At 71.1% G+C, this 56,727-nt stretch carries 51 protein-coding genes and 1 tRNA gene (2 of these 52 running past the window's edge); 19 read left to right on the top strand and 33 right to left on the bottom strand.

Features of this window, described 5'->3' with window-relative positions; translation table 11 throughout:
- Window positions 1-966: the beginning of a DNA polymerase I gene (gene polA / locus ABTX60_RS02690; RefSeq protein ID WP_352095268.1), read on the bottom strand. The gene continues 1,761 nt to the left of window position 1, outside the view; 966 of the gene's 2,727 nt are visible here — the first part of the coding sequence; its start codon is at window positions 964-966; its stop codon lies off the left edge, out of view.
- Window positions 967-1,148: 182 nt separating this feature from the next.
- Between polA and ABTX60_RS02685 the strand changes: the two genes are divergently transcribed.
- The 8 genes from ABTX60_RS02685 to ABTX60_RS02650 all read left to right on the top strand — a co-directional run bounded on the left by ABTX60_RS02685 (window position 1,149) and on the right by ABTX60_RS02650 (window position 11,496).
- Window positions 1,149-3,428: an FdhF/YdeP family oxidoreductase gene (locus tag ABTX60_RS02685; protein ID WP_352095267.1), complete on the top strand. Its 2,280-nt coding sequence runs from the start codon at window positions 1,149-1,151 to the stop codon at window positions 3,426-3,428.
- Between the two features lie 56 nt (window positions 3,429-3,484).
- Window positions 3,485-3,973 (top strand): PaaI family thioesterase, encoded by a 489-nt coding sequence (locus tag ABTX60_RS02680; protein ID WP_104779429.1) that lies wholly within the window; start codon window positions 3,485-3,487, stop codon window positions 3,971-3,973.
- A gap of 154 nt (window positions 3,974-4,127) precedes the next feature.
- Window positions 4,128-5,000, top strand: coding sequence for a trypsin-like serine protease (locus ABTX60_RS02675; RefSeq protein WP_352095266.1), 873 nt, complete (start codon window positions 4,128-4,130; stop codon window positions 4,998-5,000).
- A 796-nt stretch (window positions 5,001-5,796) separates the two neighbouring features.
- On the top strand, window positions 5,797-7,026 hold the full coding sequence (locus ABTX60_RS02670) for a branched-chain amino acid ABC transporter substrate-binding protein (RefSeq protein WP_352095487.1): 1,230 nt from the start codon (window positions 5,797-5,799) through the stop codon (window positions 7,024-7,026).
- Between the two features lie 139 nt (window positions 7,027-7,165).
- Window positions 7,166-8,095 (top strand): branched-chain amino acid ABC transporter permease, encoded by a 930-nt coding sequence (locus ABTX60_RS02665; protein WP_352095265.1) that lies wholly within the window; start codon window positions 7,166-7,168, stop codon window positions 8,093-8,095.
- A 4-nt stretch (window positions 8,096-8,099) separates the two neighbouring features.
- Window positions 8,100-9,914 carry a branched-chain amino acid ABC transporter permease gene (locus ABTX60_RS02660; protein WP_352095264.1) on the top strand — a complete coding sequence of 605 codons (1,815 nt, stop codon included), beginning with the start codon at window positions 8,100-8,102 and terminating at the stop codon, window positions 9,912-9,914.
- A gap of 5 nt (window positions 9,915-9,919) precedes the next feature.
- On the top strand, window positions 9,920-10,783 hold the full coding sequence (locus ABTX60_RS02655; RefSeq protein ID WP_352095263.1) for an ABC transporter ATP-binding protein: 864 nt from the start codon (window positions 9,920-9,922) through the stop codon (window positions 10,781-10,783).
- On the top strand, window positions 10,780-11,496 hold the full coding sequence (locus ABTX60_RS02650; protein ID WP_053671307.1) for an ABC transporter ATP-binding protein: 717 nt from the start codon (window positions 10,780-10,782) through the stop codon (window positions 11,494-11,496). The genes ABTX60_RS02655 and ABTX60_RS02650 overlap by 4 nt, the downstream gene beginning before the upstream one ends.
- 74 nt (window positions 11,497-11,570) lie before the next feature.
- Here the strand turns inward: ABTX60_RS02650 and ABTX60_RS02645 are convergent, their stop codons facing one another.
- On the bottom strand, window positions 11,571-12,227 hold the full coding sequence (locus tag ABTX60_RS02645) for an ANTAR domain-containing response regulator (protein ID WP_033310604.1): 657 nt from the start codon (window positions 12,225-12,227) through the stop codon (window positions 11,571-11,573).
- Between the two features lie 102 nt (window positions 12,228-12,329).
- Between ABTX60_RS02645 and ABTX60_RS02640 the strand changes: the two genes are divergently transcribed.
- Together ABTX60_RS02640 and ABTX60_RS02635 are read left to right on the top strand one after the other, a co-directional pair.
- Window positions 12,330-12,404 (top strand) — tRNA-Leu (locus ABTX60_RS02640).
- Window positions 12,405-12,510: 106 nt separating this feature from the next.
- On the top strand, window positions 12,511-13,257 hold the full coding sequence (locus tag ABTX60_RS02635) for a transcriptional regulator (RefSeq protein ID WP_352095262.1): 747 nt from the start codon (window positions 12,511-12,513) through the stop codon (window positions 13,255-13,257).
- 7 nt (window positions 13,258-13,264) lie between these two features.
- Here ABTX60_RS02635 and pyk read toward each other — a convergent pair whose 3' ends face one another.
- Window positions 13,265-14,701 carry a pyruvate kinase gene (gene pyk, locus ABTX60_RS02630; protein WP_352095261.1) on the bottom strand — a complete coding sequence of 479 codons (1,437 nt, stop codon included), beginning with the start codon at window positions 14,699-14,701 and terminating at the stop codon, window positions 13,265-13,267.
- A gap of 165 nt (window positions 14,702-14,866) precedes the next feature.
- A complete protein-coding gene (locus tag ABTX60_RS02625) occupies window positions 14,867-15,583 on the bottom strand; it encodes an SIMPL domain-containing protein (RefSeq protein ID WP_352095260.1) in 717 nt (238 codons plus the stop codon).
- A 162-nt stretch (window positions 15,584-15,745) separates the two neighbouring features.
- Between ABTX60_RS02625 and ABTX60_RS02620 the strand changes: the two genes are divergently transcribed.
- Window positions 15,746-17,542 (top strand): bifunctional metallophosphatase/5'-nucleotidase, encoded by a 1,797-nt coding sequence (locus ABTX60_RS02620; protein ID WP_352095259.1) that lies wholly within the window; start codon window positions 15,746-15,748, stop codon window positions 17,540-17,542.
- 13 nt (window positions 17,543-17,555) lie between these two features.
- On the opposite strand, the gene ABTX60_RS02615 is transcribed toward ABTX60_RS02620, so the two are convergent.
- The 6 genes from ABTX60_RS02615 to ABTX60_RS02590 all read right to left on the bottom strand — a co-directional run bounded on the left by ABTX60_RS02615 (window position 17,556) and on the right by ABTX60_RS02590 (window position 25,235).
- A complete protein-coding gene (locus ABTX60_RS02615; protein ID WP_352095258.1) occupies window positions 17,556-18,968 on the bottom strand; it encodes a lysine N(6)-hydroxylase/L-ornithine N(5)-oxygenase family protein in 1,413 nt (470 codons plus the stop codon).
- Window positions 18,965-20,359, bottom strand: a complete 1,395-nt coding sequence (locus ABTX60_RS02610) for a pyridoxal phosphate-dependent decarboxylase family protein (RefSeq protein WP_352095257.1) — start codon at window positions 20,357-20,359, stop codon at window positions 18,965-18,967. Before ABTX60_RS02610 ends, ABTX60_RS02615 begins: the two co-directional genes overlap by 4 nt.
- 779 nt (window positions 20,360-21,138) lie before the next feature.
- Entirely contained in the window at window positions 21,139-23,631 is a 2,493-nt protein-coding gene (gene pepN / locus ABTX60_RS02605; RefSeq protein ID WP_352095256.1) for an aminopeptidase N, read from the bottom strand.
- 67 nt (window positions 23,632-23,698) lie between these two features.
- Window positions 23,699-24,250, bottom strand: a complete 552-nt coding sequence (locus ABTX60_RS02600; protein WP_352095255.1) for a response regulator — start codon at window positions 24,248-24,250, stop codon at window positions 23,699-23,701.
- A gap of 137 nt (window positions 24,251-24,387) precedes the next feature.
- Window positions 24,388-24,738 (bottom strand): chorismate mutase, encoded by a 351-nt coding sequence (locus ABTX60_RS02595; RefSeq protein ID WP_352095254.1) that lies wholly within the window; start codon window positions 24,736-24,738, stop codon window positions 24,388-24,390.
- A gap of 20 nt (window positions 24,739-24,758) precedes the next feature.
- Window positions 24,759-25,235, bottom strand: coding sequence for a GNAT family N-acetyltransferase (locus ABTX60_RS02590; RefSeq protein WP_352095253.1), 477 nt, complete (start codon window positions 25,233-25,235; stop codon window positions 24,759-24,761).
- 122 nt (window positions 25,236-25,357) lie between these two features.
- On the opposite strand from ABTX60_RS02590, the gene ABTX60_RS02585 reads away from it, so the two are divergent.
- The gene (locus tag ABTX60_RS02585) at window positions 25,358-26,245 is read left to right on the top strand and encodes a hypothetical protein (RefSeq protein ID WP_352095252.1); all 888 of its coding nucleotides are present in this window, start codon (window positions 25,358-25,360) and stop codon (window positions 26,243-26,245) included.
- 139 nt (window positions 26,246-26,384) lie between these two features.
- Here the strand turns inward: ABTX60_RS02585 and qcrB are convergent, their stop codons facing one another.
- The 5 genes from qcrB to ABTX60_RS02560 form a co-directional block, all read right to left on the bottom strand.
- Window positions 26,385-28,040, bottom strand: a complete 1,656-nt coding sequence (qcrB, locus tag ABTX60_RS02580; RefSeq protein WP_352095251.1) for a cytochrome bc1 complex cytochrome b subunit — start codon at window positions 28,038-28,040, stop codon at window positions 26,385-26,387.
- Between the two features lie 133 nt (window positions 28,041-28,173).
- Complete coding sequence (locus ABTX60_RS02575) at window positions 28,174-28,908, bottom strand: vWA domain-containing protein (protein WP_352095250.1); 735 nt, start codon at window positions 28,906-28,908, stop codon at window positions 28,174-28,176.
- A 197-nt stretch (window positions 28,909-29,105) separates the two neighbouring features.
- Complete coding sequence (locus ABTX60_RS02570) at window positions 29,106-30,569, bottom strand: glutamate synthase subunit beta (protein ID WP_352095249.1); 1,464 nt, start codon at window positions 30,567-30,569, stop codon at window positions 29,106-29,108.
- The gene (gene gltB / locus ABTX60_RS02565; protein ID WP_352095248.1) at window positions 30,562-35,160 is read right to left on the bottom strand and encodes a glutamate synthase large subunit; all 4,599 of its coding nucleotides are present in this window, start codon (window positions 35,158-35,160) and stop codon (window positions 30,562-30,564) included. The genes ABTX60_RS02570 and gltB overlap by 8 nt, the downstream gene beginning before the upstream one ends.
- 385 nt (window positions 35,161-35,545) lie before the next feature.
- Window positions 35,546-36,277, bottom strand: a complete 732-nt coding sequence (locus tag ABTX60_RS02560; RefSeq protein WP_352095247.1) for a VIT1/CCC1 transporter family protein — start codon at window positions 36,275-36,277, stop codon at window positions 35,546-35,548.
- A 228-nt stretch (window positions 36,278-36,505) separates the two neighbouring features.
- On the opposite strand from ABTX60_RS02560, the gene ABTX60_RS02555 reads away from it, so the two are divergent.
- Genes ABTX60_RS02555 through ABTX60_RS02530 form a run of 6 tightly spaced genes read left to right on the top strand, consistent with a single transcriptional unit; the run spans window position 36,506 to window position 43,297 of the window.
- The gene (locus ABTX60_RS02555) at window positions 36,506-37,531 is read left to right on the top strand and encodes an ADP-ribosylglycohydrolase family protein (protein WP_352095246.1); all 1,026 of its coding nucleotides are present in this window, start codon (window positions 36,506-36,508) and stop codon (window positions 37,529-37,531) included.
- Window positions 37,528-38,766 (top strand): ADP-ribosylglycohydrolase family protein, encoded by a 1,239-nt coding sequence (locus ABTX60_RS02550; protein WP_352095245.1) that lies wholly within the window; start codon window positions 37,528-37,530, stop codon window positions 38,764-38,766. The genes ABTX60_RS02555 and ABTX60_RS02550 overlap by 4 nt, the downstream gene beginning before the upstream one ends.
- Window positions 38,767-38,773: 7 nt before the next feature.
- Window positions 38,774-39,943, top strand: a complete 1,170-nt coding sequence (locus ABTX60_RS02545; protein WP_352095244.1) for an ADP-ribosylglycohydrolase family protein — start codon at window positions 38,774-38,776, stop codon at window positions 39,941-39,943.
- The gene (locus tag ABTX60_RS02540) at window positions 39,931-41,292 is read left to right on the top strand and encodes an ADP-ribosylglycohydrolase family protein (protein ID WP_352095243.1); all 1,362 of its coding nucleotides are present in this window, start codon (window positions 39,931-39,933) and stop codon (window positions 41,290-41,292) included. The genes ABTX60_RS02545 and ABTX60_RS02540 overlap by 13 nt, the downstream gene beginning before the upstream one ends.
- Window positions 41,289-42,488: a CaiB/BaiF CoA transferase family protein gene (locus ABTX60_RS02535; protein WP_352095242.1), complete on the top strand. Its 1,200-nt coding sequence runs from the start codon at window positions 41,289-41,291 to the stop codon at window positions 42,486-42,488. The genes ABTX60_RS02540 and ABTX60_RS02535 overlap by 4 nt, the downstream gene beginning before the upstream one ends.
- Window positions 42,485-43,297, top strand: coding sequence for an HpcH/HpaI aldolase/citrate lyase family protein (locus tag ABTX60_RS02530; RefSeq protein ID WP_352095241.1), 813 nt, complete (start codon window positions 42,485-42,487; stop codon window positions 43,295-43,297). Before ABTX60_RS02535 ends, ABTX60_RS02530 begins: the two co-directional genes overlap by 4 nt.
- Window positions 43,298-43,408: 111 nt before the next feature.
- On the opposite strand, the gene lgt is transcribed toward ABTX60_RS02530, so the two are convergent.
- From lgt to hisI, 11 genes are all read right to left on the bottom strand, one after another.
- Window positions 43,409-44,377 carry a prolipoprotein diacylglyceryl transferase gene (lgt, locus tag ABTX60_RS02525; RefSeq protein WP_352095240.1) on the bottom strand — a complete coding sequence of 323 codons (969 nt, stop codon included), beginning with the start codon at window positions 44,375-44,377 and terminating at the stop codon, window positions 43,409-43,411.
- Between the two features lie 84 nt (window positions 44,378-44,461).
- On the bottom strand, window positions 44,462-45,238 hold the full coding sequence (locus ABTX60_RS02520) for a DsbA family protein (RefSeq protein ID WP_352095239.1): 777 nt from the start codon (window positions 45,236-45,238) through the stop codon (window positions 44,462-44,464).
- Window positions 45,239-45,324: 86 nt separating this feature from the next.
- A complete protein-coding gene (gene trpA / locus ABTX60_RS02515) occupies window positions 45,325-46,143 on the bottom strand; it encodes a tryptophan synthase subunit alpha (RefSeq protein ID WP_352095238.1) in 819 nt (272 codons plus the stop codon).
- Complete coding sequence (trpB, locus tag ABTX60_RS02510; protein ID WP_352095237.1) at window positions 46,140-47,426, bottom strand: tryptophan synthase subunit beta; 1,287 nt, start codon at window positions 47,424-47,426, stop codon at window positions 46,140-46,142. Before trpB ends, trpA begins: the two co-directional genes overlap by 4 nt.
- 59 nt (window positions 47,427-47,485) lie before the next feature.
- On the bottom strand, window positions 47,486-47,704 hold the full coding sequence (gene trpM, locus ABTX60_RS02505; protein WP_352095236.1) for a tryptophan biosynthesis modulator TrpM: 219 nt from the start codon (window positions 47,702-47,704) through the stop codon (window positions 47,486-47,488).
- Window positions 47,705-47,724: 20 nt separating this feature from the next.
- Complete coding sequence (gene trpC / locus ABTX60_RS02500; RefSeq protein ID WP_352095235.1) at window positions 47,725-48,534, bottom strand: indole-3-glycerol phosphate synthase TrpC; 810 nt, start codon at window positions 48,532-48,534, stop codon at window positions 47,725-47,727.
- 139 nt (window positions 48,535-48,673) lie between these two features.
- Entirely contained in the window at window positions 48,674-49,108 is a 435-nt protein-coding gene (locus ABTX60_RS02495; RefSeq protein WP_352095234.1) for a DUF2752 domain-containing protein, read from the bottom strand.
- An 81-nt stretch (window positions 49,109-49,189) separates the two neighbouring features.
- Window positions 49,190-49,441, bottom strand: a complete 252-nt coding sequence (locus ABTX60_RS02490; protein WP_053671860.1) for an HGxxPAAW family protein — start codon at window positions 49,439-49,441, stop codon at window positions 49,190-49,192.
- A gap of 119 nt (window positions 49,442-49,560) precedes the next feature.
- Complete coding sequence (locus tag ABTX60_RS02485; RefSeq protein ID WP_352095233.1) at window positions 49,561-50,202, bottom strand: TIGR02234 family membrane protein; 642 nt, start codon at window positions 50,200-50,202, stop codon at window positions 49,561-49,563.
- A gap of 41 nt (window positions 50,203-50,243) precedes the next feature.
- Window positions 50,244-51,725 (bottom strand): anthranilate synthase component I, encoded by a 1,482-nt coding sequence (locus ABTX60_RS02480; protein ID WP_352095232.1) that lies wholly within the window; start codon window positions 51,723-51,725, stop codon window positions 50,244-50,246.
- Between the two features lie 11 nt (window positions 51,726-51,736).
- Entirely contained in the window at window positions 51,737-52,123 is a 387-nt protein-coding gene (gene hisI, locus ABTX60_RS02475) for a phosphoribosyl-AMP cyclohydrolase (RefSeq protein ID WP_352095231.1), read from the bottom strand.
- A gap of 122 nt (window positions 52,124-52,245) precedes the next feature.
- On the opposite strand from hisI, the gene ABTX60_RS02470 reads away from it, so the two are divergent.
- Complete coding sequence (locus ABTX60_RS02470) at window positions 52,246-52,881, top strand: TIGR03085 family metal-binding protein (RefSeq protein WP_352095230.1); 636 nt, start codon at window positions 52,246-52,248, stop codon at window positions 52,879-52,881.
- Window positions 52,882-52,944: 63 nt separating this feature from the next.
- Here the strand turns inward: ABTX60_RS02470 and hisF are convergent, their stop codons facing one another.
- The 7 genes in view from hisF to ABTX60_RS02435 are tightly spaced (at most 13 nt apart) and all read right to left on the bottom strand, a layout consistent with a single transcriptional unit that may run on beyond the window.
- Window positions 52,945-53,700 (bottom strand): imidazole glycerol phosphate synthase subunit HisF, encoded by a 756-nt coding sequence (hisF, locus tag ABTX60_RS02465; protein ID WP_352095229.1) that lies wholly within the window; start codon window positions 53,698-53,700, stop codon window positions 52,945-52,947.
- A 13-nt stretch (window positions 53,701-53,713) separates the two neighbouring features.
- Window positions 53,714-54,115, bottom strand: a complete 402-nt coding sequence (locus ABTX60_RS02460) for a RidA family protein (protein ID WP_352095228.1) — start codon at window positions 54,113-54,115, stop codon at window positions 53,714-53,716.
- Window positions 54,112-54,837, bottom strand: a complete 726-nt coding sequence (gene priA, locus ABTX60_RS02455) for a bifunctional 1-(5-phosphoribosyl)-5-((5-phosphoribosylamino)methylideneamino)imidazole-4-carboxamide isomerase/phosphoribosylanthranilate isomerase PriA (protein WP_352095227.1) — start codon at window positions 54,835-54,837, stop codon at window positions 54,112-54,114. Before priA ends, ABTX60_RS02460 begins: the two co-directional genes overlap by 4 nt.
- Window positions 54,834-55,478: an imidazole glycerol phosphate synthase subunit HisH gene (hisH, locus tag ABTX60_RS02450; RefSeq protein WP_352095226.1), complete on the bottom strand. Its 645-nt coding sequence runs from the start codon at window positions 55,476-55,478 to the stop codon at window positions 54,834-54,836. Before hisH ends, priA begins: the two co-directional genes overlap by 4 nt.
- On the bottom strand, window positions 55,475-55,639 hold the full coding sequence (locus ABTX60_RS02445) for a CG2302 family histidine operon protein (RefSeq protein ID WP_003989585.1): 165 nt from the start codon (window positions 55,637-55,639) through the stop codon (window positions 55,475-55,477). The genes hisH and ABTX60_RS02445 overlap by 4 nt, the downstream gene beginning before the upstream one ends.
- Window positions 55,636-56,229: an imidazoleglycerol-phosphate dehydratase HisB gene (hisB, locus tag ABTX60_RS02440; RefSeq protein WP_352095225.1), complete on the bottom strand. Its 594-nt coding sequence runs from the start codon at window positions 56,227-56,229 to the stop codon at window positions 55,636-55,638. The genes ABTX60_RS02445 and hisB overlap by 4 nt, the downstream gene beginning before the upstream one ends.
- Window positions 56,226-56,727, bottom strand: the 3' end of a protein-coding gene (locus ABTX60_RS02435) for a histidinol-phosphate transaminase (RefSeq protein ID WP_352095224.1). Its footprint extends 611 nt past the window's final position; 502 of the gene's 1,113 nt are visible here — the last part of the coding sequence; the start codon falls outside the window, past its right edge — the gene reads right to left on this strand; it ends in the stop codon at window positions 56,226-56,228. The genes hisB and ABTX60_RS02435 overlap by 4 nt, the downstream gene beginning before the upstream one ends.

The following is a 56,727-nucleotide window of genomic DNA, read 5'->3' as shown; positions in this document are numbered from 1 at the left end:
GCCCTCGGCGCTGATCGGGGTGGTCTCGGCCTCCTCGGCGCCCGGGTCGACGGCGAAGAGGCGCTCGCGCAGCGACGGGTTGCGGATCTCCAGGGTGTCCAGGAGCATCGCGACGGCCTTGCGGTCGTAGGCCGCGCGCTCCAGCTCGGTGACCCCCTTGGGCAGCTCGACCCGGCGCTCCAGCTCGGTGAGCCGGCGGTTGAGCTTGACGGACTCCAGGTGGTCGCGGAGGTTCTGGCCGGCCTTGCCCTTGACCTCCTCGACGCGCTCGACGAGCTCGGCGAAGGAACCGAACTGGTTGATCCACTTCGCGGCGGTCTTCTCGCCGACGCCGGGGATGCCGGGGAGGTTGTCCGAGGGGTCGCCGCGCAGGGCCGCGAAGTCGGGGTACTGCGCGGGCGTCAACCCGTACTTCTCGAACACCTTCTCCGGGGTGAAGCGGGTCAGCTCGGAGACGCCCTTGGTCGGGTACAGCACCGTGGTGTGCTCGCTGACCAGCTGGAACGAGTCGCGGTCGCCGGTGACGATCAGCACCTCGAAGCCCTCGGCCTCGGCCTGGGTGGCGAGCGTGGCGATGACGTCGTCCGCCTCGAAGCCGTCGACCGCGAAGCGCTGGGCGCCCATCGCGTCCAGGAGCTCGCCGATCAGCTCGACCTGGCCCTTGAACTCGTCCGGGGTCTTGGAGCGGTTCGCCTTGTACTCCGTGAACTCCTGGGACCGCCAGGTCTTGCGGGAGACGTCGAAGGCGACCGCGAAGTGCGTGGGCGCCTCGTCGCGCAGCGTGTTGGCCAGCATCGACGCGAAGCCGTAGATCGCGTTCGTCGGCTGGCCCGTCGCGGTGGTGAAGTTCTCCGCGGGCAGCGCGAAGAACGCGCGGTAGGCCAGCGAGTGCCCGTCCATGAGCATCAGTCGCGGCCGGCTGCCGCCGGAGGTCTGGTCGGTCGTCTTCGATGCTGTCTCTGCCACGCCCCCGATCCTGCCACGCCCCACTGACACTCGGTCCCGCCCCCGCGGGTGCCGGGCTCGGGCGCGCACGACGGTGGGCCCCGCTCCCCCGGCCGCCTCCCCGGCCCGCCCGCATCCGCGGTCTCCCTCGCGTGCGAGGATTCGGAGGCCTACCTCACAGTGCGGTCGAAGGGGAGTGTGCGATGGCGTCGAAGCCGCCCACGAGTGATCCGGTCCAGGACGCGCCGCAGGTCGCCGGGCCGAAGCACGCGGCCGCGGGGCTCCCGGCGATCGGGCACACGCTGCGGATCGCCCAGCAGCAGATGGGTGTGAAGCGCACCGCGCTGACCCTGCTGAGCGTGAACCAGAAGGACGGCTTCGACTGCCCCGGCTGTGCCTGGCCCGAGCCGGAGCACCGGCACAAGGCGGAGTTCTGCGAGAACGGCGCCAAGGCCGTGGCCGAGGAGGCCACCCTGCGCCGGGTCACGCCCGAGTTCTTCGCCGCGCACCCGGTCGCCGACCTGGCCGGCCGCAGCGGCTACTGGCTGGGGCAGCAGGGCCGGCTCACCCACCCCGTGTACCTCCCCGAGGGAGGCTCCCACTACGAGCCGGTCACCTGGGAGCGCGCCTTCGACATCATCGGCGAGGAGATCGGCGCACTCGCCTCCCCGGACGAGGCCGTCTTCTACACCTCCGGCCGCACCAGCAACGAGGCCGCGTTCCTCTACCAGCTGTTCGCCCGCGAGCTCGGCACGAACAACCTGCCCGACTGCTCGAACATGTGCCACGAGTCGTCCGGTTCGGCCCTGTCGGAGACGATCGGCATCGGCAAGGGCAGCGTCCTGCTGGAGGACCTGTACAAGGCCGACCTGATCATCGTCGCGGGGCAGAACCCGGGGACGAACCACCCGCGCATGCTGTCCGCGCTGGAGAAGGCCAAGGGCAACAGTGCGAAGATCATCAGCGTCAACCCGCTGCCCGAGGCGGGCCTGGAGCGCTTCAAGAACCCGCAGACCCCGCAGGGCATGCTCAAGGGCGCGGCGCTCACCGATCTGTTCCTGCAGATCCGCATCGGCGGCGACCAGGCGCTGTTCCGCCTGCTGAACAAGCTGATCCTGCAGACCGGCGGCGCGGTCGACGAGGCGTTCGTGCGGGAGCACACACACGGCTACGAGGAGTTCGCCGAGGCCGCCCGCGCCGCCGACTGGGACGAGACGCTCACGGCGACGGGGCTGGGCCAGGAGGACATCGAGAAGGCCCTCCGCATGATCCTGGCCTCCGAACGCACCATCGTGTGCTGGGCGATGGGTCTCACCCAGCACAAGCACTCGGTGCCCACGATCCGCGAAGTGGTCAACTTCCTTCTGCTGCGCGGCAACATCGGCCGCCCCGGTGCGGGTGTGTGCCCGGTGCGCGGCCATTCGAACGTGCAGGGCGACCGCACGATGGGCATCTTCGAGCGGCCCGCTCCGGCGTTCCTGGACGCCCTGGAGAAGGAGTTCGGCTTCGCTCCCCCGCGCGAGCACGGCTATGACGTCGTGCGCGCCATCCGCGCCCTGCGCGACGGCGAGGCGAAGGTCTTCTTCGCCATGGGCGGCAACTTCGTGGCGGCGTCCCCCGACACGGAGGTCACCGAGGCGGCCATGCGCCGGGCCCGGCTGACCGTGCACGTGTCGACGAAGCTGAACCGCTCGCACGCGGTCACGGGCGCGCGTGCCCTGATCCTGCCGACGCTCGGCCGCACCGAGCGCGATCTGCAGGGCAGCGGCGAGCAGTTCGTGACGGTGGAGGACTCGATGGGCATGGTGCACGCCTCCCGGGGGCGCCTGGAGCCCGCGAGCCGGCACCTGCTGTCGGAGCCGGCCATCGTCAGCCGGTTGGCCCGCCGCGTGCTCGGCGAGAACAGCCGCACTCCGTGGGAGGAGTTCGAGAAGGACTACGCGACGATCCGGGACCGCATCGCGCGCGTGATCCCGGGCTTCGAGGACTTCAACGCGCGCGTGGCCCGCCCCGGAGGCTTCGCGCTCCCCCACGCCCCACGCGACGAGCGCCGCTTCCCCACGGCCACCGGCAAGGCCAACTTCACCGCCGCGCCCGTGGAGTACCCGCGGCTGCCCGAGGGCCGCCTGCTGTTGCAGACGCTGCGCTCGCACGACCAGTACAACACCACGATCTACGGCCTCGACGACCGCTACCGGGGCATCAGGAACGGCCGCCGGGTGGTGCTGGTCCACCCCGAGGACGCGCGGGCCCTGAAGCTGGCGGACGGGTCGTACGTCGACCTGGTCGGCGAGTGGAAGGACGGTGTGGAGCGCCGGGCGCCCGGCTTCCGTGTCGTGCACTACCCGACGGCCCGGGGCTGCGCGGCCGCGTACTACCCGGAGACCAACGTCCTGGTGCCGCTGGACGCCACGGCAGACACCAGCAACACCCCGGCCAGCAAGTCCGTCGTGGTGCGTCTGGAACAATCGGCCACCGACTGAGCGTTCGCTCAGTGAGACAGGCAGCCGAGTGACGAGGACGAACGGAGCCGGGCCCGATGGGTGAGCAGCAGCATGTGAAGTTCCCGCAAGAGGTCATCGACGAGTACGCCGCGCTCGGCGTGGACCTCCTGGCCCTGTTCTCCGCGGGCCACCTCGGGAACCGGATGGGCGTCCAGATCTCCGAGGCGTCGGCGGACCGGGTCGTCGGGACCATGCCGGTGGAGGGCAACACGCAGCCCTACGGGCTGCTGCACGGCGGGGCCTCCGCGGTGCTGGCCGAGACCCTGGGCTCGATCGGTTCGATGCTGCACGGCGGCAGCTCCAAGATCGCCGTGGGTGTCGACCTGAACTGCACCCACCATCGCGGGGTGCGCTCCGGGCTGGTCACCGGTGTCGCGACGCCGGTGCACCGGGGGCGGTCGACCGCCACGTACGAAATCGTCATCACGGACGAAAACGACAAAAGGGTGTGCACGGCCCGGCTGACCTGCCTCCTGCGCGACGTCAAGCCGGGCGACGAGGAACTCATCCGCGCCGCGAACTGACCGACGCGCCGGGCGCCGTGCGCACCGGCGTACCGCCCGACGTAGGGAAAACCCTGGAGAGGCGGTCGCGCTCTTGTCGCGGCCGCCCCCCGGGCACTTCACTGGCGCCCACCCCCACAGGAGAAGACCCGTCCGACCCGCAGAAGGGTTTCTCTTGACCTCCGTACGCGCCTTCGCCGTCACCGCCGCGGCCTGTGCCACCGTGCTCGCCACCGCGCTGCCGTCCTCCGCCATCAACTCCTACAACGCCGCCCCCGCCCCCGAACGCACCGAGGTCGGCGCGCTCGTGGCCACCTGGGACGACGACGGCGACCCCGCGACCCCCGACCGCGTCGACTGGGTCTGCTCCGGCACCATGGTCGACGCGGACACCTTCCTGACCGCCGCGCACTGCACCTCGGACTGGCCCGACAACGTGCGCTTCTACGTCTCCCTCGACCAGGACGTGCAGTCGGGCCTCGACGCGGCGGCGAAGAAGTACCCGGGCGACCCGGCCGCGCAGGCCGCCGCCGTCGCCGTCCCGGGCACCGCCCACACCCACCCCGCATATCCGGGGCCCGCCTCCGACACCCACGACATCGCGGTGATCCAGCTGCCCGCCGCCCAGGTCAAGGCCCGCTGGAGCTTCACACCGGCGACCCTGCCCACCGCGAACCAGCTCGGCAGGCTCGGCCCGCAGGGCCTGAACGACACCGACTGGATCGTCGCCGGATACGGCACCCAGGAGGCCGTCAACGGCCCCGGCGGCCAGACCCACCCCGGCGGCGGCGTCCGGATGAAGGCACCCGTCACCTTCAACGCCCTCAACGACTCCTGGGCCCGGCTCGCGATGACCGCGCCCCAGGGCAACGGCGGCGCCTGCTACGGCGATTCGGGCGGACCCAACTTCGCCGTGCTCGGCGGCAAGAGGATCCTCGCCGCCACCACCATCACCGGCGACACCCCCTGCTACGCGACCAACGTGACGTACCGCCTGGACACCCCCGGCGCCCGCGCCTTCCTCTCGCCGTTCGTGAAGCTGCCGTAACCCCTGCCGACGCAACCCGAGGCCCCGCCGCATCGCGCACCCGGCGAAGCGGCGGGGCCCCTCGCGTCTTCGCCCCGGACTCCATGAACCAGTCAACTCAGCTGATTCCAAGAAGAGTTGAGCGCTCACCGGCGTGAAGGCGCCCCGCCCGGCCCAGTGTCCCGCCGCTGCCGGAACCGGCTGCCGCCCCGGCGGAGAACGGCGGTCGTCGCAGCCGTGCACGCCCTCGCGGCCGTAGCCCTGCCGCAGACCCTCGCAGCCGACCGGCGCCCGGCCCGCCCACCGGCCCAGCCCCCCCGTCGCGCCCTCACCGCGCCGGCCCGCACGCCCCGCCCCATACCGTGGAAATCACCGTTTCCGATTACCCGGCACTTCCCCAGGATGCCGGCCATCCCTTTCTCGGCGTAACGCTCCGTAACGCGCGCGCAATACACCACCCCGGTTTCACGATCCGGCCGCACTCACGCCCGGGACCTTTCCGATCTCTTCCGGGCCGCATGCGGCCCGGGCACCGCACGATCTCAGCCATGGCCAACCGGAAGTGCGGGTTCTCAGAATGCGGACCTCGGCGAAAATCCACCAAACCCGTCGAGAGGGCCCGCCGTGGAGACCGGGCATCCACCCCGTCATAACAAGAAAGTCACAAGCGAGCCCGCGCCGCTGACCCTGCCCTTACCCCGGGCTTAGAGTCACGGCCAGTCACCGCCTCCATCGGGAGTTCGGTACCAGCGCGGCACTCACCCCCCGACCAGGGCGGGGCCTGCCTGTGAAAGGACTGATTGTGCGACAGCGTTCCTTGGTGATTCTTACCTCCGTTCTCACGACCGGAGCTCTGACTCTCACCGCCTGCGGCTCCCGAGACGACAGCGGTGACAAGGGCGGAGACAACGGGAGCGGCACCACGCTGACCATCGGCGTCGACGCCCCCCTCTCCGGTGAGAACTCCACCACCGGCCTCGGCATCCAGTACGGCGCCCAGATCGCCATCGACGACGCCAACAAGAACAACTGGGTCCCGGGCGTGAAGTTCAAGCTCAAGGCCCTGGACGACAAGGCGCAGCCCGCCACCGGCCAGTCCAACGCCACCAGCATCGTCGGCGACAAGACCGCCGTCGGCGCCGTCGGCCCGCTGAACTCCGGCGTCGCCCAGACGATGCAGCAGGTGTTCGCCTCGGCCAACATGGTCCAGATCTCCCCGGCCAACACCGCGCCCGAGCTCACCCAGGGCAAGAACTGGCAGACGGACAAGAAGCGTCCGTTCAAGACCTACTTCCGTACCGCCACCACCGACGAACTGCAGGGCAGCTTCGCCGCCGGCTACGCGTACAACGGCCTCAAGAAGAAGAAGGCCTTCGTCGTCGACGACAAGCAGACCTACGGCGCCGGCCTCGCGAAGATCTTCAACGAGCAGTACAAGAAGATGGGCGGCAAGGTCGTCGGCACCGACCACGTCAACACCGGCGACAAGGACTTCGGTTCCCTCGTCACCAAGATCAAGAACTCCGGTGCCGACCTGCTCTACTACGGCGGCCAGTACGACGAGTCCGCGCTGATCACCAAGCAGCTCAAGGACGCCGGCGTCAAGATCCCGCTGTTCGGCGGCGACGGCATGTTCGCCTCCACCTACATCGAGGCGGCCGGCAAGTCCTCCGAGGGCGACCTCGCCACCGCCATCGGTGTCCCCGCCGACACCCTGCCCGCGGCCAAGACGTTCATCCAGACGTACAAGGACAAGGGTTACAAGGGCGACTACGGCGCGTACGGCGCCTACGCCTACGACGCCACCACCGCCATCATCAAGGCCGTCAAGGCCGCGGCCGACGCCAACGGCGGCAAGGTGCCCACCGACATCAACGACCTGCGCTCCAAGGTCGTCGACGGTGTCCAGAAGTCCGACTTCGAAGGCCTCACCGGCAAGATCTCCTTCGACCAGTACGGCGACACCACCAACAAGCAGCTGACGGTCTACCAGGTCGAGAAGGGTGCCTGGAAGGACGTGGAGACCGGCACCGCCGACCTGAAGTAACCCGGCCCGCCACAACGCCGCACCACGGGCCGCGCGGAAGGAGGACCCCGACCGCGCGGCCCGTTTCCACACCCCCACACAGCACACGACCACGCACACATCCAGTGCACACGACCACCAGCGACATGGAGGCCATGCGGTGAACACCCTGCCGCAGCAGCTGGCCAACGGGCTGCTTCTCGGCTCGATGTACGGGCTGATCGCCATCGGCTACACGATGGTGTACGGCATCGTCCAGCTCATCAACTTCGCGCACGGCGAGATCTTCATGACCGGGGCCTTCGGCGCCCTCACGGTCTACTTCTACATCCTCCCCGACGGCACCTCGATGGCCATCGCCGTACCGATGATGCTCATCGGCGGCGCCCTCGTGGCCATCCTCATCGCCGTCGGAGCGGAACGGTTCGCCTACCGCCCCCTGCGCGGAGCCCCACGCCTGGCACCGCTCATCACGGCCATCGGCCTCTCCCTGGCCCTCCAGGAGGTCGTGCGCAACTTCTACCCCGGCGCCGACCGCGCCCGCGCCTTCCCCGGCCTCGACAACACCCACGACATCGGCTCCGTCACCATCAAGGACGCCGACATCTTCCTCATCCTGGCCGCCGTCCTCTGCATGGCCGCCCTCGCGATCTTCGTGCGCCGCAGCCGCACCGGCCGCGCCATGCAGGCCACCGCGCAGGACCCCGACACCGCGCAGCTGATGGGCATCGACACCAACCGCATCATCGTCATCGCCTTCGCCATCGGCGGCTTCTTCGCCGCCGTCGCCGCCGTCGCCTACGGACTCAAGTACGGCAACGTCGACTACCGCATGGGCTTCCTGATGGGCCTCAAGGCCTTCACCGCGGCCGTCCTCGGCGGCATCGGCAACATCTACGGCGCCATGCTCGGCGGCGTCGTCCTCGGCATCGCCGAAACCCTCGCCTCCGCCTACATCGACGAGATCCCGGGCATGCAGCAGCTCGGCGGCCAGAGCTGGGCCAACGTGTGGGCCTTCTGCCTCCTCATCCTCGTGCTCCTCTTCAGGCCACAGGGCCTGCTCGGCGAGCGCGTCGCGGACAGGGCGTGATCACATGACCGAGACGACCAAGACCCCGGCACCGGACGCCGTCCCCACCCCGACGCCCGTCCCGCGCGGTCTCATCCCGCTGCCCACCACGGCCGCCCGCGCCCTGCTGCTCGCCGGCGGCATCGCCACCGCCGCCTCCGCGTTCCTCGCCTGGACCTGGACCGCCGAATTCCCCGGCGACCTCACCATCAACGGCTACCCCGGTGGCCTGCAGTGGCTGACCTTCACCGCCGGCGTCCTCACCGCCCTGTTCGCCCTCGCCTCCTACGGCGTCCGCGGCCTCGGCTGGCTGCTGCCCGCCCGCAACAACGCACCCCTCGTGCTCACCGCACTCGGCGGATTCACCGTCACCTGGTTCACCGTCATCGCCATCAGCACCAAGCTCGGCGGCGTCGTCAACCTCGAACCCGGTGGCTGGATAGCGGCCGTCGCCTCCCTGCTGCCCGTCCTCGGCGCCTTCGCCCTCCCCCAGGAGCGCACCGGCACCGACGGCATCAAGGAAACCCTCAAGGCCTACGTCGCCAAGCCCGACCGCATCCCCGCCCCCGAGGCCACCGCGCCCTGGGTCCAGCGGGCCGTCATCACCGTGGTCACCATCATCGGCCTCGGCGTCTTCACCTACGGCATCGACACCGAGTACGGCGAACTCTTCATCGGCTACCTGTTCGTCGTCACCTTCGCCATGTGGGCAGTGCACACCGCCGGCCTCATGGACCGCTTCTCGGCCCTCGTCGCCGCCAACCGCAGCTTCACCCTCGCCATGGGCTTCGCCGCGGCCATCGCCTTCCCCTTCACCCAGACCGACGACCACTACGCCAACATCGGCGTCAACATCCTGATCTTCGGGACCGTCGCCCTCGGCCTCAACATCGTCGTCGGCCTCGCCGGACTCCTCGACCTCGGATACGTCGCCTTCCTCGGCGTCGGCGCCTACACCGCCGCCCTCGTCTCCGGCTCCGAGTTCTCCACCATCTCCGGCGTCCACCTGCCCTTCTGGGCCTCCGCCCTGGCCGGCGCCGCCGCCTCCCTCGTCTTCGGCGTCCTCATCGGCGCCCCGACCCTGCGACTGCGCGGCGACTACCTCGCCATCGTCACCCTCGGCTTCGGAGAGATCTTCCGCATCGCCGTCAACAACATGGACGGCGACTCCGGCCCCGACGTCACCAACGGCCCGAACGGCATCGCCAACATCCCCGACCTGAACTTCTTCGGCTTCAACTTCGGCCAAGCCCACGACATCGGCGGATTCACCCTCGGCCGCTTCGCCAACTACTACCTGCTGATGGTCCTCATCATGGCCATCGTGGTCCTGGTCTACACGCGTGCCGCGGACTCCCGCATCGGCCGCTCCTGGATCGCCATCCGCGAGGACGAGACCGCCGCCACCGCCATGGGCATCAACGGCTTCCGCGTCAAGCTCGTCGCCTTCGCCCTCGGCGCCGCCCTCGCCGGCCTCGCCGGCACCGTCAGCGCCCACGTCACCTACAGCGTCGTCCCGACGCCGTACCAGTTCGCCGGCTCCACCCCGCCCAACTCCGCGTTCCTCCTGGCCGCGGTCGTCCTCGGCGGCATGGGCACCGTCGCCGGCCCGCTCCTCGGCGCGGCCCTGCTGTACCTGCTCCCCGAGAAGCTCGTCTTCCTCCAGGACAAGTCGCTCCTCGCCTTCGGCATCGCGCTCATCCTCCTGATGCGCTTCCGCCCCGAAGGCATCATCGCCAACCGCCGGCGCCAGCTCGAATTCCACGAGACCGGCCAACTCGACGTACCCAAACAGACCACGCTGACCGACGAACCGGCCGTCACCAAGGCGGGGGCGTAAGAAACATGACCACTCCTGTACTCGAAGCACGCGACGTCACGATGCGCTTCGGCGGCCTCACCGCCGTACGCTCCGTCGACTTCACGGTCAACGCCGGCGAGATCGTCGGTCTCATCGGCCCCAACGGCGCCGGCAAGACCACCTTCTTCAACTGCCTGACCGGCCTCTACGTCCCCACCGAGGGCACCGTCTCCTACAAGGGCACCGTCCTCCCCCCGAAGCCCCACCTGGTCACCCAGGCCGGCATCGCCCGCACCTTCCAGAACATCCGCCTGTTCGCCAACATGACGGTCCTGGAGAACGTCCTCGTCGGACGCCACACCCGCACCAAGGAAGGCCTCTGGTCCGCCCTCCTGCGCGGCCCCGGCTTCAAGAAGGCCGAACGCGCCAGCGAGGAACGCGCCATGGAACTCCTGGAGTTCATCGGCCTCGTCCACAAGCGCGACCACCTCGCCCGCAACCTCCCCTACGGCGAGCAGCGCAAGCTCGAGATCGCCCGCGCCATGGCCTCCGAGCCCGGCCTGCTGCTCCTCGACGAGCCCACCGCCGGCATGAACCCCCAGGAGACACGGGCCACCGAGGAACTGGTCTTCGCCATCCGCGACCGGGGCATCGCCGTCCTGCTCATCGAGCACGACATGCGCTTCGTCTTCAACCTCTCCGACCGCGTCGCCGTCCTGGTCCAGGGCGAAAAGCTCGTCGAAGGCACCTCCGACGTCGTCCAGGCCGACGAGCGCGTCATCGCCGCGTACCTCGGAGAGCCGTTCGAAGGCGACCCCGGTGAAGCGGAAGTCGCCGAGGTCGAGGCCGCCGAAGCCGCCGCCGACGCGCCCAGCACCACCAGCAGCACCAAGGGAGAAGCCAAGTGACCGCACTCCTCGAGGTCGAGGACCTCCGGGTCTCCTACGGCAAGATCGAAGCCGTCAAGGGCATCTCCTTCAGCGTCGAAGCCGGCCAGGTCGTCACCCTCATCGGCACCAACGGCGCGGGCAAGACCACCACCCTGCGCACCCTGTCGGGCCTCCTCAAGCCCACCGCCGGAAAGATCCTCTTCGACGGCAAGCCGTTGAGCGGGGTCCCCGCCCACAAGATCGTCGCCCTCGGCCTCGCCCACTCCCCCGAAGGCCGGCACATCTTCCCCCGCCTCACCATCGCCGAGAACCTCCAGCTCGGAGCGTTCCTCCGCAAGGACAAGGACGGCATCGAGAAGGACATCCAGCGCGCCTACGACCTCTTCCCCATCCTGGGCGAACGTCGCAAGCAGGCCGCCGGAACCCTCTCCGGCGGCGAGCAGCAGATGCTCGCCATGGGCCGCGCCCTCATGTCCCAGCCCAAACTGCTCATGCTCGACGAGCCCTCCATGGGCCTCTCCCCGATCATGATGCAGAAGATCATGGCGACCATCTCCGAGCTCAAGTCCCAGGGCACGACGATCCTCCTCGTCGAACAGAACGCCCAGGCCGCGCTCTCCCTCGCCGACCAGGGCCACGTCATGGAGGTCGGCAACATCGTCCTCTCCGGGACGGGGCAGGACCTGCTCCACGACGAGTCGGTGCGCAAGGCGTACCTCGGCGAGGACTGAGGTCCCGACCCGAACGCCAAGAGGCCCGCTCCCCCTCCGGTCCGGAAGGGGAGCGGGCCTCTCGCGTCGGACGCTCAGCCCTTGTTGGCCTTCTTCTCGTCGGCGTCCTGAATGACCGCCTCCGCGACCTGCTGCATCGACATCCGCCGGTCCATCGACGTCTTCTGGATCCACCGGAAGGCCGCCGGCTCCGACAGCCCGTACTCCGTCTGCAGAATCGACTTCGCCCGGTCCACCAGCTTGCGCGTCTCCAGCCGGAGCGTGAGGTCGGCGACCTCCTTCTCCAGCTCCTTCAGCTCCGTGAACCGCGACACGGCCATCTCGATCGCCGGCACGACATCCGTCTTGCTGAACGGCTTGACCAGATACGCCATCGCACCCGCGTCCCGGGCCCGCTCCACCAGATCGCGCTGCGAGAACGCGGTCAGCATCAGCACCGGCGCGATGCTCTCCTCCGCGATCTTCTCGGCCGCCGAGATGCCGTCCAGCTTCGGCATCTTCACATCGAGGATGACGAGGTCGGGCCGGTGCTCACGAGCCAGCTCCACCGCCTGCTCCCCGTCCCCGGCCTCACCGACGACGGTGTACCCCTCCTCCTCCAGCATCTCTTTGAGATCGAGCCGGATCAGCGCCTCGTCCTCGGCGATGACGACCCGGGTCGTCATCGGAGGCACGTGCGACTTGTCCTCTTCAGGCACGTCAACAGGCTGGGGCGACTCGGGGGCACTCACGTGGGCTCCTTGGTAGGGGCAGGCCGGTACTGCTCCCAAGAGCGTACCTAGCTGCGGTATGGTGGTCAGGCAGTGGGTCGAGGTCAACCTTGGATTCACTGGGCCCCGGTAGCCCAATTGGCAGCAGGCAATGGATTCAAAACCCATACAGTGTCGGTTCGAGTCCGACCCGGGGCACTTTTCCTTGGTTTCCAAGGTCACCACTTCGAAGCGGATGTCCACGTTCTCGTGAACATCCGCTTTTTGCTGCGCGTCGACATGATCACAGTTCCACAGTGACCCCATGTACGACCTCAGCACACGCAAGCGAGCACTCGCGTTGGTGGCCCAGGGCCGCAGCCTGAATTCGGTGAGCCAGGAAACGGGCATCTCACGGGCCGCGATCCGCAGCTGGCAAACCCGCCTGGAACCGTTGCCTCGTGTGGCGCCTCCGGAACCCGGACCCCCCGCCGACGAGTGCAAGTACGCCTATCTACTGGGCCTCTATCTCGGCGATGGCTGCATCAGCGGCCACCCTCGCGGCACCGGTTATTACCTGAGAATCGCCTGCGCGAACTCGTGGCCCGGTCTGATCGAAGCATGCGAGGTCGCCATGCGCGCCATCAACCCGACCGGGTGCGCCTCTCGCACTCAGGCGCAGGGATACGTCTCCGTCGTCAGCTACAGCAGGCACTGGCCGCATCTCTTCCCCCAGCACGGACCAGGCAAGAAGCACGAACGCCGGATCGCTCTCGCATCGTGGCAGCAAGCCATCGTCGACGCACACCCCTGGGAATTCATCCGCGGACTCATCCACTCCGACGGCTGCCGCATCACCAACTGGACGACCCGCACCGTGGCCGGAGAGCAGAAGCGCTACGAATATCCCCGGTACTTCCTCACGAACCTCTCGCCCGACATCATCCGCCTCTTCACTGCAACGCTCGATTACGTGGGCGTCGAATGGAAGAAGGCGAACGCGCGCAACATCTCCGTCGCCCGCAAAGCCTCCGTAGCCCTCATGGACGCCCACGTCGGGCCCAAGTACTGACGGCGTGCTACTTGGGGCCGTCGTCCTCTCCGATGTGGTGGACGCGGACCATGTTGGTGGAGCCGGAGACACCGGGCGGGGAGCCGGATGTGATGACGACCGTGTCGCCCGGACTGCAGCGGCCGTAGCGGAGCAGGAGCTCGTCGACCTGGTCGACGATCGCGTCGGTGGTGTCGACGCACGGGCCGAGGAAGGTCTCGACGCCCCAGGTGAGGCTGAGCTGGGAGCGGGTCGCCTGGTCGGGGGTGAAGGCGAGGAGGGGGATCGGCGAGCGGTAGCGGGAGAGGCGGCGGGCGGTGTCGCCCGACTGGGTGAAGGCGACCAGGAAGCGGGCGCCGAGGAAGTCGCCCATCTCGGCTGCCGCCCGGGCGACCGCGCCCCCTTGGGTGCGGGGCTTGTTGCGTTCGGTGAGGGGCGGGAGGCCCTTCGCGAGGATGTCTTCTTCCGCCGCTTTGACGATGCGGGCCATCGTGCGAACGGTCTCGATCGGGTGTTTGCCGACGCTCGTCTCGCCGGAGAGCATCACCGCGTCGGTGCCGTCGATGACCGCGTTGGCGACGTCGGAGGCTTCGGCGCGCGTCGGGCGGGCGTTGTCGATCATCGAGTCGAGCATCTGGGTGGCGACGATGACCGGCTTGGCGTTGCGTTTGGCCAGTTTGATCGCGCGCTTCTGGACGATCGGGACCTGTTCCAGTGGCATTTCGACGCCGAGGTCTCCGCGGGCCACCATGATGCCGTCGAAGGCGGCGACGATCTCGTCGATGGTCTCGACGGCCTGGGGTTTCTCGATTTTGGCGATGACGGGGAGGCGGCGGCCTTCCTCGTCCATGATGCGGTGGACGTCCTGGATGTCGCGCCCGGAGCGGACGAAGGACAGGGCGATGACGTCGAAGCCGGTGCGCAGGGCCCAGCGGAGGTCGTCCTCGTCCTTTTTGGAGAGGGCGGGGACGGAGACGGCGACGCCGGGGAGGTTGAGGCCCTTGTGGTCGCTGATCACGCCGCCTGCGAGGACGGTGGTGTGGACGCGGGGGCCGTCGACGGAGGTGACCTTGAGGCAGACCTTGCCGTCGTCGACGAGGATGCGTTCGCCGGTGGTGACGTCGGCGGCGAGGCCGGCGTAGGTGGTGCCGCAGATGTCGCGGTCGCCTTCGACGCCTTCTTCGACGGTGATGGTGAAGGTGTCGCCGCGTTCGAGGAGTACGGGGCCTTCGGTGAAGTGGCCGAGCCTGATCTTCGGGCCTTGGAGGTCGGCGAGGAGGCCGACGCTGCGGCCGGTCTCGTCGGCTGCTTTGCGGACCCGGTGGTAGCGCTCCTCGTGTTCGGCGTGGCCGCCGTGGCTGAGGTTGCAGCGGGCTACGTCCATGCCGGCGTCGACCAGGTCTTTGATCCGGTCGTAGGAGTCGGTGGCGGGTCCAAGGGTGCAGACGATTTTTGCTCGGCGCATGAAAGGAGCCTATGAGCTACCGGCCGGTAGTGAATTGGCCGGGCATGGCGGCTCAACAGACTTTGCGTGAAGCGTTATTGACAAGTGCTGAATTGTGCGGAGGGATGCTCCGATGAGCACCCGTAGAATTCGGTCGCATTTTCGGAATGGGCCCGCGGGGGTGCTTTACAGCCGGGGCGGCACCATCGTGAAGCGGGCGTTGATCTGGGCGTGGACGCGCTGGCGCTGGGGTTCGAGGTCGAGGGGGGCGGGGGTGTCCTCGGCGGCGCCCGCGAAGGCCGCGGAGCGCATGCGGCCGGGGGCCTGGGGGTAGGCCGGCGGGGTGCTCTCGGCGCCGATGTCGGCGAGTTCGACGAGGGCGGAGAGGGTGGTGCCGAGGGCTTCGGCGTATTCGCGGGCGCGCTGGACGGCTTCCCGGACGGCCTTCTTCCTGGCCTCGCGGTGAGCGGGTGAGTCGGGGCGCAGGGTCCACCACGGACCGTCGACTCGGGTGAGTTCGAGGTCGGCGAGGCGGGTGGTGAGTTCACCCAGGGCGGTGAAGTCGGTGAGCTCGGCGGTGACGCGGACGCTGCCGTGGTAGGTGCGGACGCGTTCGCCGCGGCCGTGTTTGGTGAGTTCCGGCGTGATGGAGAAGGCGCCGGTCTCCAGGCGTTCGACGGCGTCGCCGTAGGACTTGACGAGGTCGAGGACGCCGGCGTTGCGGCGGGTGAGGTCGTCGAGGGCGGAGCGGCGGTCGCGGCCGCGCGCGGCGACGGTGATGCCGATGCGGGCGATCTCGGGGTCGACTTCGAGGCGGGCCTCGCCGCGGACGGCGATGCGGGGGGCCTCGGGCGTGCCGTAGGGGACGGCGGGCTGGGAGGCGTCTGGGGTGGCCGCGGTCATACGCCCCACTCTGTCATGTCTGGGCTGGTCGGCGGCCGCGGATTCAGGGGCCGAGTCACCAGATCGCAACCTGCCGGGTCTGTTGCGGCCGGTCATGGACGGGTCAGAATCTACGCGCGTTATCTACGCGCGTCGTTCACAGATTCCGCAGGGGAGCCAGACATGCCGTTGAACCGCCGGAAGTTCCTGGAGAAGTCCGCCGTGACCGGGGCGGGGGTGGCGCTGACCGGTGCGGTCTCGGCGCCGGGTGCGCAGGCGGCCGAGGCGAAGCGGGGCGCCAGGCGGTACGCGTTCACCGTGCTGGGGACGACGGACCTGCACGGCAACGTCTTCAACTGGGACTACTTCACGGACAAGGAGTTCGACGACAAGGACCACAACGACGTCGGCCTCGCGAAGGTCTCGACGCTGGTGAACCGGGTCCGCGAGGAGAAGGGCCGCCGCAACACGCTGCTGATCGACGCGGGTGACACTATCCAGGGCACGCAGCTGTCGTACTACTACGCCAAGGTCGACCCGATCACGGCCGAGGGCGGCCCGGTGCACCCGATGGCGCAGGCGATGAACGCCATGGAGTACGACGCGGCGGCGCTGGGCAACCACGAGTTCAACTACGGCATCCCGGTGCTGCGGAAGTTCGAGCAGCAGTGCCGTTTCCCGCTGCTGGGCGCCAACGCGCTGGACGCGAAGACGCTGCGGCCGGCGTTCGCGCCGTACAGCATGCACCGGCTGCGCACCCCGCACGGGCGGGACGTGAAGGTGGCGGTGCTGGGGCTGACGAACCCGGGCATCGCGATCTGGGACAAGGCGAACGTGCAGGGGAAGATGACCTTCCCGGGTCTGGAGGAGCAGGCGGCGAAGTGGGTGCCGAAGCTGCGGTCGATGGGCGCGGACGTCGTCATCGTCTCGGCGCACAGCGGCTCGTCGGGGACGTCGTCCTACGGTGACCAGCTGCCGTACATCGAGAACGCGGCGGCTCTGGTGGCCGAGCAGGTGCCGGGCATCGACGCGATCCTGGTCGGGCACGCGCACACTGAGATCCCGGAGTACTTCGTCGCGAACAAGAAGACCGGCAAGAAGGTCGTGCTGTCGGAGCCGCTGAAGTGGGGCCAGCGGCTGACGCTGTTCGACTTCGAGCTGGTCTTCGAGAAGGGCTGCTGGAAGGTCGAGAAGGTCGGCGCGAAGGTCCTCAACTCCAACACCGTGGAGGAGGACCCGAAGATCACGAAGCTGCTCTCCGACGAGCACGAGAAGGTCGTGGCGTACGTCAACCAGGTCATCGGCACGAACGCGGCGGAGATGACGTCGGCCGAGGCGCCGTACAAGGACGTGCCGATCATCGACCTGATCAACCACATCCAGGCGGACACGGTGAAGCGGGCCCTGGCGGGCACGGAGCACGCCGCGCTGCCGGTGCTGTCGCAGGCGGCGTGCTTCTCGCGCAGCGCGCGGATCCCGGCGGGCCAGGTGACGATCCGGGACGTGGCGGGTCTGTACGTCTTCGAGAACACGCTGGAGGCGCGTCTGATGACGGGCGCGCAGATGAAGGCGTACCTGGAGTTCTCGGCGAACTACTACGTGCAGACCGCGGCGGACGCCCCGGTGGACCCGGCGAAGCTGACGAACGCGAACGGCACGCCGGACTACAACTACGACGTGGTGAGCGGTCTGTCGTACGAGATCGACATCGCGAAGCCGGCCGGGTCGCGGGTGACGAACGTGCGGTTCGAGGGGCAGCCGCTCGCGGACGACGCGCAGTTCGTCTTCGCGGTGAACAACTACCGGGCCAACGGCGGCGGGAACTTCCCGCACGTCGCCGCGGCCCGGGTGCTGTGGTCGAACTCGGAGGAGATCCGCAACACCATGATCGCCTGGGTGAAGGCGAAGGGGTCGATCGACCCGGCCGTCTTCGCGGGGGTGGACTGGAAGCTCACGCGCAACGGCACGCCCGTGTTCTGAGCCGCGCGCTTCGTCACCTTCGGTCGTCGACGAGCGGGGTCAGTGCCGGTGCCTCGCGGGGCGGCGGGACGTGCGCCCGCTGGGTGAGGCCGAAGGTGGTGAAGGCGGTGCGGGCGGGGAGTGCGTAGGCCTCCCCGCCCGTCAGGGTGTTGAGGATGATCGCGCTGCGCCAGGCGGCGAGGCCGAGGTCGGGGGCGCCTACGCCGTGGGTGTGGGTCTCGGCGTTCTGGACGTGGACCGTGCCGGTGACGGACGGGTCGAGGACGAGCCGGTGGTCCTCGTCGATGCGGGGCCGCTCCCGGTTGTCGCGGCGCATGTAGGGGTCGAGGCCGGCGAGGATCCGGTCGAGGGGGCGTTCGCGGTAGCCGGTGGCGAGGACGACGGCGTCGGTGGTGAGGCGGGAGCGGCTGTTCTGCAGGTCGTGCTCCAGGTGCAGTTCCACCTTGGTCGTGGCGACCCGGCCTGCGGTGCGGACCCGTACGCCGGGGGTGAGGACGGCGTCGGGCCAGCCGCCGTGCAGGGTGCGACGGTAGAGCTCGTCGTGGACGGCGGCGATGGTGGCGGCGTCGATGCCCTTGTGCAGCTGCCACTGGCCCTCGACGAGCCGGTCGCGGGTGGGTTCGGGCAGGGCGTGGAAGTAGCGGGTGTGGTCGGGGGTGAAGTGCTCCAGGCCGAGCTTGGAGTACTCCATGGGCGCGAAGGCGCCGGTGCGGCCCAGCCAGTGCAGTTTCTCGCGTCCGGCGGGCCGGTTGCGCAGCAGGTCGAGGAAGACCTCGGCGCCGGACTGTCCGATGCCGACGACGGTGACGTGTTCGGCGGCGAGCAGGGCGGCACGGTGGTCGAGGTAGTCGGCGGCGTGCACGACGGGTACGCCGGGGGCCTCGACGAGGGGTTTGAGGGGGTCGGGGACGTAGGGCTCGGTGCCGATGCCGAGGACGATGTCGCGGGTGTAGGTCCGGCCGAGGGCTTCCGCCTCTCCGTCGCTGTCGAGCTGGGTGAAGTCGACCTCGAAGACGTCGCGTTCGGGGTTCCAGCGGACGGCGTCGACCTGGTGGCCGAAGTGGAGCCCGGGGAGGTTCTCGCTGACCCAGCGGCAGTAGGCGTCGTACTCGGCGCGCTGGATGTGGAAGCGCTCGGCGAAATAGAAGGGGAAGAGCCGCTCGCGGGACCTGAGGTAGTTGAGGAAGGTCCAGGGGCTGGTGGGGTCGGCGAGGGTGACCAGGTCGGCGAGGAACGGGACCTGGAGGGTGGCGCCCTCGATGAGCAGGCCAGGGTGCCAGCCGAAGGCGGGGTTCTGGTCGTAGAAGACGGTGTCGAGGCCGTCGAGCGGGTGGGCGAGCGCGGCCAGGGAGAGGTTGGCGGGGCCGATGCCGATGCCGACGAGGTCGCGGGGGGCGTCGGGGTCGGGGGTGGGTGCGGGGTTCATCGGGGGGTGTGTCCTTCCACGAGTGTGGCTCGGCTCGCTGCCGCGAGGTGCAGCAGGGCGGCCAGGTCGTCGGGCCCGGTGGCGGGGTTGAGGAGGGTGGCCTTGAGCCAGAGCCGGCCGTCGAGGCGGGCCCGGCCGAGGACGGCGCGGCCGTCGGTGAGCAGTGCCCGGCGCACGGCGGCCACGGTGGTGTCGGTGGCGCCCGTGGGCCGGAACAGCACGGTGCTGATGACGGGCGGGGCGTGCAGTTCGAAGCCGGGGTGGGCGTCGACGAGGGCGGCGAAGTCCCGGGCGTGGGCGCAGACCTGGTCGACGAGCGCGCCGAGGCCGCTGCGCCCCAGGGTCTTGAGGGTGACGGCGAGTTTGAGGACGTCGGGGCGGCGGGTGGTGCGCAGGGACCGGCCGAGCAGGTCGGGAAGTCCGGCCTCGGTGTCGTCGTCGGCGTTGAGGTAGTCGGCGTGCTGTCGCAGGGCGGCGAGGTCGCGGGGGTCCCGGACGGCGAGGAGGCCGGCGGCGACCGGCTGCCAGCCGAGTTTGTGCAGGTCGAGGGTGACGGTGTGGGCGGCGTCGAGTCCGGTGAGGCGTGCGCGGTGACGGTCGCTGAAGAGGAGGCCGCCGCCGTAGGCGGCGTCGATGTGCAGCCGGGCGCCGTGGGCGGCGCAGCGGGCGGCGATCCCGGGCAGCGGGTCGATGCGTCCGGTGTCGGTGGTGCCGGCGGTGGCGGCGACGAGCAGCGGGCCGGGCAGGCCGGTGAGGGCCGCGTCGAGCGCGTCGGGGTCGAGCGTGCCGCCCGGGGCGGGTACGACGACGGGTTCGGGCAGTCCGAGCAGCCAGGCGGCGCGGGGCAGTGAGTGGTGGGCGTTGGCCCCGCACACGAGCCGGAGGGATCCGCCGTGGGCTTCCCGGGCGAGGAGCAGGGCGAGTTGGTTGGATTCGGTGCCGCCGGTGGTGACGAGGGCCTCGGCCGTGCCGTTCTCCGGGTAGATCTCCCTGGCCAGCACGCCTGCCGTCAGGGCTTCCAGCTCCGAGGCCGCCGGGGCCTGATCCCAGGAGTCCAGGGACGGGTTGAGGGCCGAGGCGGCGAGGTCGGCGGCGGTGGCGACGGCTAGGGGCGGGCAGTGGAGGTGGGCTGCGCACAGGGGGTGGGCCGGGTCGGCGGCGCCTTCCGCGAAGGCCCGGACCAGAGTGGGCAGGGCCTGGGGGTCGCCCTGCTCGGGCAGGAGCTCCCCCACCGCTTCTCGCAGGCGGGCGGCGACCGCGTCGGGTCCGCCCGCGGGCAGCGGCCCGCCCCGGGCCCGGGCGCCGGTGACCAGCGCCTCGAGGACGGTGCCGAGCAACGGCCGCAGGGCGCGGGGGCCTTCAGGGCCTGAGGCGAGGGGCGGCGTGCACATGGGGCTGACCTCCGGGGCGCGGGGCGAGACGCCCGTACGGCTCAACGACCCGACCCGGGTGGAGGTATCTCCCGTACGGGAAACCGGCCGAAGCGGCGCGGCCGTCGGCCTCGGTTCCCGAGGAGGGCCGAGTGGTTCGCGGCCCGGGCGGCGGAGGGGCGGGCGGGCGGCCCCGGTGACGGCCGGGCGAGGCGGCCCTGGTCATGGATCGGCGGAGCCGCCCCGGTCATGGCCGGGCGAGGCCGCCCTGGTCATGGCCGGGCGAGGTCGCCCAGGTCACGGCCGGGCGGAGCCGCCCAGGTCATGGGTCGGCGAGGCCGCCCAGGTCACGGCCGGGCGGAGCCGCCCAGGTCACGGCCGGGCGGAGCCGCCCGTCATGGATCGGCGGAGCCGCCCCGGTCACGGCCGGGCGAGGCCGCCCAGGTCACGGCCGGGCGGAGCCGCCCAGGTCACGGATCGGCGGAGCCGCCCAGGTCACGGCCGGGCGGAGCCGCCCAGGTCACGGATCGGCGGAGCCGCCCAGGTCACGGCCGGGCGGAGCCGCCCAGGTCATGGGTCGGCGGAGCCGCCCAGGTCACGGGCGTCCGGCCCGTCGCAGCGGCGGAAGGGGCCGACCGCCCGTCGCATGCCCTATGCCGTCGGCTCCGGTTCCCGCCGATCCTGGCTCTCGGGACGCCTGCCTGGCTCGCAGGCTCCTGGCTCTCACCGCCACAGCCATCGCCGCCTCCAGGTGTCCCCTGCCGCCTCAGCCGCCGTCGGCCACAGCTCTCCCGCCGCCCCTAGTTCTCCCCGGCCCGCTGGACCCGCAACGCCCGTGCCAGGTCGTCCAGTTGGTCGACCAGCTTGCGGCGCAGCGCGGGGATCGGGTCGGCGTCGCGCAGGCATTCCTCGCCGAGGCGGAGGGTGTCGGCGTCGACGGCGTGCGCGGGGAAGGCCCAGCGGCCGGCGGCGTCGGCGATGGCGGGGCCGCGGCGGCCGGCGACGGCGACCGCGTCGGCGTAGTAGCGCCCGACGTACTCACGTACCAGGTCGGCCTGTTCGGGCTGCCAGAAGCCGCGGGCGGTGGCGGTGAAGAGGTAGTTGGACAGGTCGTCGGAGCCGAACATGGCCTCCCAGGCGCGGACCTTGGCCTCGGGGTCGGGCAGGGCGGCCCGGCAGCGGGCGGCGCCCTCCTGGCCGGTGGCGCTCGGGTCGCGTTCCAGTTCGGCGGTGATGGCGGCCTCGTCGGTCGCGCCGAGGACGGCGAGCCGGGCGAGCACGCGCCAGCGCAGCTCGGGGTCGAGCTCGGGGCCGCCGGGGACGGTGCCGTCGGCGAGCCAGGCGGCGATGGTGTCGGGGTGGGCGGCCACGTCGATGCGGTGGCGTACGGCGATCAGGCGCAGGCCGGGGTTGTCGCCGTCCTCGGTGCGGCGGATGAGGTCGCGGCACAGTTCGGAGAGGGTGGCGACTGCGGCGGGCCGTTCCTCGGGGGTGAGGTAGCGGTCGGCGATGTACGTGGAGGCGAAGGCGAGGACGCCCTGGACGATGGCGAGGTCCCTCTCCAGCGGGAGGTGGGCGCGGGCGGTCTCCAGGTAGGCGAGGGGGGCGAGTTCGCCGTCGCGTACGGCGTCCCGCAGGGCGTTCCAGACGACCGCACGGGTGAGCGGTTCGGGGAGTCCGGACAGGTCCTTGCGGACGGTCTCGAAGGACTCGGGGTCGAAGCGGACCTTGGCGTAGGTGAGGTCGCCGTCGTTGAGGAGCAGCAGGGCGGGCCGCTTGCCGATGGGGTGGGCTTCGGTGTGCGGGAGGTCGAGGTGGAGGCGTTCGCGCAGCACGAGCTGGCCGCCGTCGTCGCCGAGGTCACGGTCGTAGAGGCCGGCGGCGATGCGGTGCGGGCGGCTGCCGGCGCGGTCGACGGTGAGGACGCAGGTGCCGTGCTCGCCGGGGGTGACGCGCGGGGTGAGGGTGTCGACGCCGGTGGTGCGCAGCCAGGCGTCGGCCCAGGCGTGGACGTCGCGGTCGGTGGCGCCGGCGAGGTTGTCGATGAAGTCGGCGAGGGTGGCGTTGCCGTACTTGTGCCGGGCGAAGTGGGTGTTGATGCCGGCGAGGAAGTCCTTCTCACCGAGCCAGGTGACGAGTTGGCGCAGTGCGCTGGCGCCCTTGGCGTAGGAGATGCCGTCGAAGTTGAGCAGCGCGGAGGCGGTGTCGTCGACGGCCTCGGGGGCGACGGGGTGGGTGGAGGGGCGCTGGTCGGCGTCGTAGCCCCAGGACTTGCGGGTGACGCCGAAGTCGGTCCAGGTGTCGTTGAAGCGGGTGGCTTCGGTGAGGGTCTGGTAGCCCATGTACTCGGCGAAGGACTCGTTCAGCCAGATGTCGTCCCACCACTTGAGGGTGACGAGGTCGCCGAACCACATGTGGGCCATCTCGTGGGCGATGACCATGGCGCGGGTCTGGCGTTCGGTGTCGGTGACGGCGGAGCGGTAGACGAACTCGTCGCGGAAGGTGACCAGGCCCGGGTTCTCCATGGCGCCGGCGTTGAACTCGGGGACGAAGGCCTGGTCGTAGGAGTCGAACGGGTAGGGCTCGTCGAACTTCTCGTGGTAGCGGTCGTAGCACGCGCGGGTGACGTCGAGGAGTTCGTCGGCGTCGGCGTCCAGGTAGGGCGCGAGGGAGCGGCGGCAGTGCAGGCCGAAGGGCAGGCCCCGGTGTTCGGTGCGCACGGAGTGCCAGGGGCCCGCGGCGACGGCCACCAGGTAGGTGGAGATGAGCGGAGTGGGGGCCGCCTTCCATACGCCGTCGGCCTGTTCGGTGATGCCGTTGGCGAGGACGGTCCAGTTCGGCGGGGCCGTCACGGACAGTTCGAAGACGGCCTTGAGGTCGGGCTGGTCGAAGGCGGCGAAGACGCGCTGGACGTCGTCCATGAACAGCTGGGTGTAGACGTAGGTCTCGCCGTCGGTGGGGTCGGTGAAGCGGTGCATGCCCTCGCCGGTGCGGGAGTAGCGCATCCGGGCGTCCACGCGCAGTTCGTGCTCGCCGGCGGTGAGGCCCGTCAGGGCGAGCCGGTTGCCGTCCAGGGCCTCCGGGTCCAGGGGTTGTCCGTCGAGGGTGACCAAGCGCAGCTCGGCGGGCTTGAGCTCGACGAAGGTGTCCCCGTCCACGCGGGTGGCGAACCTGATCAGGGTGCGGGAGTCGAAGGTCTCGTCTCCGCCGGTCAGGTCGAGTTCGATCGTGTAGTGGTGGACGTCGAGGAGCTCTGCTCGGGTCTGCGCTTCGTCGCGCGTCAGTACGGACATGCGAGACATGCTGCCTGATGGCGTCGGCAAGGCACAGAGGCGGATCGGTACGTGCCCAATGTCCGGTCTAGGTGCGGTCTTTTTCGAGCTCCCCGGCGTGCGCCCCCATGGGCCGCTGCGTGGGCACGCGCGCGTCGGGATGCGGCAGTCCGGGGCGCACGGCGTGTGCGGCGGTCTCGGTGTGCTCCCCCGCGAGGGCGCGCAGGCGGTGCACCTCCCTCTCCAGGGCGAGATGGCGCCGGTGGGCGTCGTAGAGGTAGCGGACCTTGGTGCGCAGGGCCCAGGGGTCGACGGGCTTCATGACGAGGTCGGCGACGCCGAGCCGGTAGGCGGCGGTGGTCAGTTCGTGGTCGGCGCCGAAGCCGGTGAGCAGGATGACGGGGATGTGCTGGGTCTGCTCCACGCGCCGCATGTAGCGCACGACCTCCAGTCCGCTGACGCCGGGCATGCGCACGTCGAGCAGCAGCAGGCCGACCTGGCCGCGGAGCACCTGCTTGAGTGCCTTGTCGCCGCTGGTGGCCCTGCCGAGCAGGTAGCCCAGCGGGGCCAGGGCGCTTTCGAGCGCGTACAACGTGTCCTCATGGTCGTCGACGATGAGGATCCTGGTATCCGACGGCATGACCCCACGCCCCTCCCTCGTGGAGGACCAGAGTAGTCCGGGACACTGACGCGCAGTGCTCGTCAGCTGACCTGCTGTGTACGGCGCAGCATGCCCCGAGTGGGCCGCCGTGTCACTCCCCCGGGGCGCGCGCGACGTCAGTTGCCGCCTGGGGCGGCGCCGTTGAGCGCCTCGTCCGCGATGCGCTCGTGGTGGCGGATGACCTCGGCGACGATGAAGTTCAGGAACTTCTCGGCGAAGGCGGGGTCGAGTTTGGCGTTCTCGGCGAGGGCGCGCAGCCGGGCGATCTGGCGGGTCTCGCGGGCCGGGTCGGCGGGCGGCAGCTGGTGCCGGGCCTTGAGGTGGCCGACCTGCTGGGTGCATTTGAAGCGCTCGGCGAGCATGTGGACGACGGCGGCGTCGATGTTGTCGATGCTGTCGCGCAGCCGGGCGAGCTCTTCGCGGACGGCGGGGTCGACGTCGGGGGAACCGGTGTTGCTGGTGGTCATGGGGCGTCAGCCTACGGGGATCACGCCGGGCGGCCGAAGGGCGTCTCATCCCTCGGCGGTAAGAGTCGCTTGTGGAAGTAGACGTCCTCGTGGCCGCCGGGGACGCCGGGGATGCGGGCCCGTTCCATGAAGCCGAGCCTCGGGTAGAAGGCGGGTGCCTGGAAGCTGTACGTGGAGACGATCATGTCGGTGCAGCCGCGTCGGACGGCCTCGTCCTGCGCGGCGCGCATCAGCCGGCCGCCCCAGCCGGAGTGCCGCTGGTCCTCGCGTACCCAGAGCATGTCCACCGAGCACAGGGTGCCCCAGGTCCAGGCGGTGAGCCCGCCGACCAGGTCGCCGCTGTCGTCGGTGACGGAGACGGAGAGGGGCTCGGTGACGGCCCCGTCGGCGGCGGCGGTGTTGAAGGCGGTCAGCTCGTCGTCGAGCCGCTGTTCGAGGGCGTCGTCCCGGCCGCCCACGCGGAGGGAGCCGGCGGCGGTGTGCTGTTCGCTGGTCACGGCCCGGATTCTGCCGGAGGCGCGCGGGGGCGACGACCGGGTTTCGCCGTGCCGGGCCCGTCCGCGGCGGGGCCCGCCCTCGTACAGTGGAACCGGGTTCAGGGGCGTCTTGGGGGTGAGGCGTGGCGAACGACGGGCCGGTCGAGCACGGCTACCCGCATCTGGAGACGGTGCGGGCCGCCGTCACGGCGCTGTACAAGCGGCTGTCCCACGACACCGTCCGGACGTTCGCGACGAGCGTGCTCCCCGTCGACGTGGCGTTCTGCGACACCGACGATCTGTATCTGGGGGCGCAGCGGGTGGCGCACGAGCTGGTGCGGCACTACCGGCTGCCGGACGCCCGGTTGGTCGTGAGCTTCCGGCAGATGCGGCACGCGGCGAACGTGGAGCTCACGGCCGGGCCGGAGTACTTCGTGGAGCTGAACGACCGGTTCCGTACGCATCGGCGGGACATCGGGGCGGCCCTCGCGCACGAGGTGACGCATGTGTACCTGCATCGCCTCGGCCTGTCCTTCCCGGGTGTGCGGGACAACGAGATCCTCACGGACACGGTGACGACGTACCTGGGCGCGGGGTGGCTGTTGCTGGACGCGTACCGGGAGGACGGGGCGTCGTCGCAGAAGCTGGGGTATCTCACGCCGGAGGAGTTCGGGTACGTGCTGGCCAAGCGGGCGCTGGCGTTCGGGGAGGACCCGGCGGTGTGGTTCACCAGTGCGCAGGCGTACACGGCGTATGTGAAGGGGATGGAGCTGGCTCGGCGTGACGAGCAGCAGCCGCCGCTGACGGCGGCGGGATGGGCGGGGCGGCGGCGGTACGCCCGGGACCGGCGGCACGCTGCGGCGGGCCCGCCGCAGCCGGGGGTGCCGTACGCGTTCTCGCCCGACGGGGGCGGGCGGTTGCGGGTGTCGTTCCCCTGCCCCACGTGCCATCAGCGGATCAGGGTGCCGGTGAGCGGCCGGGTCCGGGCGCGGTGTGCGCTGTGCCGGAGTGTGCTGGAGTGCGATACGTAGGGGCGCGGGCGGACCGGGCGCCGGGGCGTGCGCTTTCGGCGCCCGTGGCTAGGGCACGTTCGGCGCCCGCGGTGAGACAGGTGGGTGCCGTCGGCGGGCGAGGCCGGGGGCTGCGTTTTCGGCGCCCCGGCCCCGGCCGTCAGTGGGGGTGGTCGCCGCTGGTGATCTCCCGGTACTGCTCGGCGGTCGGTTTCTCGATCCGCGCGTCGGGCCCGTACATGGCTTTCGCGAGCCGGGCGCGCAGCCGCTCGGACCGCTTGACCCTGCGGCGCACTCCCCCCGCGTCGACCTCGCGCCCGATCTCGTAGGGCGGGTTCTGCTCGTGCTGGGTGAGCGTGAACAGCTCGCTCTGGGTGAGGGGCTCGTGGACCTCGAGGTACTCGCCGGTCGGGAGCCGTTTGATGGTGCCGGTCTCCCTGCCGTGCAGCACCTTGGCGCGGTCGCGGCGCTGCAGGCCCATGCAGATCTTCTTGGTGACGATGAAGGCGGCGACCGGCAGCACGAAGACGCCGATCCGCACGAACCAGGTGATCACGTTGATGGACAGGTGCAGGTGGGTGGCGACGATGTCGTTGCCGCCGCCGATCAGCAGCACGGCGTACAGGGTCAGCCAGGCCACGCCGAGGCCGGTGCGCACGGGCGCGTTGCGCGGCCGGTCCAGGATGTGGTGCTCGCGTCTGTCGCCGGTGATCCACGCCTCGAGGAAGGGGTAGAGGCCGAGGGCGAGCAGGATCAGCGGGAAGAGCGAGAAGGGGATGAACACGCCGAGGACGAGGGTGTGCCCCCAGAGGTTGATCTCCCATCCCGGCATCACCCGGATCAGGCCCTCGGAGAAGCCCAGGTACCAGTCGGGCTGGGCGCCGGTGGTGACCAGGTCGGGGCGGTAGGGGCCGAAGGCCCACACGGGGTTGATCTGGGCGACCGCGCCCATCACCGCCAGCACGCCGAAGACGAGGAAGAAGAAGCCGCCGGCCTTGGCCATGTAGACCGGCAGGAAGGGCATCCCGACGACCGAGCGCTCCTTGCGTCCGGGGCCGGGGAACTGGGTGTGCTTGTGGTAGAAGACCAGGATCAGATGGGCGGTGACCAGGCCCAGCATGATCCCGGGCAGCAGCAGGATGTGGACGGGATAGAGCCGCGAGATGATGTCCTCGCCCGGGAACTCCCCGCCGAACAGGAAGAACGACAGGTACGTCCCGACGATGGGGATTGACAGGATCGCGCCCTGTGCGAAGCGGATGCCGGTGCCGGACAGCAGGTCGTCGGGCAGGGAGTAGCCGGTCAGGCCGGTGATGATGCCGAGCATCAGCAGGGTCCAGCCGAAGAGCCAGTTCAGTTCGCGCGGCTTGCGGAAGGCTCCGGTGAAGAACACCCGCATCATGTGCACCAGCATGCCGGTGATGAAGACCAGCGCCGCCCAGTGGTGGATCTGCCGGATCAGCAGCCCGCCTCGCACGTCGAAGCTGATGTCCAGCGTGGACTCGAACGCCCTGCTCATGAGGACGCCGTTGAGCTCCGTGTAGGAGCCGTTGTAGGCGACCTCCTGCATGCTGGGCTCGAAGAACAGGGTGAGGTAGACGCCGGTGAGGATCAGCACGACGAAGCTGTAGAGGGTGACCTCGCCCAGCATGAAGGACCAGTGGTCCGGGAAGACCTTGCGCATGTTGGCCTTGGCCAGCGCGAACAGCCCGAGCCGTCCGTCGGCCCAGTCGGCGAGCTTCTCGCCCGAGCCGGCGGGAGGTCTCCGCCGAGCGGAGTCCGTCCCGTACACCCGTCGTGCGCCGTCGTCGCCCATACGTCGTCGCCTCCCCGTCGGATCCTTCCCAGCGTGGCACGGTGGCGCGGCCGTGCAAACGGGGCGTACGAGCGGTTGGGCCAGGGGGGCTAGGGTCGATCGAGTGGTGGAGCCGGGGGCGAGGGGGCCCGGTTCAGCGGCCGCCGGGGTCCCTGACGATCCCCTGCGCCCGTGCGGCCACGAGCCACTTCGGGAACTCGCCGACCAGCCGGTCGTACAGCTCGGCGTCCGGGACCTTCCGCGGGTCCTGCCCCGCGTGGAAGAACCCGGCGTTGTCGACGACCCGCTTGCCCGGCACGGCCAGCTCGTCCAGCTTGCGCAGGAAGTCGAACTGCTTGCTGCCCGGGTCGCCGAACCCGATGAACTGCCAGAACAGCGGCAGCTTCGCCGCTTTGCACAGGTAGCGTTCCGCGGCGAGCTTGTTGATGGGCCCGCCGTCGGTCTGGAACACCACCAGGGCGGGCTCCGTCGAGCCGCTGTCGAGGTAGTGGTCGATCACGGCGTCCATCGCCAGGTGGTAGCTGGTCTTCCCCATGTGCCCGAGCGCGGCGACGATCCGGTCGATCCGCCCCTGGTGGCCGGCCAGATCGATCTCGGTCTCGGCGTCGACATCGGTGGAGAAGAACACGACCGGCACGCTGCCGTCGTCGTCCAGGTGCGCTGACAGCCCGAGCACCCGGTCGGCCAGCGCCTGCACGCTTCCGTCCTTGTAGTAGGGCTTCATCGAGCCGGAGTAGTCGACCACGAGGTAGACCGCGGCCCGCAGGCCGCCCAGCCCGTGCTTGGCGAGGGACACCCCGGCGCTCTTGTAGAGGTTCACCAGCGCGGGAGCGGTCTCCTGGACCTTGCTCAGACTGATCGCGACCATGGGCCGCATCCTCTCACTGCTCGACGACCACCCCGTCGCCCGGTTCCGGCATCCGGTCGGCCGAACCGAGGAGTTGGGGGACGCGGAACGGCTCAGGACATGCGACAGCGCCTGCCCAATCGTCCGGTCGGGGACTGTGGGGCAGGCGCCGTCAGTGTTCCGCACGCCTTTGTACGGGACGTCTTTTCGATGGACCGTCAGACCATCAGCGAGCGGTCCGTGGGACGGATCGGCGCCGGCAGCTCGCTGGCGCCCGTGAGCGCACGGTCCACTCCGCGCGCCGCCGAGCGGCCCTCGGCGATCGCCCAGACGATGAGCGACTGGCCGCGGCCGGCGTCACCGGCGACGAACACGCCCGGCACGTTGGTCCGGAAGTCGGCGTCGCGGGCGATGTTGCCGCGCTCGTCGAGCTCCAGGCCGAACTGCTCGACCAGGCCGTTCTCCCGGTCCGTGCCGGTGAAGCCCATCGCGAGGGTCACCAGCTGCGCGGGGATCTTGCGCTCGGAGCCCGGCTTCGGGGTCAGCTTGCCGTCGATGAACTCCACCTCGGTGAGGTGCAGCCACTGGACGTTGCCGTCCTCGTCGCCCTCGAAGTGGGTCGTCGAGACGGAGTAGACCCGCTCGCCGCCCTCCTCGTGCGCCGAGGTGACCTTGTACAGCATGGGGAAGGTCGGCCACGGCTGGGAGGCGGCGTTCCGCTCCTCGCCCGGGCGGGGCATGATCTCCAGCTGCGTGACGGAAGCCGCGCCCTGGCGGTGGGCGGTGCCCACGCAGTCCGCGCCGGTGTCGCCGCCGCCGATGACCACGACGTGCTTGCCCTCGGCCGACAGCGGAGTGGTGACGTAGTCGCCCTCCTGGACCTTGTTGGCCAGCGGCAGGTACTCCATGGCCTGGTAGATGCCCTTGAGCTCGCGGCCGGGCACCGGCAGGTCACGGGCCGTGGTGGCGCCGACGGCCAGGACGACCGCGTCGTAGCGCTTCTTCAGGTCCGTGGCCTTCAGGTCGCGGCCGATCTCGATGCCCGTGCGGAAGCGGGTGCCCTCCGCGCGCATCTGCTCGATACGGCGGTTGATGTGCCGCTTCTCCATCTTGAACTCGGGGATGCCGTAGCGGAGGAGGCCTCCGATGCGGTCCGCGCGCTCGTAGACGGCGACGGTGTGGCCGGCGCGGGTCAGCTGCTGGGCGGCGGCGAGACCCGCCGGGCCCGAGCCGATGACCGCGACGGTCTTGCCGGACAGGCGCTCCGGGATCTGCGGGGCGACGTCCCCGGTCTCCCACGCCTTGTCGATGATCGAGACCTCGACGTTCTTGATGGTGACCGGCGGCTGGTTGATGCCCAGCACACACGCCGACTCGCAGGGAGCGGGGCACAGGCGGCCCGTGAACTCCGGGAAGTTGTTCGTCGCGTGCAGACGCTCCGAGGCGGCGGCCCAGTCCTCGCGGTAGGCGTAGTCGTTCCACTCGGGGATGAGGTTCCCGAGCGGACAGCCGTTGTGGCAGAACGGGATGCCGCAGTCCATGCAGCGGCTGGCCTGCTTGCTGATGATGGGCAGCAGGGAGCCGGGGACGTAGACCTCGTTCCAGTCCTTGACGCGCTCCTCGACGGGGCGGGACTTGGCGAGCTCGCGCCCGTGGTTCAGGAAGCCCTTCGGGTCAGCCATTGATCGCCGCCTCCATCATCTTCTCGTGGGTCTCGGTCTCGGAGAGACCGGCTCGCTCGGCGGCTTCCTTGGCGGCGAGCACTGCCTTGTACGTGCTGGGGATGATCCTGCTGAAGCGCTCGACGGCGGTGTCCCACTCGCTCAGGAGCTTCTCGGCCACGGTCGAGCCGGTCTCCTCCTGGTGGCGGCGGACCACGTCGTGCAGCCACTGCTTGTCGGTGTCGTCCAGCGCCTCGACGGCGTCCAGGTTGCCGACGTTGACGTTGTCGCGGTCCAGGTCGATCACGTACGCGATACCGCCGGACATGCCGGCCGCGAAATTGCGGCCGGTCTCGCCGAGCACCACCGCGTGACCGCCGGTCATGTACTCGCAACCGTGGTCGCCCACGCCCTCGGAGACGACCGTGGCGCCGGAGTTGCGGACGCAGAACCGCTCGCCGACCTTGCCGCGCAGGAACATCTCGCCGCCGGTGGCGCCGTAGCCGATGGTGTTGCCGGCGATGACGCTGTACTCGGCGAGGTGGTCGGCCGCGCGGTCCGGGCGGACGACGATCCGGCCGCCGGAGAGGCCCTTGCCGACGTAGTCGTTGGCGTCGCCCTCCAGGCGCAGCGTGACACCGCTGGGCACGAACGCGCCGAAGGACTGGCCCGCGGAGCCGGTGAAGGTGATGTCGATGGTGTCGTCGGGCAGGCCCGCGCCACCGAACTTCTTCGTCACCTCGTGGCCGAGCATGGTGCCGACCGTGCGGTTGATGTTGCGGATCTGCACCTGGGCGCGCACCGGCTGGGCGTCGGTGGCGCCGGAAGCGGCGAGCGCGTCCGAGGCCAGCTTGATCAGCTGGTTGTCGAGCGCCTTCTCCAGGCCGTGGTCCTGGGCGATCAGCTGGTGGCGCACCGCGCCCTCGGGCAGCTCGGGCACATGGAACAGCGGCTCCAGGTCCAGGCCCTGCGCCTTCCAGTGGTCGACCGCGCGGGTCACGTCGAGCGTCTCGGCGTGGCCGACGGCCTCCTCGATGGAGCGGAAGCCCAGCTCGGCGAGGATCTCGCGGACCTCTTCGGCGATGTACTGGAAGAAGTTCACGACGTACTCGGCCTTGCCGGAGTAGCGCTCGCGCAGGACCGGGTTCTGCGTGGCGATGCCGACCGGGCAGGTGTCGAGGTGGCAGACGCGCATCATGATGCAGCCGGAGACGACGAGCGGCGCGGTCGCGAAACCGAACTCCTCGGCGCCGAGCAGCGCGGCGATGACCACGTCACGGCCGGTCTTCAGCTGGCCGTCGGTCTGCACGACGATGCGGTCGCGCAGGCCGTTGAGCAGCAGCGTCTGCTGGGTCTCGGCGAGGCCGAGCTCCCAGGGACCGCCGGCGTGCTTCAGCGAGGTGAGCGGGGAGGCGCCCGTGCCGCCGTCGTGGCCGGAGATCAGGACGACGTCCGCGTGCGCCTTGGACACACCGGCCGCGACCGTGCCGACGCCGACCTCGGAGACCAGCTTCACGTGAATCCGCGCCTGCGGGTTCGCGTTCTTCAGGTCGTGGATCAGCTGGGCCAGGTCCTCGATGGAGTAGATGTCGTGGTGCGGCGGCGGGGAGATCAGACCGACGCCCGGGGTCGAGTGACGGGTCTTGGCGACCCACGGGTAGACCTTGTGGCCGGGCAGCTGGCCGCCCTCGCCGGGCTTGGCGCCCTGGGCCATCTTGATCTGGATGTCGTCGGAGTTGACCAGGTACTCGGAGGTCACACCGAAGCGGCCGGAGGCGACCTGCTTGATGGACGACCGGCGGGCCGGGTCGTACAGGCGCTCCGCGTCCTCGCCGCCTTCACCGGTGTTGGACTTGCCGCCCAGCTGGTTCATGGCGATGGCGAGGGTCTCGTGCGCCTCCTGCGAGATGGAGCCGTACGACATGGCGCCCGTGGAGAAGCGCTTGACGATCTCGGAGACCGGCTCGACCTCGTCGATGGAGATCGGCTGCCGGTCCGACTTGAAGCCGAACAGGCCGCGCAGCGTCATCAGCCGCTCGGACTGCTCGTTCACGCGCTCGGTGTACTTCTTGAAGATGTCGTACTTGCCGGAGCGGGTGGAGTGCTGGAGGCGGAAGACCGTCTCCGGGTCGAACAGGTGCGGCTCGCCCTCGCGGCGCCACTGGTACTCGCCGCCTATCTCCAGCGCGCGGTGCGCGGGGGCGATGCCGGAGGCCGGGTAGGCCTTGGCGTGCCGGGCGGCGACCTCCTTGGCGACGACGTCGATGCCGACTCCGCCGATCTTGGTGGCCGTGCCGTTGAAGTACTTCTCGACGAAGGCGTCGTCGAGACCGACGGCCTCGAAGACCTGGGCGCCTCGGTAGGAGGCGACGGTCGAGATGCCCATCTTGGACATGACCTTCAGCACGCCCTTGCCGAGGGCGTAGATGAGGTTGCGGATGGCCTTCTCGGGCTCGATGCCGGGCAGGAACGTCCCGGCACGGACCAGGTCCTCGACGGACTCCATCGCCAGGTACGGGTTGACGGCGGCGGCGCCGTAGCCGATGAGCAGGGCGACGTGGTGGACCTCGCGGACGTCACCGGCCTCGACCAGCAGGCCCACCTGGGTGCGCTGCTTGGTGCGGATGAGGTGGTGGTGGACGGCCGCGGTGAGCAGCAGCGACGGGATCGGCGCGTGCTCGGCGTCCGAGTGGCGGTCCGACAGGACGATGAGGCGGGCGCCGTTGTCGATGGCGGCGTCGGCCTCGGCGCAGATCTCCTCGATGCGCGCGGCCAGCGCGTCACCGCCGCCGTGCACCCGGTACAGGCCGGACAGCGTCGCGGCCTTGAAGCCGGGCATGTCGCCGTCGGCGTTGATGTGGATGAGCTTGGCCAGCTCGTCGTTGTCGATGACCGGGAAGGGCAGCAGGACGCTGCGGCAGGAGGCGGCCGTCGGGTCGAGCAGGTTGCCCTGGGGGCCCAGCGACGAGCGCAGGGAGGTGACCAGTTCCTCGCGGATGGCGTCCAGCGGCGGGTTGGTGACCTGCGCGAACAGCTGGGTGAAGTAGTCGAAGAGCAGGCGCGGGCGGTCCGACAGCGCGGCGATGGGCGAGTCGGTGCCCATCGAGCCGATCGGCTCGGCGCCGGCCTTGGCCATCGGCGCGAGGAGGACGCGCAGCTCCTCCTCGGTGTAGCCGAAGGTCTGCTGGCGGCGGGTGACCGAGGCGTGGGTGTGCACGATGTGCTCGCGCTCGGGCAGGTCCTCGAGCTCGATCTCGCCGGCCTCGAGCCACTCCGCGTAGGGGTTCTCGGCGGCGAGCTCGGCCTTGATCTCGTCGTCCTCGATGATGCGGTGCTCGACGGTGTCGACGAGGAACATGCGGCCGGGCTGGAGGCGGCCCTTGCGGACGACCTTGGAGGGGTCGATGTCCAGCACGCCGACCTCGGAGCCGAGGACGACGAGGCCGTCGTCGGTGACCCAGTAGCGGCCGGGGCGCAGGCCGTTGCGGTCGAGGACCGCGCCGACCTGCTTGCCGTCGGTGAAGGTGACACAGGCCGGGCCGTCCCAGGGCTCCATCATCGTGGAGTGGAACTGGTAGAAGGCGCGCCGGGCCGGGTCCATGGAGTCGTGGTTCTCCCACGCCTCCGGGATCATCATCAGCACGGAGTGCGGCAGGGAACGGCCGCCCAGGTGCAGGAGTTCGAGGACCTCGTCGAAGGACGCGGAGTCGGAGGCGTCCGGCGTGCAGACCGGGAAGATCCGGTCGATGGCCTTGTCGTCGGAGCCGAACAGGTCGGAGACCAGCTGCGACTCGCGGGCCACCATCCAGTTGCGGTTGCCCTTGACGGTGTTGATCTCACCGTTGTGCGCGACGAAGCGGTACGGGTGGGCCAGCGGCCACGACGGGAACGTGTTCGTCGAGAACCGGGAGTGCACGAGCGCGATCGCGGAGGCGAAGCGGCGGTCGGACAGGTCCGGGAAGAAGGGCTCCAGCTGGCCGGTGGTCAGCATGCCCTTGTAGACAATGGTCCGCGCGGACAGCGACGGGAAGTACACGCCGGCCTCGCGCTCGGCGCGCTTGCGCAGCACGAAGGCCTTGCGGTCGAGGGCGATGCCCTCCGAAGTGCCGTCGGCGACGAAGATCTGGCGGAAGACCGGCATGGTCGACCGGGCGGTGGCACCCAGCAGCTGGGGGGCGACCGGCACCTCGCGCCAGCCGAGGACGGTCAGGCCCTCGTCGGCCGCGATCGTCTCGATCTGCGAGACGGCGTCGGCGGTGGAGTCCTCCGGCAGGAAGGCGATGCCGACGGCGTAGGAACCGGCGTCGGGCAGTTCGAATCCGGCCACGTCACGGAAGAAGGCGTCCGGGACCTGCGACAGGATGCCGGCGCCGTCGCCGGAGTCGGGCTCGGAGCCGGTGGCGCCGCGGTGTTCGAGGTTGCGCAGAACGGTCAGAGCCTGTTCCACCAGGGTGTGGGACGCCTCGCCGGTGAGGGTGGCGACGAAGCCGACGCCGCAGGCGTCGTGCTCGTTGCGGGGGTCGTACATACCCTGCGCAGCAGGGCGAGCATCCATGAAGGACCAGTTCTGGCCATTCGCGGAATGCTGGGACGGCTGGCGCGGCGTACGCATCGGCTCTCCCGTCGTCGTCTGTGGCATATGCAAAAAGTGCCGAGGGACGACGTTGGCCCTCGCGTGATCGCAAAATTTCGTGCAGGTTACATGATGGAGCGGTTCTCGGGAACCGGGATAATCCGTTCCAGCATGCGGACACTGCGGGTTCGCGGCGGGGGTACCGCACCAGCAGTGGAAGCTGTGGAGGGACCGCACGAAACGATCGGGTCAGATCGGTCTGCGTAGGGTCCGGGGAGCGGGGCAGGCGTCTTCACCCAACCCGCTGGGGGTGCGCGGCGAGCGTCGTTGCCCGCAGCGCTTACGGCTCATGCCCGGTGGTCGCACATCCGAAACCAACGAGTAACGACTACCTATGCAGTCCCTTGCATAGGTCCGAGCCGCGCTATCCTACGGCCGTTCCGAACACGGTGCCCAGGGCGTACGTCACACCGGCCGCCGCGCCTCCCAGGAACAGCTGCCGCAGCCCGCTGTACCACCAGGTGCGTGCCGTCACCTTGGCCACCACCGCGCCGCACAGGAAGAGCCCCAGCAGCGCCAGCAGCACCGCCGGCCACATGCTGCTCGCCCCCAGCAGATAGGGCGCGACGGGAATCAGCGCGCCGAGTGCGAAGGAGCCGAAGCTGGACACCGCGGCGACGGTGGGCGAGGGCAGATCGGAGGGGTCGATGCCCAGCTCCTCCCGGGCGTGGATCTCCAGGGCCTGCTCGGGATCCTTCGACAGCTGCCGGGCCACCTCTTCGGCCAGCCGCGGCTCGACCCCCCTCGACTCGTAGAGCGCGGCGAGCTCGGCCTCCTCGTCCTTGGGGTGCTTGCGCAGCTGGCGGCGCTCGACGTCCAGCTCGGCCTCGACGAGCTCGCGCTGCGAGGCGACGGAGGTGTACTCGCCGGCGGCCATGGAGAAGGCGCCGGCGGCCAGGCCCGCGAGTCCGCTGAGGACGACGGTGTGCTGGCTGACCGCCCCGCCCGCGACACCGGTCATCAGGGCGAGGTTGGAGACGAGGCCGTCCATCGCGCCGAACACCGCGGGACGCAGCCAGCCGCCGTTGACGTCCCGGTGCGTGTGATTGTCCCGGTGCGCCTCGTGCAGCGTCGCCTCGGTCTCGATGATGGCCATGAAAAAGAACCCCACTCCCCGTCCACCGGACTGTCTTTGGACTCGTTCCAGAGTTTTACAACGCCAAAACTACGCCTCGAATTCCGTCCCCGCCAGCAAGGAAAGGCTGCGCTAACCTGCGGGTTTACCCTTTTCCGCTCACTTGATCATCACTCCGCACAGATGTCGACCGGGTGATGCTGGGGCGCGTGAGGCTCGGCGGAGTCGCCGGAGTGGGACAGATCCCCCATGGCATCGATCGGGCTCCGGGCACGGGCACGGGGCGCACTGCTGGGCCTGGCCGTCGGTGACGCGCTCGGGGCCCCCGCCGAGAACATGAAGCCCTCCGAGATTCGCGCACGGTGGGGCCGGATCACCGGGTACGTCTCCGACGACCCGTCCGGCACGGACGACACCGAGTACGCGATCTTCTCCGGGCTGCTGCTGGCCCGGCACGGCTCCGCACTCACCCCGGTTCATGTGGAGGCGGCCTGGCACGAGTTGATCGCCGACCGCGACGAGGGCCCCTTCCGGGGCGCCGGGTTCAGCGAACGCGGCACGCTGGAGAACCTCCGCCGGGGCCTGGCCGCCCCGATCTCCGCCCAGCACCGGCATGCCTGGAGCGACGGCCTGGCCATGCGGGCGGCCCCCTTCGGGGTGTTCGCGGCGGGCCGCCCGGCGGAGGCGGCCCGGCTGGTCGCGATCGACGGCTCGGTGAGCCATGACGGCGAGGGCATCCACGGCGGCAAGGCGGTGGCCGCGGGTGTCGCGGCGGCGATGGCGGGCGCCCCGTCGGACGCGGTCGTGGCAGCGGCCCTCGCGGTCGTCCCCGACGACTCCTGGACGGCCCGCAGCCTGCGCCGCGCGGTGGCCGTCGCCCACCGCGGCGAACGCGCGGTCCGCTCCGCGGTCGTCATCGGGGGCTACCCCTGGACCGACCTGGCCCCCGAGGCGGTCGCCCTCGCCTTCGGCGCGTACGCGGCGGCCGACGGCGACTTCGAGCAGTCGGTCCTGACCGCGGTGAACATGGGCCGCGACGCGGACACCACGGCGGCGGTGGCGGGGGCACTGGCGGGCGCGACGCGGGGCGTGTCGGCGATCCCGCAGGCGTGGGCGACCCCCATCGGCCCGGTCCACGGCCGATGCCTCCCGGCGATGGCCGGCTACCACGTCCTGGACGTGGCGGACCTGCTGTCCCCGGCGGACCCGGGCGAGGAGCCGAGCCCGAGCGACTTCGTCCTGGCAGCGGGCGACGGATCGGAGACCCCCGCATGACGACGCACACGCGGGCAGCCGCCGACGGCGAGCGCGCCCCACAGGAGACCAGGGCCCCTCGGGTGACAGTCACGGGCGGTGCGCGGGCGGGAGACAACAGGGCCGAAGGCGAAGCCGAGGCCACAAGACGGGCCGAAGGCCTCCTGCTCGGACTCGCCGCCGGTGACGCCGCCGGCTGGCCCGCGACCCGGCACAGAGCCGCCCGCATGCCCGACTGGACCCGCCGCCTCACCCGCGAACTGGACACCTTCGCCGAACACAACGCCACCACCACCCTGCCCGTCCCCATCGCCCTGAACCAGCCCCCCGAACCCCTTCGCCTCGGCCCCTCCGACGACGCCGAATGGGCGGCCTTCGCCGCGGAAGCCCTCCTGCGCGCAGGCGACGACACCGTCCTGAACGACCTCAGCCGCGACCGCCGCACCCGAGCCGCCATCGACCTCACCTGGAACGCCCTCGCCGCCGAGGTCGCCGCCGCGGCGGACCGCGCCCCCGAGATCGAGTCCGCCGTCCTCCCCCTGCGCGCCCGCATCTCCGTCCGCGCCGGACTCGGCAATCTCGCCACCGGCCTGCGCCCGCCCGCCACCGGCCACGACAACCCGCACTACTTCGACGACGCCGCCTGCGTACGCGCCTGCGTCCTGGCCCTGGCCCACCCCGGCGACCCCCGGAGCGCCGCCGGCCTCGCGGAGTTCGACGCCCGCTACACCCAGGACGGTGACGGCGTCCACGGCGCCAGGGCGATGGCGGCGGCACTCGCCCTCGCCCTGGCGGGCACGGACGTCGACGCCTGCGTCCGCGCGGCCCTCACCGAGCTCCCCGAGGAGACGGAGATCGGCCGCAACGCCCGGCACGCCCTGCAGCTCGCCACCGCCGCGGACAGTGCCTTCGCCCTGGTCCCACCCCTGGAGCACCAGATCGTCGACCACGTCTACAGCTACGGCATCGCCGCCGCCGAGACCGTCCCGGTCGCCCTCGCCCTGGCCACCGCCGCCCGCGGCCGCATCGCGGAGGCGGTCCCCGCGGCGGCCTGCCTGTCCCGCGTCGCGGACTCCGCCCCGGCCCTGGCAGGCGCCCTCACCGGCGCACTGGGCGGCGGCGCGTCCGTCCCCGAGTCGTGGCGGGAGACCTGCCGCACCCTCTCCGGCTGTGTCCTGCCCCACCTCACCGGCACGGACCTCGTGGAACTCGCCGAACTCCTGGAAGCCGTACAACCGGCCCGCCCGGGTGGATGATGCGGCCATGCAGCCCAAAGCACACCAAAACACCCCTCTGGACGAGCGGATCGCCGGTGCCCTGGTCGGGGCGGCGGTAGGCGACGCTCTCGGCGGTCCCGTCGAGGGCTACTCGCCCGAGCAGATCCTCGAACGCCACGGCGGCCGCGTCCACGGCATCGTCGGCCCCTGGCACGGCGACGACTGGCGCACCGCGCGCCCCCTCGCCCCGTACCACAAGGGCGACGGCCACGTCACCGACGACACGTTGATGACCCACGCCCTGGTCCGCGTCTACGCCCGGGTCCGCGACCACCTCGACGCCTACGCGATCGCCGACCATCTGGTCCCGGACCTGATGACCGAGCCCCGCTGGATCCCGGAACTGGAGACCGAGGCGCTCCCCCTGCAGCGGATCTTCCTGGCGGAGAAGTGGCTGGTGACGAGGATCCACCACGGCCACGCCGACCCGCGCGAGGCCGGCACCGGCAACATCGTCAACTGCGGGGCGGCGATGTACATGGCCCCGGTCGGCCTGGTCAACGCGGCCGACCCGCGTGCGGCCTACGCCGAGGCCCTCGACATCGCCGGCGCCCACCAGTCGTCGTACGGCCGTGAGGCGGCGGGCGTCCTGGCCGCGGCCGTGGCGGCGGCGTGCACGCCCGGCGCCACCCCGGACTCGGTCGTCTCCTCGTGCCTCTCCCTGGCGAAGGACGGCACCCGGGCCGCGATCGAGCGGGTCTGCGAGGAGGCGTCCCGCCACACGGACTTCGAGTCGGCACTGCGGCCGTTGCGCGAGGCGGTGAGCCCCTACGACACGGTGGGCCCCGACTACCGTGCCCCTTCGCTCGGCGCCCGCCGCCCTTCCCGGCTGCACGCGATCGAGGAACTGCCCGTCGCGCTGGGCATGCTGGTCGTGGCACGCGGCGACTACCGCCACGCCGTCCTCGGCGCGGTGAACTACGGCCGCGACTGCGACTCCATCGCCACGATGGCCGGCGCCCTGGCGGGTGCCCTGGGCTCCCCGGTCCCGGAGGACTGGGCCAAGACGGTCGGGGAGGCGAGCCGGCTGGACCTCTGGGAACCGGCGGCCACCCTCACGGCCGTGACCCGCGAGATCTTCACCCGGGACACCGCCCGCCGCCGTGCCCACGAGCAGGCCTTCGCGTCCCTCGGAGGCCGGGAATGCTCCGACTGACCTGGGTCCAGCCGGAGGACCTGATCGGCCACGAACTCCGCCAGGCGGCCCTGGACGGGCGCGAGCCGAGGGCGGTCGCGGCCCGCTGGCGCGCGGCGGGCGGCCCGGACGCCCCGGCCACCGCGGGCGCGTCCCCCGCTCCCGCGTCCCGCTACCTGCGCCGGCTGGCCGCAGACCTGCTGGACGAACTGGCGGACCTGCCCAGCCACTTGGCCGACGACGAGCCCACGGACCTGGAGCGGATCAGGGCGGCATGCCCCGACTGGCCCGAGCCACTGGGCACCCCGGCCACCACCGCGCACCGCCTGGAAGCCGCCTGGCTCGGCCGCGCCGCCGGCTGCCTCCTGGGCAAGCCGGTCGAGAAGCTCCCCCTCGACGCCATCCGCCGACTCGCCCGCTCCACCGGCAACTGGCCCCTCACCGCCTACTTCACCGCCCGGGGCGTCCCGGCGGAACTCCTCGAACGGCATCCCTGGAACCGCCGCTCGGCGGCCACCTCCCTCGCCGAGAACATCGACGGCATGCCCGAGGACGACGACCTCGACTACCCCGTGCTCAACCTCGTGCTGCTCCAGCGGCACGGCAGGGCCTTCACCACCGCGGACGTGGCCCGGACCTGGCTCGACGAACTCCCCGCCGGCCGCACGTTCACCGCGGAACGCGTCGCCTACCGCAACCTGCTGACCGGCCTGGAGCCCCCGCGCACCGCCCGTCACCGCAACCCGTTCCGCGAATGGATCGGCGCCCTGATCCGCGCCGACGTCCACGGCTGGACCAACCCCGGCGACCCGGCCGCGGCAGCCGGTCAGGCCCACCGAGACGCCACCCTCACGCACACCGCCAACGGCGTCTACGCCGCGATGTTCACGGCGGCCGTCATCGCGACGGCCGCGACCGGCGACCACGACATCCACACCTGTGTCCGTACCGGCCTCACCGTCGTCCCGCCGCGCTCCCGCCTCGCCCGGGCCGTCCGCGAAGCCGTGCGGCTCGCGCACGAGCACGAGGACTTCGACACCGTCGTCGACGCACTGCACGCCACCCACGCCGCCACCCACCACTGGGTGCACGCCGTCCCCAACACCGCTCTGATCGCCGCCGCCCTCACCCACGCGAACGGCGACTTCACCGGCTCCGTCTGCCGCGCTGTGAGCGGGGGCTGGGACACCGACTCCAACGGCGCGACGGCCGGCGGCATCACCGGACTGCTGGCCGGGCACCCCGCGGCGCTCCCCGACCGCTGGACCGCACCCCTGAAGAACCGGCTGGCCACGTCCATCGGCGACTTCAACGGCATCGGCTTCGACACCCTCGCCCACCTCACGCACCGGGAGACCCGCCGCCCATGACCGCGTCCACGACCGCGCCCCTCACCGGCCTCCGCGTCCTCGACCTCGCCACCCTCTTCGCCGGCCCGATGGCCGCCACCCTGCTCGGCGACTTCGGCGCCGAGGTCGTCAAGATCGAGCACCCGGGCAAGCCCGACCCCTCCCGCGGCCACGGCCCGTCCAAGGACGGCGTCGGCCTGTGGTGGAAGATGCTGGGCCGCAACAAGCGGACCATGACCCTCGACCTGTCGAAGCCCGGCGGCCGCGCCACCCTCCTGCGCCTGGCCGCCCGCACCGACGTGATCATCGAGAACTTCCGCCCCGGTACCCTGGAGAAGTGGGACCTCGGCTGGCCCGAGCTGTCGGCGGTCAACCCCCGACTGGTGCTGGCCCGCGTCACCGGCTTCGGCCAGTTCGGCCCCTATGCGCACCGGCCCGGGTTCGGCACCCTGGCCGAGGCGATGAGCGGCTTCGCCGCGATCACCGGCGAACCGGACGCTCCCCCGACCCTTCCGCCGTTCGGCCTGGCCGACTCCATCGCGGGTCTGACGACGGCGTACGCCGTGATGACCGCGCTCGCCGCCCGCGAGCGCACCGGCGAGGGCCAGGTCGTCGACACGGCCCTGATCGAGCCGATCCTGGCCGCCCTCGGCCCCCAGCCGCTCTGGTACGACCAGCTCGGGCACGTCCAGCCCCGCACCGGCAACCGCTCCCCCAACAACGCCCCGCGGGGCGTCTACCGCACCGCGGACGGCACCTGGGTCGCCGTCTCCACCTCGGCCCAGTCGGTCGCGGAACGCGTGATGCACCTGGTCGGCCGCCCGGAACTGATCGACGAGCCCTGGTTCGCCACGGGCGCCGACCGCGCCCGCCACGCCGACGTCCTGGACGAGGCGGTCGGCGCCTGGATCGCCGCACGCACCCGCACCGACGTCCTGGCCGCCTTCGAGAAGGCCGAGGCGGCGGTGGCCCCGGTCCAGGACGTCCGGGACGTGATGGCGGACCCGCAGTACCAGGCCCTGGAGACCATCACCACCGTCGACGACCCCGAACTGGGCCCGCTGCGCATGCAGAACGTCCTCTTCCGGCTCTCCGCCACGCCCGGCGCGATCCGCTGGGCCGGCCGCCCGCACGGCGCCGACACCGAGGAGGTCCTCACCGAACTGGGCCTGACCCCGGGCGATCTCGCGGCGCTGCGCGCGGAGGGCGCCCTGTGACGGCGTACCCGCTCACCTGGCTCTATGCCCCGGGCGACCGCCCCCACGTGGTGGCGAAGGCCCTCATCAGCGGCGCCGACGTCGTCGTCGTCGACCTGGAGGACGCGGTCGCCCCCGACCGCAAGGCCTACGCTCGCGCCGCCACCGCGGAGCTGCTCACGGACCGGCCCCCGGTGCCGGTCCACGTCCGTGTCAACGCGCTGGGCGGCTGGGGCGGGCAGGACATCGCCGCCCTCGTGGGAGCGCCGGGCCTGTCAGGGCTGCGGCTGCCCAAGGTGACCTCGGCCGCCGAGATCGTCCTCGTGGCCCGCCGCGCGGCCCGGACCGACCTGTACGCGCTCCTGGAGACGGCGCTCGGTGTGGAGCAGGCCTACGCCGTCGCGACCGCCCACCCCCGTCTGCGGGGCATCTCGCTCGGGGAAACCGACCTCTGTGCCGACCTCGGCGTTCGCGACGACACGGGCATGGACTGGTCCCGCTCCCGGGTGGTCGTGGCCGCCCGCGCGGCGGGCCTGCCGCCACCGGCTCAGTCGGTCCACCCGGACATCCACGACCAGGAGGGCCTGGCCGCGTCCTGCGCGCACGGCCGTGCCCTGGGCTTTCTGGGCCGGGCCGCGATCCACCCCCGCCAACTGCCGGTGATCGAGCGGGCCTATCTGCCCGGTGAACAGGAGATCGAGCAGGCGGAAACGGTCCTCAAGGCGGCCGCCGCCGAGCAGGGCGCCCAGGCTCTGCCGGACGGCCGCTTCGTCGACGCGGCGACGGTCAGCGCGGCCCGGCGCACCCTGTCCCTGGCGCGCCGCCGCTGACGTGCCGAAGGCCACGGCCCGACGCTGTCCACGACTCGCCACCGCTGACGTGCCGAGGGCGCCCGGGGAGAGTCCCGGGCGCCCTCGGCACGTCACCATCGCGGCGGACCGTCAGGTCTTCTTCCCCGATCCGGCCTCGTTCCTGGCACCGTCCGCCTCGGCCTCGCCCGCGGGCTCGTCGTCCTCACCGGCGTCCTCGGCCCGGTCGGCCTTGCCCGCCGCATCGGCCGGCTCGGCACTGTCGCTCTCGCCGCCGGAGGCATCCGCACCCGGCTCCACGACGTCCTCCCGTCCGGGCCGCTTCTTCGCCGACACCACCAGGTACGTCACCGCGAGCAGGAACACGAGGATCGCGGTCCAGACGTTCAGGCGGACGCCCAGGATGTGGTGGGCGTCGTCGACGCGCATGTACTCGATCCAGCCCCGGCCCGCGCAGTACGCGGCGACGTACAGCGCGAACGCCCGTCCGTGTCCGAGCCGGAAGCGGCGGTCGGCCCAGATGACCAGGAGCGCCACACCGATGCACCACAGCGACTCGTACAGGAACGTCGGGTGGTAGGTGCCCGGCACCCGCCCGTCCGACGAGGAGGTGATCTCCAGCGCCCAGGGCAGATCGGTGGGCTTGCCGTACAGCTCCTGGTTGAACCAGTTGCCCCAGCGGCCGATCGCCTGGGCGAAGGCGATGCCCGGCGCGACGGCGTCGGCGTAGGCCGGCAGCGGGATGCCGCGGCGACGGCAGCCGATCCACGCGCCCAGCGCGCCCAGCGCGATCGCGCCCCAGATACCGAGGCCGCCCTCCCAGATCTTGAAGGCGTCCACCCAGTCACGGCCCTCGCTGAAGTACAGCTCGTAGTCCGTGATCACGTGGTAGAGCCGGCCGCCGACCAGGCCGAACGGCACGGCCCAGACCGCGATGTCGGCCACCGTGCCGGCCCGCCCGCCCCGGGCGATCCAGCGCTTGTTGCCGAGCCAGACCGCGACGAAGACGCCGATGATGATGCAGAACGCGTAGCCGCGCAGCGGAATGGGGCCGAGGTACAGCACCCCGCGCGACGGGCTGGGAATGAAGGCAAGTTCCATGGCAAGGTCGACGCTACCGTGCCGCGCCGGGCCCGGGGCAGGCGGCCCGGCTACGGGTCCATAACAGGGGCGTGAGAATGACCCTTACCCCTTGTTCGCCTCCTGCACCATCTGCTTCAGCTTGGCCGGGGTCATCGTCCGGTCCTGGTAGATGTTCTCGCCGTCGAACAGCACGGTCGGCGTGCCCGAGAAGCCGCCCTTGTTGAACGCCTGGTGGGACTTGGCGACCCAGCCGTTGTACGTGCCCTTCTCGACACAGGTGCGGAAGGCAGGGGTGTCCAGACCGTCGACCTTGCCGGCCAGCTCGATCAGCCTGGCGTTGTCGGCGTAGGCGTCGTCGACCTCCGAGGGCTGGTTGTCGAAGAGCACGTCGTGGTACGCGGGGAACTTCCCGGCCTCCTGGGCGCAGGCCGCCGCGTTGGCGGCGTTGCGGGAGCCCGTGCCGCGCATGTTGCCGTCGATCAGGGTGACCAGGTGGTACTCGACCTTCAGCTCGCCGGCGTCCGTCAGCTCGTGGATCACCGGCCGGTACGCCGTCTCGAAGGACTTGCACGCGGGGCAGCGGAAGTCCTCCCACACCGTGAGCGTGGACTTGGCGCTGTCCTTGCCGACCGGGAGGGCGAGGCTGTCCTTGCCCTGAGCTCCCGAGGGCACCACGACCGGGCCCGAGGCCTCGCTGCCGTCGTCCTTGCCGGCATTGGCCGCGACGACGCCGATCACCGCCGCGAGTCCCAGGACGGCGACGACGGCCCCGCCCACGATCAGCGCGCGCCGGCGCTTGTCCGCGGACTTCTGCTTCTCGCGCTCGACCGCCAGCTTCTCCCGGGCGGTGCGCTTTCCCTCACGGTTCTTCTCGCTCACACCCCGGAAACGAACCGGGGAGGCGCACCGCGCCTCCCCGGCCCCAGGTCCACCCGTACGAGGGACCTGTATGACTTCCCGGTTTCTTACGCCTGCCGGCGCACGCCCTTGGCGAGGTCGGCCGCGAGCGCGCGCACGGCGTCGAGACCGGCCGCGTCGTCAGGGGCGTCCAGCATCGCCTTGACGAAGGCGGAACCGACGATCACGCCGTCGGCGAAGCCGGCGACCTCGGCGGCCTGGGTGGCGTCGGAGACGCCGAGCCCGACGCAGACGGGCAGGTCGGCGCGCGTGGCCCGGGTGCGTTCCACCAGGCCCTGGGCCTGCGAACTGACGGTGGCGCGGGTGCCGGTGACGCCCATGAGGGAAGCGGCGTAGACGAAGCCGCTGCCCGCCGCGGTGATCCGCGCGAGCCGCTCGTCCTTGCTGCTGGGCGCGACGACGAAGACGGTGGCCAGACCGTGCTTCTCCGCGTGTTCCCGCCACAGCGTCGACTCCTGCACGGGCAGGTCGGGCAGGATGCACCCGGCGCCGCCCGCCTCGGCCAGCTCGGCGGTGAACCGCTCGACGCCGTAGCGGTCGATGGGGTTCCAGTACGTCATGACGAGGATCGGCTTGCCGGTGGCGGCGTGGGCCTCGCGGACCGTGCGCATCACGTCGGCGATCTTCACGCCGCCGCGCAGGGCGATGTCGTCGGCGGTCTGGATGACCGGGCCGTCGAGGACGGGGTCGCTGTGCGGCAGGCCCACCTCGACGACGTCGGCGCCGCCGTCGATGACGGCCTTGATCGCCTCGATGCCGCCGTCCACGGTGGGGAACCCGGCCGGGAGGTAGGCGATGAGGGCCGAGCGTCCTTCGGACTTGGCCGCGGCGAGGGTGTCGCCCAGCAGCTGGATGTTCCCGCTCACTTGGCGTCCCCCTCGATCTCTGCGGTGTCGGTGTCCGCGTCGGCGGCGACCTCGGCGTCGGTGTCGTACAGGCCGAAGTAGCGGGCGGCGGTGTCCATGTCCTTGTCGCCGCGGCCGGACAGGTTGACCACGATCAGCCCGTCCTTGCCGAGCTCCTTGCCGACCTCGAGGGCGCCGGCCAGCGCGTGGGCGCTCTCGATGGCCGGGATGATGCCCTCGGTGCGCGACAGCAGGCGCAGGGCCTGCATCGCCGCGTCGTCGGTGACGGCGCGGTACTCGCCGCGTCCGGAGTCCTTCAGATAGGAGTGCTCCGGGCCGATGCCCGGGTAGTCCAGGCCGGCGGAGATCGAGTAGGGCTCGGTGATCTGGCCCTCGTCGTCCTGGAGGACGTAGGAGCGCGAGCCGTGCAGGATGCCGGGCTCGCCCGCGGTGAGGGTCGCGGCGTGCTCGCCGGTCTCGACGCCGTGCCCGGCCGGCTCGCAGCCGATGAGGCGGACGTCGCTGTCGGGGATGAAGGCGTGGAAGAGGCCGATGGCGTTGGAGCCGCCGCCGACGCAGGCGACGGCCGCGTCGGGCAGGCGCCCGGCGCGCTCCAGGAGCTGGCGGCGGGCCTCGACGCCGATGACCCGGTGGAAGTCGCGGACCATCGCCGGGAAGGGGTGCGGTCCGGCGACGGTGCCGAAGAGGTAGTGGGTGTGGTCGACGTTGGCGACCCAGTCGCGGAAGGCCTCGTTGATGGCGTCCTTCAGCGTGCGGCTGCCGGACTTCACGGCGATGACCTCGGCGCCGAGCATGCGCATGCGGGCGACGTTGAGGGCCTGGCGCCGGGTGTCGATCTCACCCATGTAGATGGTGCACTCGAGGCCGAACAGCGCACAGGCGGTGGCCGTGGCCACGCCGTGCTGGCCGGCGCCCGTCTCGGCGATGACCCGGGTCTTGCCCATGCGCTTGGTGAGCAGGGCCTGGCCGAGGACGTTGTTGATCTTGTGGGAGCCGGTGTGGTTGAGGTCTTCCCGCTTCAGGAAGATCCGTGCGCCACCGGCGTGTTCGGCGAACCTCGGCACCTCGGTGAGGGAGCTGGGGCGGCCGGTGTAGTTGACCAGGAGGTCGTCGAGTTCCCTCGCGAACTCCGGGTCGTGCTTGGCCTTGTCGTACTCGACGGCCACCTCGTCGACGGCCGCGACGAGGGCCTCGGGGATGAACTTGCCGCCGAAGGCCCCGAAGTAGCCGTCGGGGCTGGGGGTTTGACCCTCGGGGTCGGGGATGAAGAACTGGCTGGGCATGCGAATACCTCACGGTGAGTGTGTGTGTTGATCACTATTCGCCGTGGGGGCGGGGATGGTCAGTTGGCCGCGGGCCCGTGGGGGCTGGTCGCGCAGTTCCCCGCGCCCCTTACGGAGCGCTGCTGCCATCGCATGCCGTTGACCTGGCCGGGTTCGTCACCGATGACGTACCGGACGCGGCGGCCGTGGACCCGGCGGGCGGGTGCGCGGCAACCGCGGGGGCGGCAGCCGCGCGCGAGGCGGGCGTACCGGTCCATGGTCGTCAGGGTGGCAGTCATCGGGGCAAGCTTAGCGGTGATCAGCTCCGGCCGTGCCGGAGGGCGGGGTGCTCGCCGGCCGCGACGAGGTCCGAGACGGCCGTCCTGGGGTCCTTGCCGGTGACCAGCGACTCGCCGACCAGCACCGCGTCGGCGCCGGCGTTGGCGTAGGCGATGAGGTCGTGCGGGCCGCGGACGCCGGACTCGGCGATCTTGACGATGTGGTCGGGGATCTCCGGTGCCACCCGCTCGAAGGTGCCGCGGTCGACCTCGAGGGTCTTGAGGTTGCGCGCGTTGACGCCGATCACGCGGGCGCCGGCGTCGACCGCGCACTCCACCTCGTCCTCGTCGTGCACCTCGACGAGCGGCGTGAGCCCGATGGACTCGGCGCGCTCGATGAGGGACTCCAGGGCGGGCTGGTCGAGCGCGGCGACGATCAGCAGCACGACGTCGGCGCCGTAGGCGCGGGCCTCCCACAGCTGGTACGACGTGACGATGAAGTCCTTGCGGAGGACCGGGATGTCCACCCGGGCGCGGACCGCCTCCAGGTCGGCGAGCGAGCCGCCGAAGCGCCGCTCCTCGGTGAGGACGGAGATGACGGCCGCGCCGCCCGCCTCGTAGTCCGCGGCGAGACCGGCCGGGTCGGCGATCGCGGCCAGCGCGCCCTTGGACGGGCTGGAGCGCTTGACCTCGCAGATGACCTTGACACCGTCGCCGCGCAGTGCGGCCACGCCGTCCTTGGCCGCGGGAGCCTTCGCCGCGCGCTCCTTGAGCTCGTCGAGGCTGACGCGCGCCTGCCGCTCCGCGAGGTCGGCACGGACTCCGTCGATGATCTCGTCGAGCACACTCACGCGAGCGGCCCCCTTCCAGACTCTTGACCGTTCCAGCGACCGATCGGAAAACCGATGGTCACTGCGATGGTATCCGCAGCGGGGCGTAGGCCCCGCATCCGGTTGACGCCGATCCCACTACCTGGACCTACGTAATCGATCAAGGATGGAGCCAGCCGCCGAAGGGCAGGTTTCGGACGACGGAGAAGACCAGCAGCAACGCGCCGAGGCTCCAGACCAGCCCCGGGCGGGGGTCGATCCGCAGCGGGCGCCCGCGGACCGCGTGGACCACCCATACGGTCCACAGCACGGCGAAGCCCAGATAGCCGAGGGTCGCGAGCGCGTTGGCGTGCAAGGCCGTGAGGAAGTCCCCGTGGACGAAGGCGTGCGCGCTGCGCAGTCCGCCGCAGCCGGGGCAGTAGAGGCCGGTGTAGCGCAACAGCGGGCAGACGGGGTAGTGGCCGGGCTCGTTGGGGTCCACGGCGCCCACGTAGGCGAAGGCGGCGGCGACGGCCGCGAGCACCCCGGCGGGGACGGCCAGACGGCTCTGGACGCTCGGCGTCACCCTTGGGCTCTGGACGTTCACGGTATGCATTGTGCCTCGCACGCGCGTGAGGGGCGGTCCCGGCACCCGAGTGCCGGCCGCCCCTCGTGCGACCAGGGTGTTCCGCGGGGGTCAGCCCTCGGCGCGCGCCGGCTCGCGGTCGCCCGTCATCCGGTGCGGCTGGTGCAGGTCCTTGGGCTGGCCCAGGCCCATCATCCGCATGATGCCGCCGACGACACCGCCGAGCAGCACGACCACCATGCCCGCCCAGAAGCCCACCGGCTGGTCCAGCACCATGAACGCGCCCGAGACGCAGAAACCGATGAAGGCGATCGTGACACCGGTCCAGGCGGCCGGGGTGTGACCGTGGCTGCTGCCCGCCATTGCTTGCTCCTCGTTGCTGTGTGCGTGTCTGAGCAGGACGCTCGGGCCCATTGTCCCGCACGCGCGCGTGCGGGGTGAGCGGGGGTGCTCCCCCGGCCGAACCGGTCGCCCGGGTGGGCTCAGGCCCCGGTCGGGTCCTCGCCGCGGTCGAGCGCCTTCCACAGGTCCTCGGGCCGGTCGGGGTCGACGGCGGGGGCCTTGCGGCGCGGCTGGGGGGTGCCGGACCGCTCGTAGCGGCCGGACATGCCGGGCCACAGCCGGCCGTACCGCAGGGCGAGGAGCCCGGCCAGGAGGATCAGGACGCCGCCGACGACCGCGACGTACGGCCAGGCGGTGTGGCTGAGGGCGTCGACGGAGGCCGAGGTGTCGCCGGAGGCCTGCGCGGCCTGTTCGTCGAGCGCGGCGCTGTCGGAGGCGCCGAGCAGGGCCGCGGCGACGATGCCGACGCCGGAGAGCGCCAGCAGCGCGGCGACGACCAGGCGGCCGGCGCGGCGGACCGCGAACACGGCGACGAGCGCGGCGAGGCCCACTATGGCGAGCGCCGCGGGTACGCCCGTGACGTCGCTGCCCTTGGCGGTCAGGGGGAAGGCGCCGCCGGCCACCGTCGCGGTGCCCTGCGACCATTGCTGCCGGGTGGCGAGCAGGGCCACGGCAGCGCCGAGGGCGCCGCTCAGCAGCGCGACGGCGAGGCTCAGGCGGCCGGCCCGGGCGGATCCGGGGGCTTCGGAACGGGGGTGAGGTACAGCAGTCACGTACCCCACTATCGCCTGAAGCCCGGGCGAACCGTCACCCGGGGTTCATCTCAGGCCTTTCCGAGCCGGTTCGCCGTGTGGACGGCCCGCAGTACCGCGGCCGCCTTGTTGCGGCACTCGGTGTCCTCGGCGACCGGGTCGGAGTCGGCGACGATGCCCGCGCCGGCCTGGACGTAGGCGGTGCCGTCGCGCAGGAGGGCCGTGCGGATGGCGATGGCGGTGTCGGAGTCACCGGCGAAGTCGAGGTAGCCGACGCAGCCGCCGTAGAGGCCGCGGCGGGACGGTTCGAGTTCGTCGATGATCTGCATGGCGCGGGGCTTCGGGGCGCCGGAGAGGGTGCCGGCCGGGAAGCAGGCGGTGAGGACGTCGAAGGCGGTGCGGCCCGGGGCGACGCGGCCCGTCACGGTCGAGACGATGTGCATGACGTGCGAGTACCGCTCGACGGACATGAAGTCGACGACCTCGACCGAGCCCGGCTCGCAGACCCGCCCCAGGTCGTTGCGCCCCAGGTCGACGAGCATGAGGTGCTCGGCGCGTTCCTTGGGGTCGGCGAGCAGCTCGTCGGCGAGGGCCTGGTCCTCCTGGGGGGTGGCGCCGCGCCAGCGGGTGCCGGCGATGGGGTGCACCATGGCCCGGCCGTCCTCGACCTTGACCAGGGCCTCGGGGGACGAGCCGACGACGTCGAACCCGTCGAAGCGGAACAGGTACATGTACGGGGACGGGTTGGTGGCCCGCAGGACCCGGTAGACGTCCAGCGCGCTCGCGGTGCACGGCGTCTCGAAGCGCTGGGAGGGGACCACCTGGAAGGCCTCGCCGGCGCGGATGCGCTCCTTGATGTCCTCGACGGCCACCTGGAAGTCGGGGCCGCCCCACAGCGCGGTGTACTCGGGGAGCTCGGAGGGCGGGAGGACGGCCGGGGGCTGGGCGACCGGGCGGGAGAGGTCGGCCTCCATCGCGTCGAGGCGGGCGACGGCGTCGGCGTGGGCCTCGTCGACGCCCGTCTCCAGGTCGTTGTGGTTGATCGCGTTGGCGATCAGCAGGACCGAGCCCTCCCAGTGGTCCATGACGGCGAGGTCGCTGGTGAGGAGCATGGTCAGCTCGGGCAGCCTGAGGTCGTCGCGCTCGCCGGGGCCGATCTTCTCCAGGCGGCGGACGATGTCGTAGCCCAGGTAGCCGACCATGCCGCCGGTGAAGGGCGGCATGCCCTCCTGGTGGGGCGTGTGCAGGGTTTCGATGGTGGCGCGCAGCGCGGCGAGGGGGTCGCCGTCCGTGGGGACGCCGACGGGAGGGGCGCCGAGCCAGTGGGCCTGGCCGTCGCGTGCGGTCAGCGTCGCCGCGGAGCGCACGCCGACGAAGGAGTACCGGGACCACGAGCGGCCGTTCTCCGCGGACTCCAGCAGGAAGGTGCCGGGCCGCTCGGCGGCGAGCTTGCGGTAGAGCGCGACCGGGGTGTCGCCGTCGGCGAGGAGCTTGCGGGTGACGGGGATGACCCGCCGGTCGGTGGCGAGCTTGCGGAACGTCTCGAGGTCCATGGCCGCTGACCTTACTGATCCCGGGCGGGGCGGTCCGAGCCGCCGTTCTCGATGAGCACGTCCTCGTCGAAACAGGTGCGGGCGCCGGTGTGGCAGGCGGCGCCGATCTGGTCGACCTTGACGAGCACGGTGTCGGCGTCGCAGTCCAGGGCGACGGACTTCACCCACTGGAAGTGACCGGAGGTGTCGCCCTTGACCCAGTACTCCCGGCGGCTGCGCGACCAGTACGTGCACCGGCCGGTGGTCAGGGTGCGGTGCAACGCCTCGTCGTCCATCCAGCCGAGCATCAGCACCTCTCCGGTGTCGTACTGCTGGGCGATGGCGGGCAGGAGGCCGTCGGGGCTGCGCTTGAGGCGCGCGGCGATCTCCGGGTCCAGTTGGCTGGGCGTGCTGGTCATGGTGACCATTGTGCCGCGCGCCTCCGGCCGGACCGGCGCGGTGTCCACTGTGCGGACCCTCCGGCGGCCGGGAACGGCACGTCCGCTGGGCCGAGCGGGATGCCGGCCGTAGGCTGGCCTTCATGTCGACCCATGCCAAGCGTGAACGACTTCTCCTCGCCGACCTGTTGGAGACCGCGGGTCCGGAGGCGCCCACCCTGTGCGAGGGCTGGAAAACCCGGGACCTCGCCGCGCACGTGGTGGTGCGCGAGCGCCGCCCGGACGCCGCCGGCGGGATGCTGATCAAGCAGCTCGCGCCCCGCCTGGACAAGGTGATGGCGGAGTACACCGACAAGCCGTACGAGGAGCTGATCCAGCTGATCCGTACGGGCCCCCCGCGGTTCTCCCCCTTCTCCCTCAAGCCGGTCGACGAGGCGTCGAACATCATCGAGTTCTACGTCCACACCGAGGACGTCCGCCGCGCCCAGCCCGACTGGTCTCCGCGCGATCTCGACCCGGTCTTCCAGGACGCCCTGTGGTCCCGCCTGGAGCGCACCGCCCGTCTGATGGGCCGCGGCGTCCCGACGGGCCTGGTCCTGCGCCGCCCCGACGGCCAGACGGCGGTCGCCCACCGCGGCACGCCGGTGGTCACGGTGACCGGCGAGCCGTCCGAGCTGGTGCTGTTCTCCTACGGCCGGCAGAGCGCGGCCAAGGTCGATCTGGACGGCGACGAGAACGCGATCGCGAAACTCAACGAGACGAAGCAGCTCGGGATCTGAGCGGGAATGCCGAGAGCCCCGATCGCAGCACGCGGCCGGGGCTCTCGACGGTCGGGGCCGGCGTCACCGCACCGGGTGCCCCGCCTCCCGCAGCGTGTCCTTGACCTGGCCGATCCGCAGGTCGCCGAAGTGGAACACCGACGCGGCCAGGACCGCGTCCGCGCCGGCCTCGACGGCCGGGGGGAAGTCGCCCAGCCGGCCGGCGCCGCCCGAGGCGATGACGGGGACCGTGACGTGCTTGCGGACGGCCCGGATCATCTCCAGGTCGTAGCCGTCCTTGGTGCCGTCCGCGTCCATCGAGTTGAGCAGGATCTCGCCCGCGCCCAGTTCCGCGGCCCGGTGGGCCCATTCGACGGCGTCGATGCCGGCGGAGCGGCGGCCGCCGTGGGTGGTCACCTCGAAGGAGCCCGACTCGGTGCGGCGGGCGTCCACCGACAGGACCAGGACCTGGCGGCCGAAGCGCTCGGCGATCTCACGGATGAGCTCCGGGCGGGCGATCGCTGCCGTGTTGACGCCGACCTTGTCCGCTCCGGCCCGCAGCAGCTTGTCCACGTCCTCGGCGGTGCGGACACCGCCGCCGACCGTGAGCGGGATGAACACCTGCTCGGCCGTGCGGCGCACGACGTCGTAGGTGGTCTCGCGGTTGCCCGACGAGGCCGTGATGTCCAGGAACGTCAGCTCGTCGGCGCCCTCGGCGTCGTACACCTTGGCCATCTCGACGGGATCGCCCGCGTCGCGCAGGTTCTGGAAGTTGACGCCCTTGACGACCCGGCCGTTGTCCACGTCCAGGCAGGGGATGACTCGGACCGCCAGGGTCATGAATCGTGCTCCTCTAGTGCTCTTCGGAAGGTGTCCCTCTGAATGCTTCCACTTCGACCGACACCAGGACCCGGGAGTCGATGAAGCCCTGCACGATCAGCAGGGTCGTGACCGGGCGCACGGTGTCGAACAGTTCCTTGTGGGCACGGCCCACCGCGTCGACGTCCCGGGCGTGCGCCAGATACACACGGGTGCGGATCACGGACTCGGGTGCGAGCCCGAGCTCGCCGATCGCCTCCAGGGCGGTGGTGAAGGCCACCTTGGCCTGCTCGTACGGGTCGCCCTCGCCGTAGAGCACGTCGCCCTTGAAGGCGGTCGTGCCCGCGACCAGCACACGGTCACCCGCCTCGACGGCGCGTGCAAAACCGACGGACTCTTCCCAGGGACTTCCGCTCTGCACACGCCGTACGGTCATGACGACACAGCCTCCAAGGCCTCTTCAAGGGTGAACGCCTTCGCGTACAGCGCCTTCCCGACGATGGCTCCTTCGACACCGAGCGGGACGAGGTCGGCGATGGCCCGCAGGTCGTCGAGCGAGGAGACCCCGCCGGAGGCCACGACCGGACGGTCGGTGGCGGCGCAGACGTTCTTCAGCAGTTCCAGGTTGGGCCCCTGGAGCGTGCCGTCCTTGGCGATGTCGGTGACGACGTACCGGGCGCAGCCCTCCTTGTCGAGGCGCGCCAGCGTCTCGTAGAGGTCGCCGCCGTCGCGGGTCCAGCCGCGGCCGCGCAGGGTGGTGCCGCGGACGTCGAGACCGACGGCGATCTGGTCGCCGTGCTCCGCGATGACCTTGGCGACCCACTCCGGCGTCTCCAGGGCGGCCGTGCCCAGGTTGACGCGCTTGCAGCCGGTGGCGAGTGCGGCGGCGAGGGTGTCGTCGTCGCGGATGCCGCCGGACAGCTCCACCTTGATGTCCATGGCCCGGGCGACCTCGGCGATCAGCTCACGGTTGTCGCCGGTGCCGAACGCGGCGTCCAGGTCGACCAGGTGCAGCCACTCGGCGCCGGAGCGCTGCCAGGCGAGGGCGGCCTCCAGCGGGGAGCCGTAGGAGGTCTCCGAGCCGGACTCGCCGTGCACCAGACGGACGGCCTGGCCGTCCCGGACGTCCACGGCGGGGAGGAGTTCGAGCTTGCTCACAGTGTTCCGATCCAGTTGGTGAGGAGCTGGGCTCCGGCGTCGCCGGACTTCTCGGGGTGGAACTGCGTGGCCCACAGGGCGCCGTTCTCGACGGCGGCGACGAACGGCTTGCCGTGGGTGGACCAGGTGACCTTGGGGGCCGTCATCGCCGGGTTGTGCGTCTCCAGCGACCAGTCGTGGACGGCGTAGGAGTGCACGAAGTAGAAGCGGGCGTCCGCGTCGAGGCCGGCGAACAGCTGCGAACCGGGTGCCGCCTCCACGGTGTTCCAGCCCATGTGGGGCACGACCTCGGCCTGCAGCGGCTCGACCGAGCCGGGCCACTCGTCGAGGCCCTCGCTCTCCACGCCGTGCTCGATGCCGCGCGCGAAGAGGATCTGCATGCCGACGCAGATGCCCATCACCGGGCGGCCGCCGGACAGCCGGCGCTCGACGATCCAGTCGCCCCGTGCCTCGCGCAGGCCCGTCATGCAGGAGGCGAAGGCGCCGACGCCGGGCACCAGCAGGCCGTCGGCGTTCATGGCCTTGTCGTAGTCGCGCGTGATCTCGACGTCGGCTCCCGCGCGCGCGAGGGCGCGTTCGGCGGAACGGACGTTGCCGAAGCCGTAGTCGAAGACCACCACTTGCTTGCGGGGGCCGCTCAATTCCACACCTCCAGCCTCACGACACCGGCCGCCAGGCACATCGCGGCGCCGATCGACAGCAGCACGATCAGGCCCTTGGGCATCTTCTGCTTGACGAAGGAGTAGATCCCGCCGACGAGGAACAGACCGACGACGATCAGCAGGGTCGAGGTGCCGTTCACAGGGCGCCCTTCGTGGAGGGGAGGATGCCGGCCGCGCGCGGGTCGTGCTCGGACGCGTACCGCAGGGCCCGGGCGAGCGCCTTGAACTGGCACTCCACGATGTGGTGCGCGTTGCGTCCGTAGGGCACGTGCACGTGCAGCGCGATCTGCGCCTGGGCCACGAAGGACTCCAGGATGTGCCGGGTCATGGTGGTGTCGTACTCGCCGATCATCGGCGCCATCTTCTCGGGCTCGGTGTGCACGAGGTAGGGGCGGCCGGACAGGTCGACGGTGACCTGGGCGAGGGACTCGTCCAGCGGGACCGTGCAGTTGCCGAAGCGGTAGATGCCCACCTTGTCGCCGAGGGCCTGCTTGAAGGCGGCGCCGAGGGCGAGGGCGGTGTCCTCGATGGTGTGGTGCGAGTCGATGTGCAGATCGCCCTCGGTCTTCACGGTCAGGTCGAACAGACCGTGCCGGCCGAGCTGGTCGAGCATGTGGTCGTAGAAGCCGACGCCGGTCTTGATGTCGGTCTTCCCGGTGCCGTCGAGGTCGATCTCGACGAGGACCGAGGTCTCCTTGGTCACCCGCTCTATGCGGCCTACGCGGCTCATGCGCTCTGCTCCTTCTTCAGTTCACGTACCGCGTCGAGGAACGCGTCGTTCTCTTCGGGGGTTCCGGCGGTGACCCGGAGCCAGCCGGGCACGCCGTTGTCCCGGACAAGGACGCCCCGGTCGAGGATCTTCCGCCAGGTCTCGTGGGAGTCCTCGAAGCGGCCGAACTGCACGAAGTTCGCGTCCGACGCGGTCACCTCGTAGCCGATGGCGAGCAGTTCGGTGACCAGGCGGTCTCGTTCGGCCTTGAGCTGCTCGACGTAGCCCAGCAGGGTGCCGGTGTGTTCCAGGGCGGCCAGGGCGGTCGCCTGGGTGACGGCCGACAGGTGGTAGGGCAGCCGGACCAGCTGGACGGCGTCGACGACGGCCGGGTGCGCCGCGAGGTAGCCCAGGCGCAGGCCCGCCGCGCCGAACGCCTTCGACATCGTGCGGGAGACGACGAGGTGGGGATGGCCCTCGATCAGGGGCAGCAGCGAGTCGCCGTGGCTGAACTCGATG

The sequence above is a fragment of the Streptomyces sp. NPDC126510 genome (assembly GCF_040302345.1).
In the GTDB taxonomy this organism is placed as follows: domain Bacteria; phylum Actinomycetota; class Actinomycetes; order Streptomycetales; family Streptomycetaceae; genus Streptomyces.
Note: the sequence above shows the minus strand (reverse complement) of the source record. Positions and strands in the feature narration are given on the sequence as shown.

Coding starts and splice junctions, on each gene's coding strand:
- ABTX60_RS02680 (WP_104779429.1), top strand. CDS start 3,485: ATGGGTGAGCAGCAGCATGTGAAGTTCCCGCAAGAGGTCATCGACGAG.
- ABTX60_RS02685 (WP_352095267.1), top strand. CDS start 1,149: ATGGCGTCGAAGCCGCCCACGAGTGATCCGGTCCAGGACGCGCCGCAG.
- ABTX60_RS02615 (WP_352095258.1), bottom strand. CDS start 18,968: ATGAACCCCGCACCCACCCCCGACCCCGACGCCCCCCGCGACCTCGTC.
- ABTX60_RS02560 (WP_352095247.1), bottom strand. CDS start 36,277: ATGGCCATCATCGAGACCGAGGCGACGCTGCACGAGGCGCACCGGGAC.
- ABTX60_RS02635 (WP_352095262.1), top strand. CDS start 12,511: ATGTACGACCTCAGCACACGCAAGCGAGCACTCGCGTTGGTGGCCCAG.
- hisB (WP_352095225.1), bottom strand. CDS start 56,229: ATGAGCCGCGTAGGCCGCATAGAGCGGGTGACCAAGGAGACCTCGGTC.
- ABTX60_RS02550 (WP_352095245.1), top strand. CDS start 37,528: ATGACGACGCACACGCGGGCAGCCGCCGACGGCGAGCGCGCCCCACAG.
- lgt (WP_352095240.1), bottom strand. CDS start 44,377: ATGGAACTTGCCTTCATTCCCAGCCCGTCGCGCGGGGTGCTGTACCTC.
- pepN (WP_352095256.1), bottom strand. CDS start 23,631: ATGTCCGTACTGACGCGCGACGAAGCGCAGACCCGAGCAGAGCTCCTC.
- ABTX60_RS02495 (WP_352095234.1), bottom strand. CDS start 49,108: ATGCATACCGTGAACGTCCAGAGCCCAAGGGTGACGCCGAGCGTCCAG.
- ABTX60_RS02490 (WP_053671860.1), bottom strand. CDS start 49,441: ATGGCGGGCAGCAGCCACGGTCACACCCCGGCCGCCTGGACCGGTGTC.
- ABTX60_RS02620 (WP_352095259.1), top strand. CDS start 15,746: ATGCCGTTGAACCGCCGGAAGTTCCTGGAGAAGTCCGCCGTGACCGGG.
- ABTX60_RS02535 (WP_352095242.1), top strand. CDS start 41,289: ATGACCGCGTCCACGACCGCGCCCCTCACCGGCCTCCGCGTCCTCGAC.
- ABTX60_RS02610 (WP_352095257.1), bottom strand. CDS start 20,359: ATGTGCACGCCGCCCCTCGCCTCAGGCCCTGAAGGCCCCCGCGCCCTG.
- ABTX60_RS02470 (WP_352095230.1), top strand. CDS start 52,246: ATGTCGACCCATGCCAAGCGTGAACGACTTCTCCTCGCCGACCTGTTG.
- ABTX60_RS02600 (WP_352095255.1), bottom strand. CDS start 24,250: ATGCCGTCGGATACCAGGATCCTCATCGTCGACGACCATGAGGACACG.
- ABTX60_RS02460 (WP_352095228.1), bottom strand. CDS start 54,115: ATGACCGTACGGCGTGTGCAGAGCGGAAGTCCCTGGGAAGAGTCCGTC.
- ABTX60_RS02555 (WP_352095246.1), top strand. CDS start 36,506: ATGGCATCGATCGGGCTCCGGGCACGGGCACGGGGCGCACTGCTGGGC.
- ABTX60_RS02570 (WP_352095249.1), bottom strand. CDS start 30,569: ATGGCTGACCCGAAGGGCTTCCTGAACCACGGGCGCGAGCTCGCCAAG.
- trpM (WP_352095236.1), bottom strand. CDS start 47,704: ATGACTGCCACCCTGACGACCATGGACCGGTACGCCCGCCTCGCGCGC.
- ABTX60_RS02595 (WP_352095254.1), bottom strand. CDS start 24,738: ATGACCACCAGCAACACCGGTTCCCCCGACGTCGACCCCGCCGTCCGC.
- trpB (WP_352095237.1), bottom strand. CDS start 47,426: ATGCCCAGCCAGTTCTTCATCCCCGACCCCGAGGGTCAAACCCCCAGC.
- pyk (WP_352095261.1), bottom strand. CDS start 14,701: ATGCGCCGAGCAAAAATCGTCTGCACCCTTGGACCCGCCACCGACTCC.
- ABTX60_RS02575 (WP_352095250.1), bottom strand. CDS start 28,908: ATGGTCGCGATCAGTCTGAGCAAGGTCCAGGAGACCGCTCCCGCGCTG.
- ABTX60_RS02625 (WP_352095260.1), bottom strand. CDS start 15,583: ATGACCGCGGCCACCCCAGACGCCTCCCAGCCCGCCGTCCCCTACGGC.
- ABTX60_RS02660 (WP_352095264.1), top strand. CDS start 8,100: ATGACCGAGACGACCAAGACCCCGGCACCGGACGCCGTCCCCACCCCG.
- ABTX60_RS02540 (WP_352095243.1), top strand. CDS start 39,931: ATGCTCCGACTGACCTGGGTCCAGCCGGAGGACCTGATCGGCCACGAA.
- ABTX60_RS02655 (WP_352095263.1), top strand. CDS start 9,920: ATGACCACTCCTGTACTCGAAGCACGCGACGTCACGATGCGCTTCGGC.
- gltB (WP_352095248.1), bottom strand. CDS start 35,160: ATGCGTACGCCGCGCCAGCCGTCCCAGCATTCCGCGAATGGCCAGAAC.
- hisI (WP_352095231.1), bottom strand. CDS start 52,123: ATGACCAGCACGCCCAGCCAACTGGACCCGGAGATCGCCGCGCGCCTC.
- ABTX60_RS02480 (WP_352095232.1), bottom strand. CDS start 51,725: ATGGACCTCGAGACGTTCCGCAAGCTCGCCACCGACCGGCGGGTCATC.
- hisF (WP_352095229.1), bottom strand. CDS start 53,700: ATGACCCTGGCGGTCCGAGTCATCCCCTGCCTGGACGTGGACAACGGC.
- ABTX60_RS02545 (WP_352095244.1), top strand. CDS start 38,774: ATGCAGCCCAAAGCACACCAAAACACCCCTCTGGACGAGCGGATCGCC.
- qcrB (WP_352095251.1), bottom strand. CDS start 28,040: ATGGGCGACGACGGCGCACGACGGGTGTACGGGACGGACTCCGCTCGG.